Source organism: Pseudomonas flexibilis (assembly GCF_000802425.1).
Classification (GTDB): Bacteria; Pseudomonadota; Gammaproteobacteria; order Pseudomonadales; family Pseudomonadaceae; genus Serpens; species Serpens flexibilis.
The window spans coordinates 1-55,358 of sequence record NZ_JRUD01000005.1; the positions used below are offsets into that span (position 1 = coordinate 1).

55 protein-coding genes, 1 tRNA gene and 2 riboswitches are annotated in these 55,358 nt (G+C 67.7%); of the genes, 26 read left to right on the forward strand and 30 right to left on the reverse strand.

Annotated elements, in window-relative coordinates; translation table 11 throughout:
• Positions 1-518 precede the first annotated feature (518 nt).
• Positions 519-2,012 carry a CoA-acylating methylmalonate-semialdehyde dehydrogenase gene (locus SF06_RS04435; protein WP_039560143.1) on the reverse strand — a complete coding sequence of 498 codons (1,494 nt, stop codon included), beginning with the start codon at positions 2,010-2,012 and terminating at the stop codon, positions 519-521.
• Between the two features lie 9 nt (positions 2,013-2,021).
• Entirely contained in the window at positions 2,022-3,368 is a 1,347-nt protein-coding gene (gene aptA, locus SF06_RS04440; RefSeq protein ID WP_039560144.1) for an omega-aminotransferase AptA, read from the reverse strand.
• 121 nt (positions 3,369-3,489) lie between these two features.
• On the opposite strand from aptA, the gene SF06_RS04445 reads away from it, so the two are divergent.
• Both SF06_RS04445 and SF06_RS04450 read left to right on the forward strand, forming a co-directional pair.
• On the forward strand, positions 3,490-4,422 hold the full coding sequence (locus SF06_RS04445; protein ID WP_027590582.1) for a LysR family transcriptional regulator: 933 nt from the start codon (positions 3,490-3,492) through the stop codon (positions 4,420-4,422).
• Positions 4,419-5,003: an IMPACT family protein gene (locus SF06_RS04450; RefSeq protein WP_039560145.1), complete on the forward strand. Its 585-nt coding sequence runs from the start codon at positions 4,419-4,421 to the stop codon at positions 5,001-5,003. Before SF06_RS04445 ends, SF06_RS04450 begins: the two co-directional genes overlap by 4 nt.
• A 47-nt stretch (positions 5,004-5,050) precedes the next feature.
• On the opposite strand, the gene SF06_RS04455 is transcribed toward SF06_RS04450, so the two are convergent.
• From SF06_RS04455 to SF06_RS04465, 4 genes are all read right to left on the reverse strand, one after another.
• Complete coding sequence (locus SF06_RS04455) at positions 5,051-5,518, reverse strand: copper chaperone PCu(A)C (protein WP_039560146.1); 468 nt, start codon at positions 5,516-5,518, stop codon at positions 5,051-5,053.
• A gap of 55 nt (positions 5,519-5,573) precedes the next feature.
• A complete protein-coding gene (locus tag SF06_RS18255; protein ID WP_139326752.1) occupies positions 5,574-5,927 on the reverse strand; it encodes a DUF2946 family protein in 354 nt (117 codons plus the stop codon).
• A gap of 58 nt (positions 5,928-5,985) precedes the next feature.
• Positions 5,986-7,881: a propionyl-CoA synthetase gene (locus SF06_RS04460; protein ID WP_039560147.1), complete on the reverse strand. Its 1,896-nt coding sequence runs from the start codon at positions 7,879-7,881 to the stop codon at positions 5,986-5,988.
• Between the two features lie 96 nt (positions 7,882-7,977).
• Positions 7,978-9,147 (reverse strand): Bcr/CflA family multidrug efflux MFS transporter, encoded by a 1,170-nt coding sequence (locus tag SF06_RS04465; RefSeq protein ID WP_039560148.1) that lies wholly within the window; start codon positions 9,145-9,147, stop codon positions 7,978-7,980.
• Between the two features lie 124 nt (positions 9,148-9,271).
• Here SF06_RS04465 and SF06_RS04470 point away from each other — a divergent pair, with 124 nt between their 5' ends.
• From SF06_RS04470 to cueR, 3 genes are all read left to right on the forward strand, one after another.
• The gene (locus tag SF06_RS04470; protein ID WP_039560149.1) at positions 9,272-9,889 is read left to right on the forward strand and encodes a TetR family transcriptional regulator; all 618 of its coding nucleotides are present in this window, start codon (positions 9,272-9,274) and stop codon (positions 9,887-9,889) included.
• Positions 9,890-9,956: 67 nt separating this feature from the next.
• Positions 9,957-12,335 (forward strand): heavy metal translocating P-type ATPase, encoded by a 2,379-nt coding sequence (locus SF06_RS04475; RefSeq protein WP_039560150.1) that lies wholly within the window; start codon positions 9,957-9,959, stop codon positions 12,333-12,335.
• Positions 12,336-12,339: 4 nt separating this feature from the next.
• Positions 12,340-12,756, forward strand: a complete 417-nt coding sequence (gene cueR / locus SF06_RS04480) for a Cu(I)-responsive transcriptional regulator (RefSeq protein ID WP_027590589.1) — start codon at positions 12,340-12,342, stop codon at positions 12,754-12,756.
• Positions 12,757-12,759: 3 nt separating this feature from the next.
• On the opposite strand, the gene SF06_RS04485 is transcribed toward cueR, so the two are convergent.
• From SF06_RS04485 to SF06_RS04495, 3 genes are all read right to left on the reverse strand, one after another.
• Positions 12,760-13,653, reverse strand: coding sequence for a PA4780 family RIO1-like protein kinase (locus SF06_RS04485; protein ID WP_039560151.1), 894 nt, complete (start codon positions 13,651-13,653; stop codon positions 12,760-12,762).
• A 109-nt stretch (positions 13,654-13,762) separates the two neighbouring features.
• Complete coding sequence (gene bfr / locus SF06_RS04490; protein ID WP_027590591.1) at positions 13,763-14,230, reverse strand: bacterioferritin; 468 nt, start codon at positions 14,228-14,230, stop codon at positions 13,763-13,765.
• 342 nt (positions 14,231-14,572) lie between these two features.
• Positions 14,573-15,853, reverse strand: a complete 1,281-nt coding sequence (locus SF06_RS04495; protein ID WP_039560152.1) for an acetyl-CoA C-acetyltransferase — start codon at positions 15,851-15,853, stop codon at positions 14,573-14,575.
• Positions 15,854-16,012: 159 nt separating this feature from the next.
• Between SF06_RS04495 and SF06_RS04500 the strand changes: the two genes are divergently transcribed.
• Complete coding sequence (locus SF06_RS04500) at positions 16,013-17,359, forward strand: 3-oxoacyl-ACP reductase (RefSeq protein ID WP_039560153.1); 1,347 nt, start codon at positions 16,013-16,015, stop codon at positions 17,357-17,359.
• A gap of 44 nt (positions 17,360-17,403) precedes the next feature.
• Here SF06_RS04500 and SF06_RS04505 read toward each other — a convergent pair whose 3' ends face one another.
• Entirely contained in the window at positions 17,404-18,411 is a 1,008-nt protein-coding gene (locus tag SF06_RS04505) for an AraC family transcriptional regulator (protein WP_027590594.1), read from the reverse strand.
• A 181-nt stretch (positions 18,412-18,592) separates the two neighbouring features.
• On the opposite strand from SF06_RS04505, the gene SF06_RS04510 reads away from it, so the two are divergent.
• The 7 genes from SF06_RS04510 to SF06_RS04540 all read left to right on the forward strand — a co-directional run bounded on the left by SF06_RS04510 (position 18,593) and on the right by SF06_RS04540 (position 22,835).
• A complete protein-coding gene (locus SF06_RS04510; protein WP_039560154.1) occupies positions 18,593-19,456 on the forward strand; it encodes a MaoC family dehydratase in 864 nt (287 codons plus the stop codon).
• 279 nt (positions 19,457-19,735) lie between these two features.
• A complete protein-coding gene (locus SF06_RS04515; protein ID WP_027590596.1) occupies positions 19,736-20,041 on the forward strand; it encodes a MazG-like family protein in 306 nt (101 codons plus the stop codon).
• A complete protein-coding gene (locus SF06_RS04520) occupies positions 20,038-20,790 on the forward strand; it encodes a methyltransferase domain-containing protein (protein ID WP_039560155.1) in 753 nt (250 codons plus the stop codon). The genes SF06_RS04515 and SF06_RS04520 overlap by 4 nt, the downstream gene beginning before the upstream one ends.
• A 24-nt stretch (positions 20,791-20,814) precedes the next feature.
• Positions 20,815-21,402, forward strand: coding sequence for a DUF4136 domain-containing protein (locus SF06_RS04525; RefSeq protein WP_052199712.1), 588 nt, complete (start codon positions 20,815-20,817; stop codon positions 21,400-21,402).
• Positions 21,403-21,437: 35 nt separating this feature from the next.
• Positions 21,438-21,998 (forward strand): DUF4136 domain-containing protein, encoded by a 561-nt coding sequence (locus SF06_RS04530; protein ID WP_039560156.1) that lies wholly within the window; start codon positions 21,438-21,440, stop codon positions 21,996-21,998.
• A 10-nt stretch (positions 21,999-22,008) separates the two neighbouring features.
• A complete protein-coding gene (locus SF06_RS04535) occupies positions 22,009-22,374 on the forward strand; it encodes a DsrE family protein (protein ID WP_039560157.1) in 366 nt (121 codons plus the stop codon).
• A complete protein-coding gene (locus SF06_RS04540) occupies positions 22,371-22,835 on the forward strand; it encodes a glycine cleavage system protein H (RefSeq protein ID WP_039560158.1) in 465 nt (154 codons plus the stop codon). The genes SF06_RS04535 and SF06_RS04540 overlap by 4 nt, the downstream gene beginning before the upstream one ends.
• Before the next feature lie 301 nt (positions 22,836-23,136).
• Here SF06_RS04540 and SF06_RS04545 read toward each other — a convergent pair.
• The 7 genes from SF06_RS04545 to fdnG all read right to left on the reverse strand — a co-directional run bounded on the left by SF06_RS04545 (position 23,137) and on the right by fdnG (position 32,207).
• Positions 23,137-23,232, reverse strand: a tRNA-Sec gene (locus SF06_RS04545).
• Positions 23,233-23,245: 13 nt separating this feature from the next.
• The gene (gene selB / locus SF06_RS04550; RefSeq protein ID WP_039560159.1) at positions 23,246-25,147 is read right to left on the reverse strand and encodes a selenocysteine-specific translation elongation factor; all 1,902 of its coding nucleotides are present in this window, start codon (positions 25,145-25,147) and stop codon (positions 23,246-23,248) included.
• A complete protein-coding gene (gene selA, locus SF06_RS04555; RefSeq protein ID WP_039560160.1) occupies positions 25,144-26,544 on the reverse strand; it encodes an L-seryl-tRNA(Sec) selenium transferase in 1,401 nt (466 codons plus the stop codon). Before selA ends, selB begins: the two co-directional genes overlap by 4 nt.
• Complete coding sequence (gene fdhE / locus SF06_RS04560; RefSeq protein WP_027589826.1) at positions 26,541-27,464, reverse strand: formate dehydrogenase accessory protein FdhE; 924 nt, start codon at positions 27,462-27,464, stop codon at positions 26,541-26,543. Before fdhE ends, selA begins: the two co-directional genes overlap by 4 nt.
• A gap of 33 nt (positions 27,465-27,497) precedes the next feature.
• Positions 27,498-28,163 (reverse strand): formate dehydrogenase subunit gamma, encoded by a 666-nt coding sequence (locus SF06_RS04565; RefSeq protein WP_052199713.1) that lies wholly within the window; start codon positions 28,161-28,163, stop codon positions 27,498-27,500.
• The gene (gene fdxH, locus SF06_RS04570; RefSeq protein WP_027589825.1) at positions 28,160-29,131 is read right to left on the reverse strand and encodes a formate dehydrogenase subunit beta; all 972 of its coding nucleotides are present in this window, start codon (positions 29,129-29,131) and stop codon (positions 28,160-28,162) included. The genes SF06_RS04565 and fdxH overlap by 4 nt, the downstream gene beginning before the upstream one ends.
• Position 29,132: 1 nt before the next feature.
• Positions 29,133-32,207, reverse strand: coding sequence for a formate dehydrogenase-N subunit alpha (fdnG, locus tag SF06_RS04575; RefSeq protein ID WP_139326753.1), 3,075 nt, complete (start codon positions 32,205-32,207; stop codon positions 29,133-29,135).
• 217 nt (positions 32,208-32,424) lie between these two features.
• Between fdnG and SF06_RS04585 the strand changes: the two genes are divergently transcribed.
• From SF06_RS04585 to SF06_RS04630, 10 genes are all read left to right on the forward strand, one after another.
• Entirely contained in the window at positions 32,425-32,718 is a 294-nt protein-coding gene (locus SF06_RS04585; RefSeq protein WP_027589822.1) for a hypothetical protein, read from the forward strand.
• A 73-nt stretch (positions 32,719-32,791) separates the two neighbouring features.
• Positions 32,792-34,675, forward strand: a complete 1,884-nt coding sequence (gene dxs, locus SF06_RS04590; protein ID WP_039560161.1) for a 1-deoxy-D-xylulose-5-phosphate synthase — start codon at positions 32,792-32,794, stop codon at positions 34,673-34,675.
• Between the two features lie 291 nt (positions 34,676-34,966).
• Positions 34,967-36,025, forward strand: coding sequence for a nicotinate-nucleotide--dimethylbenzimidazole phosphoribosyltransferase (gene cobT / locus SF06_RS04595; RefSeq protein ID WP_039560162.1), 1,059 nt, complete (start codon positions 34,967-34,969; stop codon positions 36,023-36,025).
• On the forward strand, positions 36,022-36,798 hold the full coding sequence (locus SF06_RS04600) for an adenosylcobinamide-GDP ribazoletransferase (protein ID WP_081993399.1): 777 nt from the start codon (positions 36,022-36,024) through the stop codon (positions 36,796-36,798). The genes cobT and SF06_RS04600 overlap by 4 nt, the downstream gene beginning before the upstream one ends.
• Positions 36,783-37,301 carry an alpha-ribazole phosphatase family protein gene (cobC, locus tag SF06_RS04605; RefSeq protein WP_039560163.1) on the forward strand — a complete coding sequence of 173 codons (519 nt, stop codon included), beginning with the start codon at positions 36,783-36,785 and terminating at the stop codon, positions 37,299-37,301. Before SF06_RS04600 ends, cobC begins: the two co-directional genes overlap by 16 nt.
• Positions 37,302-37,494: 193 nt before the next feature.
• A riboswitch (cobalamin riboswitch) is annotated at positions 37,495-37,699 on the forward strand.
• Between the two features lie 96 nt (positions 37,700-37,795).
• Positions 37,796-39,658: a TonB-dependent receptor domain-containing protein gene (locus SF06_RS04610; RefSeq protein WP_039560164.1), complete on the forward strand. Its 1,863-nt coding sequence runs from the start codon at positions 37,796-37,798 to the stop codon at positions 39,656-39,658.
• A gap of 93 nt (positions 39,659-39,751) precedes the next feature.
• Positions 39,752-40,522: an ABC transporter substrate-binding protein gene (locus SF06_RS04615; protein WP_039560165.1), complete on the forward strand. Its 771-nt coding sequence runs from the start codon at positions 39,752-39,754 to the stop codon at positions 40,520-40,522.
• Positions 40,510-41,496 carry a FecCD family ABC transporter permease gene (locus tag SF06_RS04620; RefSeq protein ID WP_039560166.1) on the forward strand — a complete coding sequence of 329 codons (987 nt, stop codon included), beginning with the start codon at positions 40,510-40,512 and terminating at the stop codon, positions 41,494-41,496. The genes SF06_RS04615 and SF06_RS04620 overlap by 13 nt, the downstream gene beginning before the upstream one ends.
• On the forward strand, positions 41,487-42,215 hold the full coding sequence (locus SF06_RS04625) for an ABC transporter ATP-binding protein (protein WP_039560167.1): 729 nt from the start codon (positions 41,487-41,489) through the stop codon (positions 42,213-42,215). Before SF06_RS04620 ends, SF06_RS04625 begins: the two co-directional genes overlap by 10 nt.
• A gap of 7 nt (positions 42,216-42,222) precedes the next feature.
• Positions 42,223-42,762, forward strand: coding sequence for a cobalamin adenosyltransferase family protein (locus tag SF06_RS04630; protein ID WP_039560168.1), 540 nt, complete (start codon positions 42,223-42,225; stop codon positions 42,760-42,762).
• Here the strand turns inward: SF06_RS04630 and SF06_RS04635 are convergent.
• The 3 genes from SF06_RS04635 to SF06_RS04645 all read right to left on the reverse strand — a co-directional run bounded on the left by SF06_RS04635 (position 42,744) and on the right by SF06_RS04645 (position 44,485).
• Complete coding sequence (locus tag SF06_RS04635) at positions 42,744-43,109, reverse strand: hypothetical protein (protein WP_052199714.1); 366 nt, start codon at positions 43,107-43,109, stop codon at positions 42,744-42,746. The two genes, SF06_RS04630 and SF06_RS04635, sit on opposite strands and share 19 nt — an antisense overlap.
• A 47-nt stretch (positions 43,110-43,156) precedes the next feature.
• Positions 43,157-43,771 (reverse strand): GTP cyclohydrolase II, encoded by a 615-nt coding sequence (gene ribA, locus SF06_RS04640; protein ID WP_039560170.1) that lies wholly within the window; start codon positions 43,769-43,771, stop codon positions 43,157-43,159.
• A 72-nt stretch (positions 43,772-43,843) separates the two neighbouring features.
• A complete protein-coding gene (locus tag SF06_RS04645) occupies positions 43,844-44,485 on the reverse strand; it encodes a retropepsin-like aspartic protease family protein (protein ID WP_039560171.1) in 642 nt (213 codons plus the stop codon).
• 237 nt (positions 44,486-44,722) lie between these two features.
• On the opposite strand from SF06_RS04645, the gene SF06_RS18260 reads away from it, so the two are divergent.
• A complete protein-coding gene (locus tag SF06_RS18260; protein ID WP_139326754.1) occupies positions 44,723-45,235 on the forward strand; it encodes a hypothetical protein in 513 nt (170 codons plus the stop codon).
• A 194-nt stretch (positions 45,236-45,429) separates the two neighbouring features.
• On the opposite strand, the gene SF06_RS04655 is transcribed toward SF06_RS18260, so the two are convergent.
• From SF06_RS04655 to nrdR, 8 genes are all read right to left on the reverse strand, one after another.
• On the reverse strand, positions 45,430-45,915 hold the full coding sequence (locus tag SF06_RS04655) for a phosphatidylglycerophosphatase A family protein (protein WP_234703295.1): 486 nt from the start codon (positions 45,913-45,915) through the stop codon (positions 45,430-45,432).
• A 4-nt stretch (positions 45,916-45,919) separates the two neighbouring features.
• Positions 45,920-46,876, reverse strand: a complete 957-nt coding sequence (gene thiL / locus SF06_RS04660) for a thiamine-phosphate kinase (protein WP_039560174.1) — start codon at positions 46,874-46,876, stop codon at positions 45,920-45,922.
• Positions 46,877-46,879: 3 nt separating this feature from the next.
• Complete coding sequence (gene nusB / locus SF06_RS04665; RefSeq protein ID WP_039560175.1) at positions 46,880-47,368, reverse strand: transcription antitermination factor NusB; 489 nt, start codon at positions 47,366-47,368, stop codon at positions 46,880-46,882.
• Positions 47,365-47,841, reverse strand: a complete 477-nt coding sequence (gene ribH, locus SF06_RS04670; RefSeq protein ID WP_027591635.1) for a 6,7-dimethyl-8-ribityllumazine synthase — start codon at positions 47,839-47,841, stop codon at positions 47,365-47,367. Before ribH ends, nusB begins: the two co-directional genes overlap by 4 nt.
• A 58-nt stretch (positions 47,842-47,899) precedes the next feature.
• The gene (gene ribBA / locus SF06_RS04675) at positions 47,900-48,979 is read right to left on the reverse strand and encodes a bifunctional 3,4-dihydroxy-2-butanone-4-phosphate synthase/GTP cyclohydrolase II (protein WP_039560176.1); all 1,080 of its coding nucleotides are present in this window, start codon (positions 48,977-48,979) and stop codon (positions 47,900-47,902) included.
• Positions 48,980-48,991: 12 nt separating this feature from the next.
• Positions 48,992-49,654: a riboflavin synthase gene (locus SF06_RS04680; protein ID WP_039560177.1), complete on the reverse strand. Its 663-nt coding sequence runs from the start codon at positions 49,652-49,654 to the stop codon at positions 48,992-48,994.
• Between the two features lie 122 nt (positions 49,655-49,776).
• Positions 49,777-49,921: riboswitch (FMN riboswitch) on the reverse strand.
• A 175-nt stretch (positions 49,922-50,096) separates the two neighbouring features.
• On the reverse strand, positions 50,097-51,194 hold the full coding sequence (gene ribD / locus SF06_RS04685; RefSeq protein ID WP_076380934.1) for a bifunctional diaminohydroxyphosphoribosylaminopyrimidine deaminase/5-amino-6-(5-phosphoribosylamino)uracil reductase RibD: 1,098 nt from the start codon (positions 51,192-51,194) through the stop codon (positions 50,097-50,099).
• On the reverse strand, positions 51,191-51,655 hold the full coding sequence (gene nrdR, locus SF06_RS04690) for a transcriptional regulator NrdR (protein WP_039560178.1): 465 nt from the start codon (positions 51,653-51,655) through the stop codon (positions 51,191-51,193). Before nrdR ends, ribD begins: the two co-directional genes overlap by 4 nt.
• Positions 51,656-51,770: 115 nt before the next feature.
• Between nrdR and SF06_RS04695 the strand changes: the two genes are divergently transcribed.
• Positions 51,771-52,442 (forward strand): class I SAM-dependent methyltransferase, encoded by a 672-nt coding sequence (locus SF06_RS04695; RefSeq protein WP_039560179.1) that lies wholly within the window; start codon positions 51,771-51,773, stop codon positions 52,440-52,442.
• A gap of 31 nt (positions 52,443-52,473) precedes the next feature.
• On the opposite strand, the gene SF06_RS04700 is transcribed toward SF06_RS04695, so the two are convergent.
• Entirely contained in the window at positions 52,474-53,715 is a 1,242-nt protein-coding gene (locus SF06_RS04700) for a hypothetical protein (RefSeq protein WP_039560180.1), read from the reverse strand.
• Between the two features lie 254 nt (positions 53,716-53,969).
• Between SF06_RS04700 and trxA the strand changes: the two genes are divergently transcribed.
• The gene (gene trxA, locus SF06_RS04705) at positions 53,970-54,842 is read left to right on the forward strand and encodes a thioredoxin (RefSeq protein ID WP_027590537.1); all 873 of its coding nucleotides are present in this window, start codon (positions 53,970-53,972) and stop codon (positions 54,840-54,842) included.
• A gap of 65 nt (positions 54,843-54,907) precedes the next feature.
• Here the strand turns inward: trxA and SF06_RS04710 are convergent, their stop codons facing one another.
• Positions 54,908-55,243 carry a hypothetical protein gene (locus tag SF06_RS04710; protein WP_039560195.1) on the reverse strand — a complete coding sequence of 112 codons (336 nt, stop codon included), beginning with the start codon at positions 55,241-55,243 and terminating at the stop codon, positions 54,908-54,910.
• Between the last annotated feature and the right edge of the window lie 115 nt (positions 55,244-55,358).

Consider the following 55,358-nt stretch of genomic DNA (forward strand, 5'->3'; position numbering starts at 1 on the left):
TATTCTCATTCTTAATGTTAGCACAGACTCACGACAACTCGACATAAGGTGTCTCCGGCAGCGCCGTATTGGAATAAGCGCCACCACCCAGACTCTGCAGCGGGAGGCGAATCATACAGCGCCAAACGACACTGTCAACCCCACCTCGACCAGCAGCCCGCTTCCTCTAGCGAGCCCTACCAGGCAGATCAGAACATCCAACTCGTTGATTTACAAGGAGTTTTCAGCAGCTCTGCGCTGGAAGTGGGCGCATTATAGGGCGCCATAATCTCCCGTCAACGGTTATTTGTAGTTTTATTACAAAAGTTCGTTCGAAGACGCCTAAGGCGTTCTCACAGCATGGGGTTGCTTGCAAAGCGCTCGGCAAGCGCGGGAATGGTCAGGCTGGGATCACACCCGCATTCACCGGAAGGGCAGTTCCATCGGCCACATGCGATCCGAGATAGCCAAACATCTGGCGGTCGCGATCAATGACGCGTGCTCCGGCACTCCCTGGTGATCGATACTCGCCCAAGCACCTATCTATTGCTTGGAAATGCAAACTGCGCCGCTTCGTGACTGGCCCGTTGCGGCCATTTCTGGGTGATCGCCTTGCGCCGTGTATAGAACCGCACGCCATCCGGGCCGTAGGCATGCAGGTCGCCAAACAGCGAACGCTTCCAGCCACCGAAGCTGTGATAGGCCACCGGCACCGGCAGCGGTACGTTCACACCGACCATACCGACCTCCACCTCCTCACAGAACAGCCGGGCCGCCTCGCCGTCGCGGGTGAAGATGCAGGTCCCGTTGCCGTATTCGTGAGCGTTGATCAGCTGTATGGCCTGCTCCAGACTGCCGACCCGCACGATGCACAGTACCGGCCCGAAGATCTCCTCCCGGTAGATGCGCATGTCAGGCATGACACGGTCGAACAGGCAGCCTCCCAGGAAGAAACCCTGCTCATGTCCAACGACCGACACATTCCGCCCATCAAGCACCAGCTCCGCCCCGGCCGCGACACCGTCTTCGATATAGGAAAGCACCTTCTCCCGTTGAGCCGCGGTTACCAAGGGTCCCATGTCCATGCCGCATTCCGTGCCGGCCCCCACCTTCAGCGCTTGAATCTGCGGTACCAGCTTTGCCACCAGCGCATCGGCGACCTGATCGCCGACACATACCACCACCGAGATGGCCATGCAGCGCTCGCCGCACGAGCCGTATGCCGCGCCCATCAGTGCGCTGACCGCATTGTCCAGATCCGCATCGGGCATCAGCACCGCATGGTTCTTCGCCCCACCCAGCGCCTGCACCCGCTTGCCGCGCCGAGTACCCTCCGTATAGATGTGCTCGGCCACCAGCGTCGAGCCGACAAAGCTCAAGGCCTTGATTTCCGGTGCCTCGATCAGCGCATCCACCGCGGCGCGATCCCCGTGCACTACATTGAGGACGCCTTTGGGCAATCCGGCCTGCAGCATGAGCTCGGCCACATACATAGCTGAGCTGGGATCCCGCTCGGAAGGCTTGAGGATGAAGCAGTTGCCGCAGGCGATGGCCAGCGGATACATCCACAGCGGCACCATGGCCGGAAAGTTGAACGGCGTGATGCCCGCCACGATGCCGAGCGGCTGAAAGTCGCTCCAGGCGTCAATGTTCGGCCCCACGTTGCGGCTGTATTCACCCTTGAGCAGCTCCGGCGCGCCACACGCATACTCGACATTCTCGATGCCGCGCTGCACTTCCCCGGCGGCATCCTCGAGAGTCTTGCCATGTTCCTCGCTGATCAGCCGGGCGATCTCGTCGCGGTGCTCGTCAAGCAGTTGCTTGAAAAGGAACAGCACCTGGGCCCGTCGGGCAGGGGGCGTATTGCGCCACACCGGAAAGGCCGCCGCGGCAGCCGCAACGGCCTGCTGCACCGTGGCGTGATCAGCCAGCGATACCCGGCGAATTGCCAGCCCGCGTGACGGGTCAAAAACCTCCGCGGTGCGTTCGCCGAGCACCCGTTCGCCGTTGATCAGATGTGCAATGACTGACATGAGCGGCTCCTAATCCAGTCCATTGAGGGTTTCGCCGACCGCGTCGAACAACCGGTCGAGGTCGGCCGGACGGGCATTGAAGGTCGGGCCGAACTGCAGCGTGTCGCCACCAAAGCGCACATAGAAGCCCGCCCGCCACAGGCGCATGCCGGCCTCGAACGGGCGCACGATGGCATCGCCGTCGCGCGCAGCCAGCTGGATCGCCCCGGCCAGGCCGCAGTTGCGGATATCCACCACATGCCGGGCACCCCTTACCCCGTGCAACACCTGTTCAAAGTGGGGCGCCAGCTCGGCAGCCTGCTGGACCAGGTTTTCACCCGCCAGCAGGTCCAGGGTGGCCAGCCCGGCGGCGCAGGACACTGGGTGGGCCGAATAGGTATAGCCATGAGCAAACTCCACGGCGTGCTGCGGCAACACCTGCTCCATGAAGGTCCGGTAGACCTCCTCGCTGGCCACCACCGCGCCCAGCGGCACCGCACCATTGGTGAGCTGCTTGGCAAGGTTCATCAGATCCGGCGTCACGCCGAAGTACTGCGCACCACTGTAGGTGCCCAGGCGGCCGAAGCCGGTGATCACCTCATCGAAGATCAGCAGGATGTCGTGCTGGTCGCAGATCTCGCGCAACCGCTGCAGATAACCGGTGGGCGGCACCAGTACGCCGGCGGAGCCGGACATCGGCTCGACGATCACCGCCGCGATGTTCGAGGCATCGTGCAACTCGATCAGCTTGAGCAACTCGTTGGCCAGTTCCACGCCACCGCTGTCGGCCATGCCCCGGGTGAACGCCAGGTGCGGTTGCAAGGTGTGCGGCAGATGATCGGCTTCCAGTAGCTGGCCGAACATCTTGCGATTGCCACCGATACCGCCCAGCGAGGTGCCAGCGATATTCACACCGTGGTAGCCGCGCGCTCGACCGATCAGCCGCGTCTTGCTCGGCCGTCCCTTCAGCCGCCAGTAGGCGCGCGCCATCTTCACCGCCGTGTCGGCGCACTCGGAACCGGAGTTGGTGAAAAACACATGATTCAACGGGCCGGGCAGGTGGTCGGCGATCCGCTCTGCCAACTGGAATGACAGGGGATGGGCGAACTGAAAGCCCGGCGAATAGTCCAGGGTGCCCAGCTGGTGCGCCACTGCGGCCTGGATCTGCGCCCGGCAGTGGCCGGCCCCGCAGGTCCACAGGCCCGACAGACTGTCATAGACCTGCCGACCCTCGCTGTCGGTCAGCCAGCTGCCCGAGGCGCCGACGATCAGGCGCGGGTCTTGCTGGAACTGACGGTTGGCGGTGAACGGCATCCAGTGGGCATCCAGTTTCAACTGGCTGGCTACCGGGGCGGTGACGCTTTGATGGAGATTCATCGCAAGCCTCGCAAAGGACCAGAACCGCCTGAACAGCATGGCGCTTGCCGTCGACATTGCCAGCGACCTAAAGTCCGTTAAATACCGATATTCCGGAGCTCACTTCACTCATGGCTAAACAATGACCACAGTTCGGTCCCTCCCCCTGCCCCAGGTCACCGATTTCGATCTGCGCCTGCTGCGACTGTTTCGCAATGTGGTGGAGAGCGGCGGTTTTTCGGCCGCGGAAAGCGTGCTGGGCATCGGCCGCTCGGCGATCAGCCAGCAGATGGCCGACCTGGAGCAGCGGCTCGGACTGCGCCTGTGTCAGCGCGGCCGTGCCGGCTTCGCCCTGACAGAAGAAGGCCGCGAGGTCTACCAGGCGGCCCTGCGCCTGCTGGGGGCTGTGGAAGGCTTTCGCGACGAGGTCAATGCGCTGCATCGCCAGTTGCGCGGCGAGCTGCACATCGGCCTGCCGGACAACCTCGTGACCCTGCCGCAGATGCGCGTAACCCATGCATTGGCCCGTCTCAAGGCGCGCGGTCCGGACATACACATCCACATCCGCATGATCCCGCCGGCGGAAGTGGAACAGGGGGTGCTGGATGGACGCCTGCAGGTCGGCGTGGTGCCGCAGGCCGGCGCGCTGGCCGGGCTCGACTACCAGCCGTTGTACGCGGAACGCTCCCTGCTCTACTGCGCCGCCGGTCACCCACTGTTCGCCCTGGAGGATACGGCCATCGACGACGCCCTGCTGGAGCGCCAGGAAGCCATCGCCCCGACCTTCCGCCTGCCACCGGATGTGCAGCCCCACTACCGCGCGCTGCGCTGCACCGCCAGCGCCTCGGATCGCGAGGGCATGGCCTTCCTGATCCTCACGGGCTGCTACATCGGCTATCTGCCGGAACACTATGCCCGGCAATGGGTGGAAGCCGGTCGGCTGCGGGCACTCAAGCCCCGGGAACGCTTCCACGATCTGCCGCTGGCGGTGGTCACCCGCAAGGGGCGACGCCCTCAGCTGATTCTCGACGAGTTTCTCGCGGCACTGGCCGCCACCGGGGACACGCCCACATGACCTGGACCCTGAGTGCACCCTGCGATTACCAGGAAGACATCCGCAAGAGCCGCTTTGTCGCCCTGGCCGCGCCAGTCACCGACGCAGCTGCCGCGCAGGCCTTTATCGCGGCCCACAGTGCCGCGGATGCCACTCACAACTGCTGGGCCTGGAAGATCGGTCAGCAGTACCGCTTCAACGATGACGGAGAGCCCGGCGGCACCGCCGGGCGACCGATCCTGGCCGCCATCGAGGGACAGGATTTCGATCAGGTGGCGGTGCTGGTGACCCGCTGGTATGGCGGCATCCTGCTCGGCACCGGCGGTCTGGCGCGCGCCTATGGCGGCTGCGCTGCGAAATGCCTGCAGGCGGGCCAGCGCCAACCACTGATCGAGCGCATCGACCTGCGCTGCCGCTGTGAATTCGCCGAGCATGCCCGCGTCCGCCAGCGCCTCATGGATTGCGGCGCGCTGCTCGATGGGGAGGATTTTCTGAGCGAGGGGGTGGAGCTGCGCTTCCGGCTGGCGCCCGACCGGCGGGAAACCCTGCAGCGGCAATTGGCCGACCTGAGTCGCGGCCGCATCCACCTGCAGGAAACATGACCTGAGTCGGGTGCCGCAACGCTGCCCACGCTGCGGCACCCGGCCCGTCAGTGGCCGTGGTGGTGGCCGCCCTGCATGGCGGGCGCCATGTGCCGCACCGGGACTTCCACGGTGAGCTCGCCGGCCTTTTCGAAACGCAGGGTCAGCGGGAACTGCTCGCCGTCCTTCAGTTGGCGGGGCAGTTCGAGCAGCATCACGTGGTAACCGCCCGGCTGAAAGCTCACCTCGGCGCCCGCCGGCAGCGGAATCCCGCCGGCCACTTCACGCATCTGCATCACGCCGCCGACGTGGGCGTGCTCGTGCAGTTCGGCCTTCCCCGCGATCGGAGTGGCGGCGCCGACCAGGCGATCGGCACCGGCACCCGTGTTATGCAGCACGAGGTAGGCGGCGGCCGCCGGGGCGGTGGGCGGCATGGCCCGCGACCAAGGCTGCTCGACCCGGATATCCTGAGCCTGCGCCCAGGCGGTGGATAGACAAAGCGCCGCACCCAGCAGCGCGCGTTGAAATTTCAGCATGTGAACACCTTGATCGAATGAAGGAGAGGTAATGACCGGAAGTAAGAGGTCGCGATCAAGGTGCGCGGGGACACGCCAGGGTGTAACGGCGACGTGAACGCCGAACGGCACGCCCCGCCAGCAGGAGAAGCCCGGTTCCCGCCAGCATCGGTCCATCCGCGTTCCAGCCGCCATCGCTCGCCCCGGGGTTCTGACACAGCGGACAGCTCCAGTCACCCAGCGGTTCGGCGTCCTCTGCCGGAGACGCATCGAAGCGCGCGCTGTCACTGGAGCAGAAACCGCCCGCCAAGCCACTCAGTGCCAGTGCGCTGGACTGGCCGTGACGCAAGCCGCACAAATGCAGGCTCAGCAGCACGCTCAGGCACAGCGTCCAAAGCAGCAGGGGATGAGGTCGACGGGTGGCAATCATGCGCGCGACTCTACCAGCCACGGGCGCGACTGCAAGGCCACCCCTGAGCGACGTGATGTCACGGGGCCTCGGCCGACAGCTCGCCCCGGAGCACCCCGGCCAGCTCTTCGAGGATCGCCGGATCGTCGATGGTGGCCGGCGGCGCGTAAGGCTCGCCAGCCGCGATCTTGCGCAGCACCGCACGCAGGATCTTGCCCGAACGCGTCTTCGGCAGCCGGCGCACCACCCGCACCTGCTGGAAACAGGCCAGCGCGCCGAGCTCCTCGCGCACCCTGGCCACCAGTTCGGCCTGCAGAGCAGCCGGATCGATCGCGACCCCTTCCTTGCAGACCACCAGCGCAAGGGGCAGCTGTCCCTTGAGGTCGTCCGGCACACCGATCACCGCGCATTCGGCCACCGCCGGATGACGCGCCACCCGGTCCTCCATCTCCCCGGTGGACAGGCGATGGCCGGCGACGTTGATGACATCATCGGTGCGGCCCATGACGTAGACGAAGCCGTCGGCGTCCAGGTAGCCGCCATCGCCAGTCAGGTAATGCCCGGGCACCGCCTGCAGATAGGCCTGCCGGTAGCGCTCAGAATCGTTCCACAGCGTCTGCGCGCACCCCGGCGGCAACGGCAGCGAGACCACGATGGCGCCCTCCTGACCCGCGTCCAGCAGCTCGCCCTCCTCGTTCACCACCAGCACGTGGTAGCCCGGCACTGCCGCGTTGCTGGAGCCAACCTTGCGCCGATAGTCCGCCAGCCCCACGCAGGGCGCGGTCACCGGCCAGCCGGTCTCGGTCTGCCACCAATGGTCGTGCACCGGCCGGGCGGTCTGCTCCTCGAGCCACTGGTGCGTGCTGGAATCCAGCCGCTCGCCGGCCAGGAACAGCGCGCGCAACGAACTCAGGTCGTGGCGCGCGAGCCGTTCGCCAGACGGGTCTTCCTTGCGCACCGCGCGAATGGCGGTCGGCGCACAGGTCAACGCATTAACCCGGTACTCCTCGATCACCCGCCAGATCGCCCCGGCATCCGGCGTGCGCACCGGCTTGCCCTCGTAGAACACCGTCGCGCAACCGGCCATCAGCGGGCCGTAGACGATCATCGAATGGCCGACCACCCAGCCGATGTCCGACAGCCCCCACCAGACGTCGCCCGGCCGCATGCCGTAGACCCGTTCGAAGCAGTAGCGCAGCGCCACCGCGTGGCCGGCGTTGTCGCGCACGATGCCCTTCGGCCGCCCCGTGGTGCCCGAGGTGTAGAGGATGTACAGCGGATCGCCGCCGAGCACCGGCACTGGCTCCACAGGCGATGCCTGTGCCACCTGTTGCGCCCAGTCCAGATCGCACCCCCCGCGCAATTGCGCCGGCGCCTGCGGACGCTGCAGCACCATCACCCGTTGCGGCGGATGCTCGGCCAGCGCCAGCGCCGTTTCCACCAGCGGCTGGTAGGGAATGACCCGGTCGAACTCGATGCCGCAGGAGGCCGTGAGCAACAGCTTCGGCCGCGCATCGTCGATGCGCACCGACAATTCCTGAGGCGCGAAGCCGCCGAACACCACCGAATGCACCGCCCCCAGGCGCGCGCAGGCCAGCATGGCCATGGCCGCCTCCGGCACCATGGGCATGTAAATGACCACCCGGTCGCCCTTCTCCACTCCCAACGCGCGCAACGCACCAGCCAGCCGGGCGACCTCGTCGCGCAACTGGCGGTAGCTGTACTGACGCTTCACGTCGCTGACCGGCGAATCGTAGAGCAGCGCGGGCTGTTCACCCCGGCCGTTCTCGACATGCCGGTCCAGCGCCAGATAGGCAGTGTTGAGTAGCGCATCGGCAAACCAGCGGTGCGTCCCATCGTCCAGCGCACGCAGGGTTTCGCGCGGCGCCCGGAACCAGTCCAGATCACGGGCCTGCTCGGCCCAGAAGTCGGCGGGCTCCGCCAGTGAACGCCGGTAATCCTGTGGATAACTCATGGATGTCTGCCTCGCCGCCACGCCCTTGATGGCTTCGAGTATGGTTCGCCACCGGACGCTCGCCAGGCCTGCTTAGGTCGGGATGGGAAAGCGCTATCAGCGAGCTTCTACCTGGCCGCTGTACCAGGCCAGCAGCGCCGCCAGCAGCGCGCAGCCGGCGATCACCAGGGCCATCGGCAGCGCGCTGCCATCATGCAGCACGCCAACCAGCGCACTGGCCAGCGCCGCCACGGCAAACTGCAGACTGCCCATCAAGGCCGAGGCACTGCCCGCCTGGCCGCCCTGGCGCGCCATCGCGCAGGCGGCGGCGTTGGGCAGGATGCAGCCCAGGCAGCCCATGGCGAGGAACAGCGGCAGCATCAGCAGCCAGAGCGGCGCGCGCCAGGCCGCAAACAGCAGCAGCAACAAAGCGCAGAACAGGAACAGAGCGCTCAGCCGGCGCAGCCAGAATCCCGGGCCGCGGAAGCGCATCAGCCAGGCGTTCACCTGGGCGGCGAGGATGAAGCCGGCGGCATTGACGCCGAACAGCCAGCCGTAGTGCTCGGCGGGCACGCCGTACAGTTCGATGAACACGAACGGCGAGCCGGCCACGTAGGCGAACATGGCGGAGATCGACAGCCCGCCTGTCAGGGCGAAGGTGAGGAACTCGCGGTCACGGAACAGTCCCAGGTAACGGCCCAGGCTACCGCGTAGCGGCAAGCGCTCGGCGCCGGCCGGCAGGGTTTCCGGCAGCCAGCGGTACAGCGCCAGGCCGACCAGCGCACTGAACAGCGTCAGGCTGTAGAAGATCGACTGCCAGCCGAACAGCTGCAGCAATAGACCGCCGGCGAGCGGTGCGAGAATCGGCGCCACCCCCATGACCAGCATCAGCTGCGAGAACACCTTGGCGGCGTCGCGTGGCTCGCAGAGATCGCGCACCACCGCGCGTGACACCACCATGCCGGCGCAACCGCCCAGTGCCTGGGCCAGGCGCGCGGCGATCAGCGCGTCGAGGCTCGGCGCCAGCGCGCAGGCCAGCGACGACAGCACGAACAGCGTCACGCCGAACAGCAGCGGCCCGCGCCGGCCGTAGCGGTCGGCCAGGGGCCCGTAGATCAGCTGGCCGAACGCCAGGCCGATGAAATACACCGCCAGCGACTGCTGCACATGCTCGACGTCGGTGCTGAACGCCTGAGCCAGGGCGGGAAAACTGGGCAGATAGAAATCGATGGCCAGCGGCCCGAAGGCCGACAGGGCACCCAGAATCAGCAGCAGACGAATGGGCATGAGCTACATATTCCTGACTGGAGCGCGCCGCGAGGCTGCGACTCTCTTACATACATTGACGTTTGTAAATCATGAATCGACAATGCCGCCTCCTTTCTTGCTGCCGAGGCCCCGGACCCACCCCATGCGTCGAACCAAAGAAGATGCCGAGAAGACCCGCGCCGCCATTCTGAACGCCGCCGAACAGCTGTTTCTCGAGCGCGGGGTGGCGCACACCAGTCTGGAGCACATTGCCCGGGCCGCCGGGGTCACCCGGGGCGCCGTCTACTGGCACTTCCAGAACAAGGCCGACCTGTTCACCGCCATGCTCAACCAGGTGCGCCTGCCGCCCGAGCAGATCGCCGAGAAACTCAGCGCCGATCCGCAGCTGTCGCTGGGCTCGCTGCGCGACATGTGCGTCAGCGGCCTGCAGATTCTGGTGCAGAACGAGCAGAAGCGACGCATCCTCACCGTGCTCATGCAGCGCTGCGAGTTCACCGACGAGTTGCGTCCGGCCGAGGAACGTCACAACCAGTTCGTCAATCAGTTCATCGCCATCTGCGAGCGCCTGCTGGAGGACTGCGAACGCCTTGGCCAATTGCATCCGGGCATCAACGCCCACCAGGCCTCGCGGGCGGTGCATGGCCTACTGATCGGCCTGATCGGCGACTGGTTGCGCGACCCGCAGCAGTTCGACCCGGAGACCGATGCCGGCCCCATGTTCGATGCACTGTTCCGCGGACTGATTCGCGAGCGCGCCTGAACGGTGGAACGCTTGACCTTGCCACGAGGTCAAGGTCGAGCATAGGGTCACTCGCAAGGAGGAACCCATGTCCGCCACCCTCGATTTCCCCATCAGCGGCATGACCTGCGCCAGCTGCGCCGGTCGGGTCGAACGCGCCCTGAACAAGCTCACCGGCGTGCGCCACGCCGAAGTCAACCTGGCCAGCGAACGCGCCCGCGTCGAAACCGACGGCGCCACGCTGGACGAGCTGATCGCCGCCGTCGAGCGCGCCGGCTACCAGGTGCCGGCGCGCAGCCTGGAGCTCGCCATCACCGGCATGACCTGCGCCAGCTGCGCCGGGCGCGTCGAACGCGCGCTGGGCAAGGTGCCCGGCGTGCGCGCCGTCAGCGTCAACCTGGCCGGCGAGCGCGCCCATCTGCAACTGGTCGGCGAGGTGCGCGACGCCACGCTGATCGCCGCCGTCGAGAAGGCCGGCTACCAGGCCAGCCTGGCGGCCCGCGACAGCACCGACGGGGCAGACGCCGAGCGGCGCCTGCGCCGCGAACGGCTGGCGGTGATCCTCGCCCTTTTGCTGGCCGCGCCGCTGGTGATCCCGATGTTCGGCGATCTGCTGGGCCAGCACTGGATGCTGCCGGCCTGGGCGCAGTTCCTGCTCGCCACACCGGTGCAGTTCGTGCTCGGTGCGCGCTTCTACCGGGCCGCCTGGAAGGCCGTGCGCGCCGGTAGCGGCAACATGGACCTGCTGGTGGCCATGGGCACCAGCGCCGGCTACGGCCTGAGCCTCTACCAGTGGTGGGCCGCCCCGGCCGGGCAGATGCCGCACCTGTATTTCGAAGCTTCGGCGGTGGTCATCGCCCTGGTGCTGCTCGGCAAGTACCTGGAAAGCCGCGCCAAGCGCCAGACCAGCGCGGCCATCCGCGCCCTGGAAGCCCTGCGCCCGGAACGCGCCCGGCGCCTGGTGGACGGTCGCGAGGAGGAGGTGCCCCTTGCCCAGTTGCGGGTCGGCGATCTGGTGGTGGTGCGCCCGGGCGAACGCTTCCCGGTGGATGGCGACGTGGTCGAGGGCGAAAGCCAGGCCGACGAGGCGCTGATCAGCGGCGAAAGCCTGCCGGTGGCCAAGCAGCCCGGCAGCACGGTCACCGGCGGCGCCATCAATGGTGACGGTCGCCTGCTGGTGCGTACCCAGGCCGTCGGGGCGGAAAGCGTGCTGGCGCGCATCATCCGCCTGGTGGAAGACGCCCAGGCCGCGAAGGCGCCGATCCAGCGCCTGGTCGACCGCGTCAGCGAGGTGTTCGTGCCGGCCGTGCTGGTCATCGCCCTGCTCACCCTGGGCGGCTGGCTGCTGGCCGGCGCCGCGCTGGAAACCGCGCTGATCAACGCCGTGGCGGTGCTGGTCATCGCCTGCCCGTGCGCCCTGGGCCTGGCCACCCCGGCGGCGATCATGACCGGCACCGGCGTGGCGGCCCGCCACGGCATCCTGATCAAGGACGCCGAAGCCCTGGAGCGCGCCCACGCGGTGACGGTGGTGGCCTTCGACAAGACCGGCACCCTGACGTCCGGCCGGCCGCGCGTCGTGCATCTGCACGCCGTGGACGGCGACGAGGCCGAGCTGCTGCGCCAGGCCGGCGCCCTGCAGCGTGGCAGCGAACACCCGCTGGCCCGCGCGGTGCTCGACGAGTGCGCCGAGCGTCAGTTGCAGGTGCCGGAGATCCGCGCCAGCCAGGCCCTCGGCGGACGCGGCATCGCCGGCGAGCTGGACGGCCGGCGCCTGGCCCTGGGCAACCGCCGGATGCTGGAGGAACAGGGCCTGCAGCCGGGCGCCCTGGCCGCGCAGGCCGCCGACTGGGAAGCCGAGGGGCGCACCCTCTCCTGGCTGATCGAAACGGCGCCGCAGGCGCGCGTGCTGGGCCTGTTCGCCTTCGGCGACACGCTCAAGGACGGCGCTGCCGCCGGCGTGGCCGCCCTGCAGCAACGTGGCATCCACACCCACCTGATCAGCGGCGACAACCGCGGCAGCGCCCACAGCGTGGCGAAGCAGCTGGGCATCGAGCAGGTGCACGCCGAAGTGCTGCCGGCTGACAAGGCCGCCGAAGTCGCGCGCCTCAAAGGCCACGGCGCGGTGGTGGCCATGGTCGGCGACGGCATCAACGACGCCCCGGCGCTGGCCGCCGCCGACGTGGGCATCGCCATGGGCGGCGGCACCGATGTGGCCATGCACGCCGCCGCCATCACCCTGATGCGCGGCGACCCGCGCCTGGTGCCGGCGGCCCTGGAGATCAGCCGGCGCACCTACGCGAAGATCCGCCAGAACCTGTTCTGGGCGTTCATCTACAACCTGATCGGTCTGCCGCTGGCAGCGCTGGGCTTCCTCAGCCCGGTGGTGGCCGGCGCGGCCATGGCGCTGTCCAGCGTCAGCGTGGTGAGCAACGCGCTGCTGCTCAAGCGCTGGAAACCCGAGGAGTAAGGCGATGAACATCGGTCAGGCGGCAAAGCACAGCGGGTTGTCGGCGAAGATGATCCGCTACTACGAATCCATCGGCCTGCTGCGCCCGGCCGGGCGCAGCGCCAGCGGCTATCGCACCTACGGCACGGACGACCTGCATCGCCTGGGCTTCATTCGCCGCGCGCGGGATCTGGGCTTCTCCCTGGAGGAAGTGGGCCGCCTGCTGAGCCTCTGGCAGGACCGCCAGCGCGCCAGCGCCGACGTGAAGGCCCTGGCCAGCGCCCATGTGCAGGAACTGAACCGCAAGATCGCCGAGCTCAGCGAGCTGCGCGACACCCTGCAATCCCTGGTGGAGCATTGCCACGGCGATGACCGGCCGGACTGCCCGATTCTCAGCGAGCTGGAATCGGGCCCGTGCTGCTCCACAAAACAGGCGAGCTGATGCTCAGCCGCGCAGCCAGGGCGGCGTAGGTTCTTCCAGGCCGACCGGCGCGTCCGCCTCGGCCAGCGCCGCCTGGCGCCGGGCCTGATCGGCCAGGGCCGCCTTGATCTCGCGCAGCACGGCATCCAGGTCGGCTTCCTCCTCCGGCTCGGCGAACTCGCCGGTCAGCATGCTCTGCGGGGTCAGCTCACCCTGTTCATAGAGCGCCCACATTTCCTGGGCGTAACGGGTGTGCAGGAGTTCAGGCGCGTATTGGCCGAAATACTCGGCCATGTTGGTGACATCGCGCTCCAGCATGCGGAAGGCGTGGTTGTTGCCGGCGGCATCGACCGCCTGGGGCAGGTCGATGATCACCGGGCCGTCCGGGTCGAGTAGCACGTTGAATTCAGACAGGTCGCCATGCACCAGTCCGGCGCAGAGCATCTTGACGATTTCGCCGATCATCACGCCATGCAGCTCGCGGGCGTCCTCGGCGCTCATGTCGACATCGTTCAGGCGCGGTGCGGCATCGCCCTCGCCGTCGCTGACCAGCTCCATCAGCAGCACGCCATCGACGAAGTCGTAGGGCTTGGGCACGCGCACACCGGCGCTGGCCAGCCGGAACAGGGCGGAGACCTCGGCGTTCTGCCAGGCCTCCTCGCGCTCGCGCCGACCATGCTTCGAGCCCTTGGCCATGGCCCGCGCGTCGCGGCTGTTACGCACCTTGCGGCCTTCCTGGTATTCGGCGGCCTGGCGGAAGCCCCGCTTGTTGGCCTCCTTGTAGACCTTGGCGCAGCGCAGCTCGTCGCCACAGCGCACCACGTACACGGCGGCTTCCTTACCGCTCATCAACGGGCGCAGGACCTCGTCGATCAGGCCATCTTCCAGCAGGGGTTCGAGACGTTTCGGGGCTTTCATGCGCAGGCGGCGGGCTCGGTGAAAAGATGGGCCGACTTATACGGCATTGCGGGAGGCTGCGGCTATTCGCAGCCTCCCGGCGGTGGCACACAGGTTCGTCAGGACAGACTCAGCTGGCCTGGGACTGCAGGTAGTTCTGCAGGCCGATGCGGTCGATCAGCCGCAGTTGCTGCTCCAGCCAGTAGGCGTGGTCTTCCTCGGTGTCGTGCAGCTGCGCCACCAGCAGGTCGCGGCTGACGTAGTCGCCCGCCTGCTCGCACAGTTCGATGCCCTTGGCCAACGCGGCGCGCACCTTGTATTCCAGCGCCAGGTCGCTACGCAGCATGGCCGGCACGTCGGCGCCGGGGTGGATGGCTTCCGGTGTCATATCCGGGCTGCCTTCCAGGAACAGGATGCGCTGCAGCAACACGTCGGCGTGCTGGGTCTCCTCTTCCATTTCGTGATTGATGCGCTCGTACAGTTTGGTGAAGCCCCAGTCGGCGTACATGCGCGAATGCAGGAAATACTGATCACGCGCGGCCAGCTCGCCCTTGAGCAGGACTTTCAGGTAATCGACGACGTTCGCTTGGCCTTGCATGGTTCAACTCCTCGGGCGTCCACGGCTCTGACTGTCCCGGCAAGCTTCGGCTTGTGCCGCCCCCAGGTCAAGCCGCGCTTACCCACAAAGCCTGGGGATAACCCCGTGGAGAAGCTGTCCACCGTACCCGTGCAGCCCGTAGGCTGCGGGGGCCGCCAGCAAATCGTGCACTTATTGCCCAAGTGCTTGTTGGACAAGGGAAAATCACAACGCCGGATTGGCTCGGAGCAGCCGACCTTACCCACAAAGCCTGGGGATAACTCCGTGGAGAAGCTGTCGACCAGGGCGGTGCGGGCCCGTGCTGGCGGGCCCTTGCCTCAGATTGTGCAGGTTTTCGCCAAGTCAGCTTTCCAGGATGGCGACCACCCCCTGACCGCCAGCGGCGCAGATCGAGATCAGCCCGCGCTTGCCGGGGCCGGCCTGGTGCAGCAGTTTGGCCAGGTTGGCGACGATACGCCCACCGGTAGCGGCGAACGGGTGACCAGCGGCCAGCGAGCTGCCCTTCACGTTGAGCTTGCTGCGGTCGATCGCGCCCAGCGGCGCGTCCAGCCCAAGGCGCGTCCTGCAGTACTCGGCATCCTCCCAGGCCTTGAGGGTACACAGCACCTGGGCGGCGAAGGCTTCGTGGATCTCGTAGAAGTCGAAGTCCTGCAGGCGCAGGCCATGGCGGGCCAGCAGGCGGGGTACGGCATACACCGGCGCCATCAGCAGTCCTTCGGCACCCTGCACGAAATCCACCGCTGCCGCCTCGCCGTCACAGAACCAGGCAAGGATCGGCAGGCCGTGCGCCTTGGCCCATTCCTCGCTGGCCAGCAGCACCACCGAGGCGCCATCGGTCAGCGGCGTGGAGTTGGCCGCGGTGAGGGTACCGCGACCGTTCTTCTCGAACACCGGCCTGAGGGTGGCCAGCTTGTCCAGGTCGATGTCCGGGCGCAGGTTCTGGTCGCGGCTCAGGCTGGCGAACGGGGTCAGCAGGTCGGCATGCCAGCCATCGGTATAGGAGGCCGCCAGCTTGCGGTGGCTTTCATAGGCCAAACGGTCCTGCTCGTCGCGAGGGATCTGCCAGTGCTGCGCCATGCGCTCGCAGTGCTCGCCCATCGACAGCCCGGTGCGCGGCTCGCCGTTGCGCGGGATATGCGGCGCCAGGTGGCGCGGGCGTACCTTGAGCAGGCTCTTGACCTTGTCGGCGGTGGACTTGCCGCGATTGGCTTCGAGCAGGATGCGCCGCAGCCCCTCGTTGACGCCGATCGGCGCGTCCGAGGTGGTGTCCACACCGCCGGCGACGCCGCAATCGATCTGTCCGAGGGCGATCTTGTTGGCCACCAGGATGGCCGCTTCCAGGCCGGTGCCGCAGGCCTGCTGGATATCGTAGGCCGGCGTTTGCGGCGACAGGCGTGAGCCGAGCACGCATTCGCGGGTCAGGTTGAAGTCCTGCGAGTGCTTGAGCACTGCGCCGGCGACCACCTCGCCGAGGCGTTCGCCATGCAGGTTGAAGCGCTCGATCAGGCCTTCCAGGGCGGCGGTGAGCATCTCCTGGTTGCTGGCGGTGGCGTAGACGGTGTTGGAACGGGCGAACGGGATGCGGTTGCCGCCAACGATGGCGACCCGGCGCAGCTGGGCCATGAACGGACTCCTGGAGAAGGTGAAAGGCGGCTGTAGGCTAGCGGCCCGGACAGACGTCGCATTGGCCGCCTCGCCGGCTGACCGGTCAGTCCGGTCAATGCGGGCTGCGCGCCAGCCGGTAGAGTGCACGCCATTCTGCCTTCTACCGGAGTCTTTCCCATGTCCGACCGCTACCTGGAATTCGCCAACTCCACCCTCGGCCGCCGCCTGGTCGGTGCTGTCGGCCTTCCGCGTCCGATCCGTCTGGAGCGCTGGGCCAGTGGTCGTTCGCGGCCGGTGGACGGGGCGATCCTGCTCGGCGGCGGCTTGCTCGCCAGCACGCTGGCCGGCAGCCTCAAGCGCCTGAGCAGCGAGCTTTACGCCGACCGCGATGGCCTCGGCGAGCTGCCGCGCTGGCCGGGCGCGAGCCCGCTCAAGGCACTGGTGTTCGATGCCAGCGACCTGGACAGCCCGGAGCGCCTGGGCGAGCTGCGCCGCTTCTTCCAGCCCGCGCTGGCCCAGCTCGACAGCTGCCCGCACATCCTCGTGCTGGGCCGCGCCCCGGAAAGCCTCAAGGACCCGTTCGCCGCCAGCGCCCAGCGCAGCCTGGAAGGCTTCACCCGCTCACTGGGCAAGGAAGTGCGCCGGGGCGGCACCGTGCAGTTGCTATACGTCGCCGAGGGTGCCGAGGATCAGTTGGAAGGCGCGCTGCGCTTCTTCCTCTCACCGAAGAGCGCCTACGTGTCCGGCCAGGTGCTCCGCCTGCAGGCCAATCGCGCCCAGGTAAAGGACTGGAGCCGCCCGCTGGCCGGCAAGCGCGCGCTGGTCACCGGCGCCTCGCGCGGCATCGGCGCGGCCATCGCCGAAACCCTGGCCCGTGACGGCGCCGACCTGCTGCTGCTCGACGTGCCGCAGGCCGGCACCGCGCTGGAAACCTTGGCCGCGCGCCTGGGCGGGTGCGCCCTGGCGCTGGACATCTGCGCCGACGACGCACCGCAACGGCTGGTCGAGGCGCTGCCGGATGGTGTGGATATCGTGGTGCACAACGCCGGCATCACCCGCGACAAGACCCTGGCGAAGATGAGCGAGGAACAATGGGATGCGGTGATCGCCGTCAACCTGCGCGCACCGCAGCGGCTGACCCAGGCGCTGCTGGACGCCGGGACCCTGCATGACGACGGTCGCGTGGTGCTGATCGCCTCGATCAGCGGCATCGCCGGCAACCTCGGGCAGACCAACTACGCGGTGAGCAAAGCCGGGCTGATCGGCCTGGCACAGGCCTGGGCGCCGCTGCTGGCGCCGCGCGGCATCACCCTCAACGCGGTGGCGCCCGGTTTCATCGAAACCCAGATGACCGCCGCCATTCCGCTGACCATCCGCGAGGCTGGCCGGCGCATGAACGCCCTCAACCAGGGGGGCCTGCCACAGGACGTGGCCGAGGCGGTCGCCTGGCTGGCCCAGCCGAGCAGCGGCGCGGTCACCGGCCAGGTATTGCGGGTCTGCGGGCAGAGCCTGCTGGGCGCCTGAGCGAACCTGCACGGCGTGGCGCTGCGCTCGGCTGACTTTCGAGATCAGGACACCCGTGCGGCGGCCTTGCCGCGACGGCGGAACTCCACCGGGGTTTCGCCGACCCAGCGCTTGAAGGCGCGGTAGAAGGTGCTCGGCTCGGAGAAGCCAGTGCGTTCGACGATCACCTCGATACGCTCGTCGGTCTTGAGGAGCAGCTCCTTGGCCAGCCGGCAGCGGTAGTCGGTGACCAGGTCATTGAAGCGCACCCCCGCCAGCGACAGGCGCTCACGCAAGCGCCGCGTCGGCATCTGCAGGCGCGTCGCCACCTGCTCAAGGGTCGGCCCGCCGTCCAGCAGCAGCTCGCCGATCAGTTCACGCACCTGGCGCACCAGGTCCAGACGCTCGACTTCGTGCAACTGGCGACGCGCCAGCGACTCGTGCATGCGCAGCAGATCCGGTGCGGCATGCCGCGAAGGACGTTCCAGCACCGCGGCGTCGAACACCAGTGCATAGCGCGACGCGCCCAGACGGGCCGGGCAGCCATACACCTCGGCATACCGTTCGGCGGGAGCGCCCTGCCCATGCATGAACTGCACCTCCAGCGGTCGGAACTGGCCGTCGGTCAGCGCCGAGAACAGACGGATCGCCGCCCCCGCCAGCATTTCCGGGAAGTGACGGGAGACGTCTGGCGTCCCCCCCATCACCAACACGGCCTGGCCGTCAGCAGCTTCCAGGCCGGCGGACAGGGTGTCGGAAAGCAGCCGTGCATAACGCAGCGCATGGCGCAGGCCATCGCCAAAGGTGGGACTGGAGAGAAACAGATATTCGAGCAGCAGGCCGTGATAGGGCGCCAGGTGCGCCACCAGATGCAGGCCCACATGCTCTTCGCCACAGGCTTCCGCGCAGGCCTGCCAGAAGGGTGCCTGGGCACTGTGGGGAAACCGCCCCTGTGGCAGGCCTTGCGCGGGCAGACCCAACTGGGCCAGAACCGGAGCCGGATCGACACCACTGGCACGCAGGGCCTCGATCACCGGGCGCAGCAGCGCCGCGTCATCGGTCAGATCTCGCATCGTCATTTTTGGTTTTTCTTGTGAGGCGTGACGCCCGCATCTTAGACAGCTTTTTGCCAGCTGCTCAAGGCGACGGCACTGCGGAATGGCTGCTGCGTCACCGTTGCGCGACAGCCTGGCCAATGCCACCACCGGCAAAGCCCGGGAACCTGTGCGGTCATCGGATTCAAGGAGAGCCCCGATGCTGACCGACTGGCAAGAATTGCCCCGTGCCCCCGCCCTGCCCGGGCTGTTCGTTCGCGCCGCCCTGCGCCGGGGCAACCGGGGCCGCACGCTGCCTGGGCTTGGCCTGGCCTGTAGCCTGAGCGTGGACGCCGACAACCTGGCCCGCTACCGCGCGCTGTGCGGATTCGCCGACGACGGCCGTCTGCCGCCCACCTACCCGCATATCCTGGCCTTCGCCCTGCAGATGAAGCTGCTGACCGCCAGCGATTTCCCCTTTCCGCTGCTCGGCCTGGTGCATCTGGAAAACCGCATCCGTGTGCTGCGCACCCTCGGCGGACTGGGCCCGTTCCGCGTCAGTGTCCACACCGAGCGGCTGCTGCCCCACGAGAAGGGCGTCACCTTCAGCATCATCACCCGCCTGGAAGACCAGCTCGGCCTGCTCTGGGAAGGCGACAGCCGCATCCTCTATCGCGGTCTGCGCCTGGACGGCACACCGCAACCTCGGGTCGAGCCGCAGCCCCTGCCTCTGGAGGAGATCGCCCATTGGCGGGCACCGGCGGACATCGGCCGGCGCTACGCGCGCGTCGCCGGCGATTTCAATCCGATCCACCTCGCCGCGCCGACCGCCCGGCTGTTCGGCTTCCCCCGAGCCATCGCCCACGGCCTGTGGAACAAGGGCCGCGCGTTGGCTGCCCTGGGCGAACGCTTGCCGGACAGCGGTTACGAGGTGGAGGTGCGCTTCCAGAAGCCGGTGCTGCTACCGGCCGAGGTGCGCCTTCTGGCCAGCACCCCGGCACCGGAGGGCCAGTTCGCACTGCGTGGCCGTGATGACCTGCCGCATATGAGCGGCGCCTGGCGGCCCATCGAAACGCCAAGGTAAGGTGGGCCGGACCGCGCCTTCCTATCCGCGGCGAGCAACCCGCAAGCAGCGTGCCCACCGCCTGGCGGCCAGATGAAGCGTTATCCACCCTACGAAACTCAGCCAGGCACTGGCCCTGTAGGGCCGGCTTTACGCCGGCCAGGGGATCCAAAACCCGAACCACCGCATCTCCGGCCGGGATAAACCGGCTCCACCAACAGCCGACGGCGCTCCGCGGCGCCGGGCTTATCCCCGCCGGCATCTTCCGGGATAATCCCCGGCTCGCACTCCGGAGCCGCCATGAACCTCGACGCCCTCACCGCCCGCCTGCACGCCATCCGCGACGCCAACGACTGGCGGCGCTTCCACAGTCCGAAGAACCTGAGCATGGCCGCCAGCGTGGAAATGGCCGAGCTGGTGGAGATCTTCCAGTGGCTGGGCGAGGACGAGTCGCGCCACCTGTCGCCACAGCAACTGGAACATGCCGGCCAGGAAATCGGCGACGTGGTGCTCTACCTGCTGTTGCTGTGCGCCGAGCTCGGCCTGGACATGGACCAGGTGGTGCGCGCCAAGCTGGCCGATACCGAACGGCGTTACGGAAAATGAGCGACCGCCACTTCGACGAACTGGCGACGCGCTTCGCCGAGAAGATCTATGGCGGCGCCAAGGGCGCCATCCGCCTCGCCGTGCTGCAGGCCGATCTGGCCGAGGTGCTGCCGTCCCGCCCGCTGCGCGTGCTCGACGTCGGCGCCGGGCTCGGCCACATGAGCCTGTGGCTGGCCGGCCAGGGCCACGCGGTGACCCTCGCCGAACCGGCCGCGCCGATGCTCGACGGCGCCCGCGAGCGCTTCGCGGCGGCGCAGCTGCCGGCGCAGTTCCTCCAGGCCTCCTGGCAGGAGCTGGCGACGCAGGCCCACGAGCCCTACGACCTGGTGCTCTGCCACGCCGTGCTGGAATGGCTGGCCGAGCCGGCCGCCATCCTTGCGCCGCTGCGCCAGCTGACCGCCGAAGACGGCTGGCTGAGCCTGGCGTTCTACAACCGCGACGCGCTGATCTACCGCAACCTGCTCAAGGGCCACTTCCGCAAGCTGCGCAAGGAGCAGTTCGCCGGCGAAGGGCAAAGCCTGACCCCGCAGCGCCCCCTCGATCCGCGCGAGCTGGAGGCGCAGCTGGCACCGCACTGGCGCGTCGAGGCGCGCAGCGGCGTGCGCGTGTTCCACGACTACATGCCCGCCGAGTTCCAGGGCAAGGCCACCCTCGAAGACCTGCTGGAGATGGAGCTGACCTATCGTCGCCATCCGGCCTTCGCCGGGCTGGGTCGCTATCTACACTGGATGTGTCGCCCCGTTGTATGACCGTGCGGGGCCCGGGAGTCATGTATGCCCCGTTCAGTCCTGCTGGTCCTGTATGCGCTGCTGGTCGCCTGCCAGACAACCAGCAGCACCTCTCCCACCTCATGGCCGGCGCAAGCCGGCGCCGACAGCCCGGATGTCGTCCAGCCCGCCCCCGGGGCGTATTACCCGAAGCCCCCGCGTGATTACGCTGCCTACCGCACCTGGCGATGGCAACAGGAGCCGACCGGCAGCGCCCACTACAGCGCCGCACAGGTCCGCGACGCCGTTACCGCCGAGCTGGAACGGCTCGGGCTGCGTGAACGCCACGACGCCAGCGCCGACCTGACGGTCTGGGCCGAGCTGTTCCAGACCAGCCGCCTGCAACAGGTCGTCGAGCCTTACGGCGGCAGCCAGGGTTTTGCACCTCACGTCGGCGCCTTCGGTGGCGGATGGAACGCCATGCCCAGGGTCTACGCCTATCGGCGCAACATACTGGTCTTGAACCTGGAGCTGCGCGACAGTGACGATGGCCAGGCGGTCTGGCGTGGCCATGGCGAGTCCCCCGTCGATGGCGCCGACCGAACCAGGCTATACCAGGCCGCGCGCAGAGCGCTGTCCGGCTTTCCGCCGTAGACTGACCGGCGTCACCGAACCGGAGGTTAACCGCCATGCCGTACCGCCTCTTGCTGATTCCGCTGCTTATGGTGCTCGGCGCCTGCCAGAGCACCATGGAGCTGGATTACGACCCCACCCGCGACTTCGCCGCCTACCGCAGCTGGAGCTGGCAGGAGCCCGCGGTGCGCTACCGTCCGGACGATCCGGTGATCAAGAGCGACCTGACCGAGCAGCGCATTCGCGAAGCCGTCGGCCAGCAACTGGAACAACGCGGCCTGCGTCAGGCGACCAGCGGCCAGGCCGACCTGAAGGTGCAGGCCTGGTTCAGCGTCGAGCGTCGCCAGGACAGCTACACCACCTACTACGGCGGCATGTTCATGGGCTACCCGAGCGGCTGGTGGGGCGGCCCGAGCTACGCGCAGACGAACCAGTACGAATACCGGGTGGGCATCCTGCAGGTCGACCTGTTGGATGGACGCGATGGCCGGCTGGTGTGGCGCGGCAGTGACGAGCAGGTGCTATCGCGCGGCCAGCAAAGCCCGAGCGAGCGCGCGACGCTGATTCATGAAACGGCGGCGCGGGTGCTCAGCCAGTATCCGCCGCGCGCCCGCTGACGGAGGCGACATGGACAGTCGCGACGTGCTGATCCTGGTCAGCAGCGGACCGAGCACCCCGGCCCGCTGCGCCGCGCCCTTCCATATCGCCACGCTGCTGGCCTGCATGGACGCCCGGGTCACGCTGTTCCTCACCGGCGAAGCCACGCAGCTGGCGCGGCGCGAGGTGGCTGAAACCCTGCGCCCGATGGCCGAGGGCGAAACCGTGCTGCACTTCATCCGCCAGGCCAGACAAGCCGGCGCGCGTCTGCTGATGTGCCGTCAGCCGGGCGTGGCGCTGGACGAGGCCGCGCTGATCGAGGAGCTGGACGAAATCTCCAGCGGCGGCGAGCTGGCCCGGCTGATTCTCGAAACGGAAAAGGTACTGAGCCTGTGAATATCCACGGACTGGAGTTCCCCAACGACCTCCATTACGCCCCGACGCTGGGCCTGTGGCTGCGCGAGGAGGCGGACGGACAATTGACCCTCGGAGTGAACGCGTACGGCTGCGCGCTGTACGGCGAGATCTTCGCCTTCACCCCCAAACGCCTCGGCGCGCGCATCGAGGAAGGGCGCAGCTTCGGCGTGCTGGAATTCGCCAAGGCGGCCACCTCCTCGCGTTGCCCGCTGGGCGGCGAACTGAGCGCGGTCAACGAAGCCCTGGAGCAACGCCCGGCGCTGATTCATCGCGATTGCTACGGCGCCGGCTGGCTGGTGCGCCTGCGCCCGGACGACTGGCCCACGCAGCGCCAGCGCTTTCCCCAGGGCGACGCGGCCCGCGCGGCGCTGGAGGAGCAGATGCGCCTGGATGGCTTCGATCCGGACAACCCGGCGGTGCAGGCGTTGAAGTGGAAGTGAGATGGCGTGTGGGATGGCGCCAGCTGGATCGCGGCTGAAGCCGCTCCTACAGATCCTGTGCTTTGTAGGAGGGGCTTTAGCCGCGACGGGGCCAGCACGAAAGCGTCGCGGCTAAAGCCCCTCCTACAACAGCGGCAGCGACAGGTGTAGGGCCGGGTTTATCCCGGCCGACCGGGGTGTGAACTAACCGACGCGCCGTCGGCCGGCGTAAAGCCGGCCCTACAAGGTTCCATCCAAAAACATCTCGGAGCGCGTAGGGCGGTCAGCGCCGTTCTGGCCGCCGTTGGCACCCGCACCGAATTGGCGGAAGGCAGTAGGAGTCGAACCTACCCGGGAGCGGCTGCCGCCCCCAACCGGGTTTGAAGCCCGGCCGCGCCACCGGACACGCTTGCCTTCCAGGCTCGCTAACCCTAGTTGCCCACCAGTCCGCTGTCACGCCGCACCCGGCGTTCGTTGCCGAAGCGGCGGGTCAGGCCGACGCGGTCGAAGTGCTCCAGCAACTGGATGCTGCGCTTGCGCCCCAGGCCGATGCGGTCGCGGAAGGCGGCGGCGCGCACGGCGCCCTGCTCGGCTTCGAGCGCTAGCAGAGCTTGCGCCGCGCGCCGCAGGGTGGCTTCCGGGTAGAACAGATCGCGCACCACCTGCTGCAGCTGCCCCAGCCGCGCCAGCTTGCGCAGCAGCAGGCGCATGTCGGCTTCGGCCGTGCCGGTGTCGCGGGCCAGATCGCGCACCCAGGGCGGGTCGAAGCCGCCGGCTTCCAGCAGCGGCCAGATACGCGCCTTGAGCGCTTCCTCCGCCTCATCCAGTCGCACCTGATGGTCCGGGCGATGCAGCCAGGGTCCGCTGCTGGCCACCTCGCCACGGACCATGCTCTCCTCCAGCCGGGCGATGAACACCGGGCGTTCCAGTTGCGGCACCACGTAGCGGCGCAGGCGATCGCGATCCGGGCCCAGCTCGTCCGGCTGTTCCTCGTGAAAGCGCTGCAGACCGGCGACCAGCGTCTCGCCCAGCTGCTCCCAGCGCTCGGCCAGCAACAGCCGCGGGCCGACGCGGGTGGCAATGCGCAGTACCCCTTCGGGCAACGGCCAACTGTCGGGCAGACGGTTGAACTGACGTTCCAGCATGGCCGGTTCCAGGCCGTTGGGCGCATGGGCCAGCAGCACCGGCAGGGCGCTTTCCAGCCCGCCTGCGACCAGCGCTTGCAGTTGCGCCAGACGCTCCGGGCTGCGCCGCTGGCGACTGGGCGCAAAGGGATCCAGCACCCGGCCGCCGCCCAGGGTCTGGCGGGCGCTCTGGTCGCGCAGCACCAGGGCATCGCCGTGCACGGCGTGCAGCGGTGCGTTCAGCACCAGTTGCGCCAGGCCCTGCGTGCCGGGCTCCAGCAGCTCGCCTTCCAGCAGGGCGACGCGCCCGCTGACATCCTGCGCGGCGAGGTGCACATGCACCGGCGTCCAGTGGCGCAGCGGGCGCACGCCAGGCAGCAGGCGCAACTGCACATCCAGACGGCTGGACGGGGCATGCAGCGCCGGCGCCAGCAGCCAGTCGCCGCGCCGGATGCGTTCCGGGGACACGCGCTCCCCGGCCAGATTCAGCGCCACCCGCTGTCCCGCCCAGGCCTGCCGGGCCTCCCGGTTCTGCGCGTGCAGGCCGCGCACCCGCACCCGGAGCCCGGCGGGACTGAGCAGCAGCTCGTCACCGACGCTGACCGTACCCGCAAAGGCGGTGCCGGTGACCACCGTGCCGGCGCCGCCGATGCTGAAGGCGCGGTCGATGGCCAGGCGGAAGTGCCCCGCGGCGCGCCGTCGCCGGCAGGCGCCGGCCTCGTCGATCAGCGCGGCGCGCAGGGCCGCCACACCCTCGCCGCTGACCGCCGAGACGGGAAACAGCGGCGCGCCGGCCAGCGGTCCGGCCGCCAGCAACTGGCGCACGTCCGCGGCCACCTCGGCGACCCGCGCCGGCTCGACCCGGTCGATCTTGGTGATGGCCACCAGGGCGCGGGGAATGCCCAGCAACTCGACAATCGCCAGGTGCTCGCGGGTCTGCGGCATCACCCCGTCATCGGCGGCCACCACCAGCAGCACCCGGTCGATACCGCTGGCGCCGGCCAGCATGTTGTGGATGAAGCGCTCGTGGCCGGGCACGTCGATAAAGCCCACCGGTTCATCCGCGCCCAGATCCAGATACTGATAACCCAGATCGATAGTCATGCCGCGCTCGCGCTCCTCGCGGCGGTGGTCGCCGGCCTGGCCGGTGAGAGCCTGCAGCAGCGTGGTCTTGCCGTGGTCGATATGGCCGGCGGTCCCGATGATCATTCGCGCAGCAATGGCCACTGGGCCAGGAAGGCCGGTTCGTCATCCAGCTGGCGCAGGTCCAGCCACAGGGCGTCGTCGTCGATGCGCCCGAGCACCGGAATCGGCAGGCCGCGCAGGGTCTCCTCCAGCTGGCGCAGGGCGCGGCTCCTCAGGCGGCGCGGCTGTTGCGGCGTGAAGCGCAGCGCCACGCTCGGCAGCCGGGCAACCGGCTGGGCGCCACTGCCGATCATGCCCAGCGCATCCACCACCTCCAGCTGCCAGTCGGCCGGCAGCGCGCCACTCAGCGCCGGCAGCAGACGCCGGGCCTGGGCACGGATCTCCCCCTGCGGGCGGGTGAGCAGGCGCAGCGTGGGCAGTCGCTCGGCCAGCCGCTCGGGGTCGCGATACAGACGCAGCACCGCCTCCAGGGCGGCCAGGGTCAGCTTGTCGACCCGCAGGGCGCGCTTGAGCGGGTTCTTCTTCAGGCGCTGGATCAGCTCGCGCCGGCCGACGATCAGCCCGGCCTGGGGACCGCCGAGCAGCTTGTCGCCGCTGAAGGTCACCAGCCCGGCGCCGTCGGCCAGCGCCTGGCGCACGGTGGGTTCCTTGGGCAGGCCCCAGCGCGACAGGTCCAGCAGGCTGCCGCTGCCCAGGTCTTCCAGCAGCGGCAGGTCGTGCTGCGCGGCAATGCGCGCCAGCTGGTCGGTCGGCACGCTGGCGGTGAAGCCCTGCACGCTGTAGTTGCTGGTGTGCACGCGCATCAGCAGCGCGCTGCGCGGACCGATGGCGGCCTCGTAGTCGCGCGCGTGGGTGCGGTTGGTGGTGCCCACCTCGACCAGCTTCACCCCGGCGCGGGCCATGATGTCGGGGATGCGGAAGGCGCCGCCGATCTCGATCAGTTCGCCGCGCGAGATGATGCCTTCCTTGCGCGCGCCCAGGCTGTTGAGCGCCAGCAGCACGGCGGCGGCGTTGTTGTTGACCACGGTGACCGCCTCGGCGCCGGTCAGCTCGCACAGGAGTTCCTCGACCAGCGCGTCGCGATCACCGCGCCGGCCGCTGGCCAGGTCGAATTCCAGGTTGCCCGGATGACGGGCCGCCAGCGCCACCGCCTCGATGGCTTCCTCCGGCAGCAGGGCACGCCCCAGGTTGGTGTGCAGCACCGTGCCGGTCAGGTTGAACACCCGGCGCAATTGGCTGCGTTCCCGGCTGGCCAGCCGCTCGCCGACGCGGCCGGCCAGCACGGCGGCCTCCAGCTCCACGGCGGACAAGCGGCCCTGCAGGACGGGTTCGCGCAGCTCGTCCAGCAACTCGCGCAGACTGTGCAGCAGCGCCGCGCGCCCGTGCCGCTCCTGCAACGGAGCCATGGCCGGCGCCTGCAGCAGGCGCTCCACCGAGGGCAGGCGCACCGCCTCGTTCATCCCTCGCCTCCCGGCGCCAGCAGCAGGTTGGGCGCCAGGCGGTGAAAGCCCTGCTCATTCATCAGCATGTCCAGCTCCAGGCTGGCCAGGTCGGCGGACAGGCATTCCCCATCGGAGCGACGCTCCAGGTAGAGCAGCTTGAGGTAGCCATGGCAGCTCGGGCAGGCCTCGGCCTGCACATCGCCGGGCGTGCCGTCGCGGCGCACGTAGTCCAGCTCGCGGGTGGACAGGCACTGGCTGCACTTGAGGCGCACGAAGTGCCACTGCGCCGAGCAGAGCGAGCAGACCAGGTAGCGCAGGCCGTTGAACACGCCCCGGTGGCGGATCACCCCGGCCATGGGCGGCGCGCCGCAGCACGGGCAATGGGTCAGCTCGCCCGGTTCGGGCAGGGCTTCGAGGCGCTCGCGCAGACCGAGCAGCCAGTGGGTCCAGGCCAGCTGCAGACCGGCGCCGAGAAACGGCACCAGCGCCGCCGGCAGGCCTTCGTACTGGCCGGCCAGCAGCGCCACCGCCCAGGCCTTGCGCTGCGACTCGTCGGCACGGTGCAGGCGCGCCAGCGCGGCGCGCACCGTGGGGTTGTCCGCGGTGTAGAAGATGTCCAGCCAGGCATCCAGCAGCGGCTGCCAGCCCCCTTCACGCACCAGGGTATCGACCGACAACGGCGGCAGCCCGTGGCGCAGGGATTCCTGGATGCGCCGTTCGCTCAGCGCCGGCAGGGCGGGCGGCTGGTCGAGAACCTGCTGCTGGGCCCGGCAGACGCCGGCCAGCAGGCGCAGGTATTCGCCCAGCGGGTGATCGGTGGCCAGTGTGTCGAACTGCGCGGCACGCAGAGCGAAAAGGTCATGCGGTGGCAGCTGGATGAACGGCGGCCGTTCGGCCGCCGCCTCGATCTGCCCCGGTTCGAGAAGTTTCCCTGTCACACGACTGTCCTTTTCCGGGTTGGCGCATTCAGCCTAGCTGCGCGGCGGGCGATGCACGGTGCGTGTCGTCGGCGTTTCCTCGCCGGTGAGGTGCCGATACCAGAGGTAATGGTGCTTGCGCGCCCAGGCGCGACTGACGGTGCCGAACAGCATGGCGTCCATCGAGCCTTTCACCCAGATACCGGCATACACGTGCACGATGATGCTCATCACCAGCAGCCAGCCGGCCGCCGCATGAATCACGCTGGCCAGGCGCAGGCTGGTGAGGTCGAACAGGTGGCTGAACCAGGCGCGCCAGATGACCAGGCCGCTGAGCAGCAACACCAGCATGAGCACGATCAGCACCCAGAACAGCAGCTTCTGGCCGGCGTTGTAGCGACCCACCTCCGGCAGGCGCTCCTCGCGGTTGGCCACCACGTCGTTCATCTGCCTGAGCCATTGCCAGTCGCGCCGCTCCATGCCGTTGTGGCGGGCGAAGCGGATGACCAGGAACAGGAAGAACACGAACATCGCCACGCCGAACCAGGGGTGCAGGATGCGCGTCCAGGTGCCGCCGCCGAACAGGCCGGACAAGCCGAACAGCCACGGGTGGAACAGCGCCAGTCCGGACAGGCCGGCGGCCAGGAACAACAGCGCCACCAGCCAGTGGTTGACGCGCTGACCGGCGGTGTAGCGAACGATGGGTCTGCTGCGGATCATCTCGGGGTTCCTCCGCTTCGCGGGTCGCGGGGATCGACCTGGTGCACACCGGGGTCGACCTGGTGCACCACAGGTTCGCCAGAAGGCGGCAGCGGATCACCTGCCTCGGGGTCGTAGTCTTCCTCGACGCGGTTCGGGCCGATGCCCACGTAGTGGAAGAAACCACCGAGCACCGCCGCGCCCATGGCCAGCAGCGCCAGCGGCTTGGTGACGCCCTTCCACAGGCTGACCAACGGACTGATGGTCGGGTCCTGGGCCAGACCGCTGTACAGCTGCGGCTGATCGGCGTGGTGCAGCACATACATCACGTGGGTGCCCCCAACACCGGCCGGATCGTACAGCCCGGCCTGCTCGAAGCCGCGCTCCTTGAGGTCGGCGATGCGTCCGGCGGCGTGGTTGCGCATGTCGTCCTTGCTGCCGAAGACGATGGCGCCGGTCGGGCAGGTCTTCACGCAGGCCGGCTCCAGGCCCACCGCCACGCGGTCGGAACACAGGGTGCACTTGTAGGCCTTCTTGTCCTTGGCGGACAGACGCGGGATGTTGAAGGGGCAGCCGGTGATGCAGTAGCCGCAGCCGATGCAGTGGTCCTGGTTGAAGTCGACGATGCCGTTGGCGTACTTCACGATCGCGCCGGGGCTCGGGCAGGCCTTCAGGCAGCCCGGCTCGGCGCAGTGCATGCAGCCGTCCTTGCGGATCAGCCATTCCAGGTTGCCCGAGTCCGGGTTCTCGTACTCGGCGAAGCGCATCAGCGTCCAGGACTCGGCGGTCAGGTCCATGGGGTTGTCGTAGATGCCGTGGTTCTCGCCCACCTCGTCACGCAGGTCGTTCCACTCCGAGCACGCCACCTGGCAGGCCTTGCAGCCGATGCACTTGGAGGTGTCGATCAGCTTGGCCACCTCCATCGTGTCGCGCACCGAGGGCGGTTGCGTGGTGGTGGCGGAGCGGGCAATCAGGTCTTGGGTCGCCATGTCATGCCTTCTCCACGTTGACCAGGAAGGACTTGAACTCCGGGGTCTGGGTGTTGCCGTCGCCCACGAACGGAGTCAGCGTGTTGGTGATGAAGCCGTTCTTGGCCAGTCCCGAGAAGCCCCAGTGCAGCGGGATGCCCACGTGGTGCACCGTGCGCCCGTCCACGGTGAGCGGGCGGATGCGCTTGGTGACTACCGCCACCGCCTTGATGTAGCCGCGGTTGGACGACACCTTCACGCGGTCGCCGGCGGCGATGCCCAGCTCGCTGGCCAATGCCTCGCCGATCTCCACGAACTGCTCCGGCTGGGTGATCGCATTCAGCCGGCAGTGCTTGGTCCAGAAATGGAAATGCTCGGTGAGGCGGTAGGTGGTGGCCGCGTAGGGAAATTCCTCGGCGGTGCCGAACAGCTCCATGTCGTTCTTGAACACCCGCGCCGCCGGGTTGCTGCGCGCCAAGGGGTTGTCCGGGTGCAACGGGTTGCGGCCGATGGGCGTCTCGAACGGCTCGTAGTGCTCGGGGAACGGGCCCTCGGCCATCATGTCCACGGCGAAGAAGCGCGCCGTGCCCTCGGGGGTCATGATGAACGGGCTCATGCCCTCCTCCGGCGGCGAGTCGAGCTTGAAGTCGGGGACGTCCGTGCCGGCCCAGCGCGTGCCGTTCCACCACACCAGGCGCTTCTTCACCGGATCCCAGGGCTGGCCGTCCGGCCGCGCCGAGGCGCGGTTGTAGAGAATCCGCCGGTTGGCCGGCCACGCCCAGGCCCAGCCCAGGGTCTGGCCCATGCCGAAGGGGTCGGCGTTGTCGCGCCGCGCCATCTGGTTGCCCTGCTGGGTCCAGGAGCCGGACCATATCCAGCAGCCGCAGGCCGTGGAACCGTCGGCGCGCAACTGGCCGAAGCCGGCCAGCTGTTCGCCGGCACGCACCTCGACCGCGCCGGTGTTCGGGTCCGTCAGGTTGGTCAGCGCCTTGCCGCTGTACTCCATGGCGATTTCTTCGGCGCTGGGCTCGTCGGGGCGCGCGTAGTTCCAGTGCAGGCCGAGGATCGGATCGGGGAACACGCCGCCCTCGCTCAGGTACAGCTCGCGCAGCCGGTGATACAGGCCGGCCATGATGTGCACGTCGGTGCGCGCCAGCCCTGGCGGGTCACCGGCCTTCCAGTGCCATTGCAGCCAGCGACCACTGTTGACCAGCGCGCCATTCTCCTCGGCGAAGCAGGTGGTGGGCAGGCGGAACACCGTGGTCTGGATGGCGGCGGTGTCCACATCGTTGTGCTCGCCGGCGTTGCGCCAGAACTCGGCCGTCTCGGTCTGCAGAGGGTCCATGACCACCAGGTACTTCAGCCGCGACAGCGCGGCGCTGACCTTGGCCTTGTTGGGGAACGAGCCGATGGGATTGAAGCCCTGGCAGAAGTACCCGTTGATCTGCCCCTCGTACATCATGTCGAACACTTTCAGCACGTCGTATCCGGGGATATCCAGCTTCGGCAGCCAGTCGTAGGCCCAGTTGTTTTCCACCGTGGCGTTGGGTCCGAACCAGGCCTTCATCAGGCTGACGTGGAAGCGCTCGTAGTACTGCCAGTAGGACAGCTGGTTGGGCCGCAGCGGCCGCGGCGCCCGCCCGGCGATGTAGGCGGCGTAGTCCTGCTCGGTGTCCCGGGGCAGGGTCAGGTAGCCGGGCAGCAGGTTGGAGAGCAGGCCCAGGTCGGTGAGTCCCTGGATGTTGGAGTGACCACGCAGGGCGTTCATGCCGCCGCCCGGCATGCCGATGTTGCCCAGCAGCAGCTGCACCATGGCGCCGCAGCGGATCATCTGCGAGCCCACGGTGTGCTGGGTCCAGCCCAGGGCGTACATGATGGTCATGACCTTGCCGGGCGCCGAGGTTTCCGCCACGGCCTCCCAGACCTTGAGCATCAGGTCCTGCGGCGTGCCGCAGATGCTGCTGACCAGTTCCGGCGTGTAGCGGCTGTAGTGGGCGCGCAGCAGCTGGTAGACGCAGCGCGGATGGCTGAGCGTCGGGTCGGTCAGCGCGTAGCCGTCCGGGCCGATTTCGTAGTTCCAGGTCGACTTGTCCGGATAGCCGCGTCGCTCGGCGTCGTAGCCGTCGAACAGGCCGTTCTCGAAGCCGAAGCCCTCGCGCACGATCAGCGGCAGGTCGGTGTAGTTGCGCACGTACTCGTGCTGGATCTTGTCGTTCTCCAGCAGGTAGTTGATCAACCCGCCCAGGAAGGCGATGTCGGTGCCGGTGCGGATCGGTGCGTACAGGTCGGCCACCGAGGCCGAGCGGTTGAAGCGCGGGTCGACCACGATCAGCCGGGCCTTGTTGTGAGCCTTGGCTTCGGTCACCCACTTGAAGCCGCACGGGTGGGCTTCGGCGGCGTTGCCGCCCATGATCAGGATCAGATCGGCATTCTGGATGTCACTCCAGTGGTTCGTCATGGCACCGCGGCCAAACGTCGGGGCAAGACCTGCCACCGTCGGGCCGTGTCAGACACGCGCCTGGTTATCGAACCCCAGCATGCCGAGGGCGCGCACCACCTTGTGGGTGATGTAGCCGGACTCGTTGGACGACGCCGAGGCCGCCAGGAAGCCGGTGCTCAGCCAGCGGTTGACGGTCTGCCCCTGTTCGTTGCGCTCGATGAAGTTGGCGTCGCGATCGTCCTTCATCAGCCGGGCGATGCGATCCAGGGCGTCGTCCCAGCTGATCGGCGTCCACGTGTCGCTGCCGGGCTCGCGCACCTCCGGCTGGGTCAGGCGGTGCGGGCTGTGGACGAAGTCCAGCAGGCCGGCGCCCTTCGGGCACAGGGTGCCGCGATTGACCGGATGATCCGAGTCACCCTCGATGTGGATGATTTCCTGGCTGACGTTCTTGCCACCACTGCCCTGGCTGTACAGGATCAGCCCGCAGCCGACCGAGCAGTACGGGCAGGTGTTGCGGGTTTCCCGGGTGTGGGCGAGTTTGAAGTGGCGAATCGATTCGGCGTAGGCGGGTGGCGGAGCCATGCCCAGCGCCGCCAGGCTGGACGCCCCAAGGCCGACACCGCAGACCTTGAAGAACTGCCGACGGTTCATGTCCATCACGCATCTCCTGCTCAGGCTGGCCGGTCCCTGCGGTCGTGCGGTGCCGCAGGCTGTGCCGGCAGGCGCGACCTCTGCCAAGGTCGTCACCTCTGGTTAAACAGTAGCCAATGCCGGCCAGTTGGCAATCGACCAGCCCGACGGCCATCCCCACAGGCTCGCAAAGTCACGCCGAGAGCCCCTACACTGCGCGTCCATTCAACGGAAGGTCGATGCGATGCGGGTAGAAGGCTTTTTCGAAAGCATGGGCGAGGCGCTGGGCACCCTGCTGCGCTGGATCATCGATGGCCTGTATGGGCTGTTCGAGGCGATCGCCGATGCCGGCCGCGGCTTTCTCAACGGCTTGGCCAGCGCCCTGGGCATGGACGCCTCGCTGCTCAGCCTGGCGGCGCTGGTCGTCGGCCTGCTGATCCTGGTGTCGGCAGTGCGCGCCCTGCTGCGCCGCGCCTTCATTTCCGGCGTGCTGCTGTTGCTGCTGGGCCTGTGGCTGCTCAGCCTGTTCATTCACTGAACAGCCGATTGGGCAGCCTCACACGCTTCGAGTAAACTGCGCCGTCTTTTACCCCGATGAAACGATCAGTCTGATGCCCAAGACGTTCCATGAAATCCCCCGCCAGCGTCCCGCCACGCCCCTGCTCGACCGCGCCGCAACGCCCGTCGAGCTGCGCCGTCTGAGCGAAGCGGAACTGGAACAACTGGCCGACGAACTGCGCCAGGAGCTGCTCTACAGTGTCGGGCAGACCGGAGGCCACTTCGGCGCCGGGCTCGGCGTGATCGAGCTGACCATTGCCCTGCACTACATCTTCGACACCCCGGATGACCGGCTGGTGTGGGACGTGGGCCATCAGGCGTATCCGCACAAGATCCTCACCGGTCGTCGCCAGCGCATGGGCACCCTGCGCCAGAAGGACGGCCTGGCCGCCTTCCCGCGCCGCAGCGAGAGCGAGTACGACACCTTCGGCGTCGGCCACTCCAGCACCAGCATCGGCGCGGCGCTGGGCATGGCCATCGCCAACCGCCTGCGCGGCGAGAAGCGCAAGGCCATCGCGGTGATCGGCGATGGCGCGCTGACCGCCGGCATGGCCTTCGAGGCGCTCAACCACGCCCCGGAAGTCGGCGCCGACATGCTGGTGGTGCTCAACGACAACGACATGTCGATCTCGCGCAACGTCGGCGGCATGTCCAACTACCTGGCCAAGATCCTTTCCAGCCGTACCTACGCCTCCATGCGCGAGGGCAGCAAGAAGGTGCTGTCGCGCCTGCCCGGCGCCTGGGAAATCGCCCGCCGCACCGAGGAATACGCCAAGGGCATGCTGGTGCCCGGCACCCTGTTCGAGGAACTGGGCTGGAACTACATCGGCCCCATCGACGGCCACGACCTGCCGACCCTGATTGCCACCCTGCGCAACATGCGCGACCTGTCCGGGCCGCAGTTCCTGCACGTGGTGACCAAGAAGGGCAAGGGCTTCGCCCCGGCCGAGCTGGACCCGATCGCCTGGCACGCCATCAACAAGCTGGAAGACGCACCCAAGGCCCCGAAGAAGCCGGCCGGCCCGCGCTATTCCAACGTGTTCGGCCAGTGGCTGTGCGACATGGCCGCCCAGGACGCGCGCCTCTTGGGCATCACCCCGGCCATGAAGGAAGGCTCCGACCTGGTGGCCTTCAGCGAGCGCTTCCCGGACCGCTACTTCGACGTGGCCATCGCCGAGCAGCATGCCGTGACCCTCGCCGCCGGCATGGCCTGCGAAGGCGCCAAGCCGGTGGTGGCGATCTACTCCACCTTCCTGCAGCGCGCCTACGACCAGCTGATTCACGACGTGGCGGTGCAGGACCTCGATGTGCTGTTCGCCATCGACCGCGCCGGCCTGGTCGGCGAGGACGGCCCGACTCACGCCGGCAGCTTCGACCTCTCCTACTTGCGCTGCATCCCCGGCATGGTGGTCATGACCCCCAGCGACGAGAACGAGTTGCGCCGCATGCTGACCACCGGCTTCCTGCACAACGGGCCGGCCGCCGTGCGCTACCCGCGCGGCACCGGCCCGAACGCGCCGCTGGAGCCGGGCCTGCAGCCACTGGACATCGGCAAGGGCGTGATCCGTCGCCAGGGCCGGCGCGTCGCCCTGCTGGCCTTCGGCGTGCAGCTGGCCGAAGCCTTGAAGGTCGGCGAAACCCTGGACGCTACCGTGGTGGACATGCGTTTCGTCAAGCCGCTGGACGAGGCCCTGGTGCGCCAGCTGGCTGCAGAGCATGAGCTGCTGGTGACCCTCGAGGAAAACAGCATCATGGGCGGCGCCGGCAGCGCGGTCAGCGAGTTCCTTAGCAGCGAAGCCATCGTCAAGCCGCTGCTGCACCTGGGCCTGCCGGACCGCTATGTGGAACATGCCAAGCCGAGCGAAATGCTCGCCGAGTGCGGGCTGGACGAGGCGGGGATCGAAGCGGCGGTGCGAAAGCGGCTGGACAGCCTGTAGGGCGGACAACGCTGTTTTGTCCGCCGGACACGGCTTCGGTTGGGAACCATCGGCGGACAGGAAAGCGCTGTCCGCCCTACATCCGGTCGGTGCAGCTGTAGGGCGGACAACGTTGTTTTGTCCGCCGAACGCGGCTTCGGTCGGGAACCATCGGCGGACAGGAAGGCACTGTCCGCGCTACGCCCCTAGCCCCCCTGATGCTTGTCCCGCCCCGCTGCCGGCAGTAAGGTTCCGGCGGCCCCCTTTTTCATTCCTTCCGCACCGACCCGCTCGGTGCTATCGAGCGCCTTGATGTCTTCCCTGCCCTGCTTCAACCTTTCCGCTCCCGACACCGCCATCCTGCCGGCCCTGCGCCACAAGATCGATCGCAAGACCAAGCCCCTCGGCGCCCTTGGCCAGCTGGAGGCCCTGGCCTTGCAGATCGGCTGGGTACAGCAGACCCTCAGCCCCGAGCTGAACCGCCCGAGCCTGACCATTTTCGCTGCGGACCACGGTCTGGCCCGTTCCGGCGTCAGCGCCTATCCGGCCGAAGTCACCCCGCAGATGGTGTACAACTTCCTGGCCGGCGGCGCCGCCACCAACAGCTTCGCGCGCCAGCATGGCTTCGCCTTCCAGGTGGTGGATGCCGGGGTGAACCACGACTTCCCCACCGACCTGCCGCTGCGCCACGAGAAAATCGCCCACGGTACCGCCAACTGCCTCGAAGGCCCGGCCATGAGCCGCGAGCAGGCGCTGCGCTGCCTGGAAACCGGCCGACGCATCGCCCACGAGGAAGTCGCCCTGGGTAGCAACGTGCTGGCCTTCGGCGAGATGGGTATCGGCAACACCTCCGCCGCCACGCTGCTCAGCCACCTGCTGGCCGACCTGCCGATCGCCGCCTGCACCGGACGCGGCACCGGCCTGGACGACGCCGGCCTGGCGCGCAAGGTCGCCACCCTGCAGGCGGTGGCCGAGCGCGTCGGCCCCGGCCCGCACGACGCCCTGAATGCTCTTGCCGAAGTCGGCGGCTTCGAGGTGGCGATGATGACCGGCGCCATGCTGGGCAGCGCCGAGAAGGGTGCGCTGATCCTGGTCGACGGCTTCATCGCCACCGCCGCGCTGCTGGCCGCCATGCGGATCGCGCCGGCGGTGCGCGACTACGCGGTATTTGGCCACCGCTCCCAGGAAGGCGGCCATCCGCTGTTGCTGGCGCACCTCAAGGCCACGCCCCTGCTGCAGCTGGACCTGCGCCTGGGCGAAGGCAGCGGCGCGGTGCTGGCCTTCCCGCTGTTGCAGGCCGCCTGCGGCTTCCTCAACGAGATGGCCTCGTTCGAATCCGCCGGCGTCTCCGACAAGGGCAGCGACCGATGAGCGAGCGCTCCGCCCTGCGCCGGGAGACCGATCGCTTCCTGCTCTCGCTGCAGTTCTTCACCCGCGTGCCGATCCCCGCGCGGGTGCCCTATTCCGAGGACGAGCTGAACAGGGCGGCGATTTACTTCCCGCTGATCGGCACGCTGATCGGCGCGGCCTGCGCGCTGATCTACTGGGGCGCCAGCTTCCTGTGGGATGCGCCGATCGCCATCTTCCTGAGCATGGTGTTCGGCCTGCTGCTCACCGGCTGCTTCCACGAGGACGGTCTGGCCGACTGCATGGACGGCATGGGCGGCGGCTGGGACCGCGAGCGCATCCTCGCCATCATGCAGGACTCGCGGCTGGGCACTTACGGCGCCGCTACTCTGCTCGCGGCGCTGGCCGGCAAGTTCCTGCTGCTGGTCTCGCTGCCCGCCGCGCTGGTGATTCCGCTGCTGATCCTCGCCCACGCCGTCAGCCGCCTGAACGCGGCGACCATGATGCTCACCGAGTCCTACGCCCGCCCGGAAGGCAAGGCCAAGCCGCTGGCGGTGCGCATCTCGCTGCTCGGCCTGCTGATCGCCGCCGCGCTGGCCCTGGCGCCGTTCCTGTGGATCGAACTGCCGCCCCTGCTGTGGCTGGCGGTGCTGCCGCTGATTCCCCTGCGCCTGTGGTTCGCCCGCTGGCTGCGCAAGTGGATCGGCGGCTTCACCGGCGACTGCCTGGGCGCGCTGCAACAATTGAGCGAGCTGACCTTCCTGCTCGGGGCGTTGGCGCTGTGCCGCTTTATCTGATCCGCCACACCCGCGTCGGCTGCGCGCCGGGGCTGTGCTACGGCCAGCTGGATGTACCGCTGGCCGACAGCTTCGCTGCCGAAGCCCAGGCCGTGCGAAATGAGCTGGCCCAGAACTTTCCCGACGGCCTGCCGCCGGTGTGGAGCAGCCCCAGCCGGCGCTGCCGCACACTGGCCGATGCCCTGGAGCTGCCCTACCGCACCGATGCGCGACTGATGGAGCTGAACTTCGGCGCCTGGGAAGGTCGCACCTGGGCGGAGCTGGACTCCCCAGAGGCGCGTCACTGGGGCGATCACTGGCAGAGTGCCGCGCCGCCCGGCGGTGAGTCCCTGCCCCAACTGCTGGCCCGGCTGCGGGAATTCCTCGCCGAGATCGAAACCGGCGATGCCCTGCTGATCACCCATGCCGGGCCGATCCGCGCGCTGCATCACCTGCTGCTCGGCGAACCCCTGGAAACGGCGTTTCGCCGGCCGGTGGGCTACGGCCAATTGCTGCGCCTGTAACAGAAGCGCGGCCTGCGCACTGACCTGTGGGAGCTCATTCGCGAACTCTTAGTGCGCTCCGCAGCCAGAAGCTCGCGAATGAATTCGCTCCCACAAGCACAAAAGCGGCGCCGCGCATCGGACGCCGCCACCCGCAGGCGCCAGGCCATTCTTAACCCCGGTCATTGCCTCCACGCCCCCCGCCCGTTATGGTGCGCGCGTTTTTCTTGTCGGTGCGCAAGCGTTTTTGCGTTAAACGGGAAGCCGGTGGCGCTCTTTGGAGCCATCCCGGCACTGCCCCCGCAACGGTGAATGACCGCCCCTCGGGCGGCGACTCCAACAGCCACTGGGAATTTTCCCGGGAAGGCGGAGTCGTCAGGGTCATGAGTCCGGAGACCGGCCGACAGGAAGCGACTGGTGTTGCGGAGGGCGGCACCGTCAAGCGCTGTCTCCCGTACGCCGCGCTTGTGATTCTGCCCTCCTCAAAAGCTTTGATCTTTTGAGGAATTCTTCTGATGAAACTGTCCCGCCTGGCCCTGGCGATTGCCCTGGCCTCTCCTGCGGCATTCGCCGCCAATGAAACGCCACGCTTCGATGAACAGCTGAAGCTGCCGGAGGTGGTGGTAACGGCCTCGCGTACCGCCGAAAGCAAGGGCGACACCTACAGCGCCGTAACCGTGTTTACCCGCGATGACATCGAACGCCTGCAGCCGAGCACTGTGCCCGATCTTCTGCGCCGCACCCCAGGCGTGCAGGTCATGCAGAACGGCGGACGCGGCTCAACCGTTGGGGTGTTCGTCCGCGGCACCAAGACGGCACAGACACTGGTGCTGATCGACGGCCAGCGCGCCAACGACACCAACCTCGGCGGTGCTCCACTGAACACTCTGAGCGTGGATCAAATTGAACGGGTCGAAATCCTGCGCGGCCCGCGCTCAGCCATCTACGGTTCCGATGCCATCGGCGGTGTCATCCAGATCTTTACCCGCCGAGCCGAAGGACCCGGCCTGTCTCCGCGCGTTCGGGTTGCCTACGGCAGCCACGACACATGGGAGCAATCCCTAGGCCTGTCCGGCGGCAACAACGCCACCCGCTTCAACCTGAGCCTTAACCACGAGCAGAGCAATGGCTTCAGCCGCTCCAGCCTGAGCACCGGAACGGATGCCGACAACGACGGGTTTGAAAACTCCTCGATTGCCCTGAATCTCAATCATCGTTTCAGCTCGCAGACCGAGGCCGGGCTGAACATCAGCCACACGGACAGTGAGTACGAATACGATGGCTTCGGCTGGAGCCAGTTCCCCTACGACGAGGTCAAGAACAGCTTCTATTCCGCCTACCTCAGCCACCAGTTGACTCAACTCTGGAGTACACGCCTGGAACTGGGGTACTCGGAAGGCGAAATGCACAACCTCGACAGGGCGGCGGTGACCGACAGCTTCAACGAAACCGAGCGCGAAAGCCTGAACTGGACAAACAGCCTGTCCCTGAGCGATGCACAGCGCCTACAGGTCGGCCTCGACTGGTACCGCGACCATATCCACAACTCCGGACGCTACACGGAAGACTCCCGCTACAACGCAGCCGCCTTCCTCCAGCACAGCTACAACGGCGAGAATTTCGGCACTGAAGTGGGCGTGCGCCACGATGACAACCAGCAGTTCGGCACTGAGAACTCGTGGAACGCCGCATTCAAATTGCCCCTGAATGAACGGCACCAGGTCACGCTATCGTATGCGGAAGGCTTCCGGGCTCCGCTGCTCAGCGACCTTTACTACCCAGTGAACTGTTATCCCGGCTGGGGATGCTCCGGCGGCAACCCGGACCTACAGCCGGAAACCTCGCGAACCTACGAACTACGCTGGACCGGCCTGGTCAGCCCGCAGGTGGATATCGAGGCAGCTGCCTATCGCACCGAACTGGAAGACGCCATCAACGGTTGGCCGCCGGCCAACCTGGACGAGGCCCGCATCGACGGCATCGAAGTCACGGTGTCGGCAGACCTGCTGGGCTGGCAGAACCACCTCAGTCTGAGCCTGCTGAACGCCGAGGACCGTGCGACCGGCAACGACTTGGTCAACCGCGCCCGGAAGACGCTGAGCTGGGACATCGATCGCCACTTCGGTCAGTTTGCGGTAGGCGCCAGCTGGAGCGCCTCCGGCCGGACCTATTTCGACCCGGCAAACACCACCGTTATCCCGGGCTATGGCTTGCTGGGACTGCGCGCCCGCTGGCAGGCGCATCCTGAGCTGGAGGTGGCGGTAAAGGTCGATAACCTCTTGGATAAGGCGTACTACACCACCACCAACTTCGGAGTCCCCTATCAGGAAGATGGTCGCTCCGCGCAGCTGGCTTTTACCTGGACTCCCTCCCTGTAACCCCCTAGCGGTTGCCGGCACGCCGGCAACCCGCCATATTCCGCGGGCGCCGCCGATGCGGTGCGTCCCCCTGATTCGACGAGGCGGTATTTCTTGCTGCGAGCCCTGTTCCTGCCCCTGCTCCTGTCGCTTGCCCTGCCGGCACAGGCGGGCGACGCGCCGCAGCGTGTCCTCTCCCTCGACCTGTGCCTGGACTGGATGGTCGTCCATTACCTCCCGCCTGACCGGGTGCTGGCCCTGTCGCCCATGCAGCAGCGCTACCCCATCGACTGGATCGGCCCGCAGTGGCCGACCCACGACGGCAGCCTCGAACAGATCTACGCGCTGCAACCGGACCGGGTAGTGGTCGGGCAGTTCACCAATACCCTGTTGCGCCAGCGGCTGCAGGCGCTCGGCCTGTCGGTGGAGGTGCTGCCGCTGCCGACGACGCTGGCGCAGGTGGCGGCCTATGAGCGGCAGTTCCTGCGCGCCGTTCAGCTACCCGAAACCCTGGCCAGTGCGCCACCCGCGGCGCTGCCGGCGCCGGCTCGCCCGCAGCGTCTGCTGCTGCTCGGCGCCAACGGCATCGGCACCGGGCGCGGCACGCTGGAACACGAAATCCTCGAACGCGCCGGCTGGCGCAACTACCTGACCGCCGAGGGCTACCAGCGCCTGGACCTGGAGCTGGTGGTGGCCGACCCACCGGACGCCATCCTCTGGGCCGCGCCGGAACACCAGGCGCTGGCCAACCAGTTCGCCGAACACCCGGCGCTCAAGCACGCGGTACCCGCCGACCGCTGGCTCACTACCGATTACTGGCGCTGGCAATGCCCCGGCCCCTGGACCTGGGAACTGATAGGACAACTGCACCGATGGCTCGACTGATCACTCCCCTGCTCGCCCTGCTGGCGCTGGGCCTGGCGCTGCTGTCGCTGGGCCTGGGCTCGACGCAGGTGTCGGTCATCACCGGCCTGCTCGACTGGCTGAGCGGCGGCAACGGCGCGGACGCCATCGTGATCGGCGAGATCCGTTTGCCACGCACGCTGCTGGCGCTGGCGGTGGGCGCCGCACTGGGGCTGGCCGGTGCGGCGCTGCAGGGCCTGCTGCGCAACCCGCTGGCCGATCCGGGGCTGACCGGCGCCAGCCAGGGTGCGGCGCTGGGCGCGGCCACGGTGTTCTATTTCGGTCTGCTGCCGTGGGCCGGCGCCTTCGCCCCGGCGCTGGCCGGCCTGTGCGGCGCGGCCATCGCGCTGGTGCTGATGCTGGCGCTGGCCGGTTCCAGTGGCGCCGGCATGGTGCTGCTCGCCGGTCTGGCGATCAGCACGCTGAGCGGCGCGCTGCTGGCGGCGGTGCTCAACTTCGCGCCCAATCCCTATGCCATGCAGGAGCTGGTGTTCTGGCTGCTGGGCTCGGTGTCCGAGCGCGGCCTGGAGCATCTGCTATTGCTCGGCCCGGCGCTGCTAATCGGCTTCGGGCTGATCTGGAGCCAGCGCCGCCTGCTGCTCGGGCTGAGCCTCGGCGAGCAGGTGGCGCAGAGCCTGGGCCTGGCCCACAAGCGCGGCAGCCGGCTGATCGTGCTGGGTTGCGCGCTGCTGGTCGGCGCCTCGGTGGCGGTCGCCGGCGGCATCGGCTTTGTCGGCCTGCTGGTCCCGCACCTGGTACGTCCGCTGGTGCGCCATCGCCCGGACCGTCTGCTGATTCCCTCGGCGCTGGCCGGCGCCAGTCTCGTCTGTCTGGCCGACATGGCGGTGCGCCTGTTGCCGCCGGGCCGCGAACTGAAGCTGGGCGTGCTGACCGCGCTGATCGGCGCGCCGCTGTTCATCTGGCTGGTGTGGAAGGAACGCAAGCAATGGATCTGATTCGCCTCGACCGGCTGGCCGTACCCGGCCGCCTGCAGCCGCTGCGCCTGGCCCTGGCGCCTGGCGAGATGCTGGGCGTGATCGGTCCCAACGGCGCCGGCAAGTCCACCTTGCTCAACGCGCTGGCCGGCGTGCAACCCTACAGCGGCACGCTGGACTACTTCGGTTTCGATGCCCGACGCCTCGGGCCGAAGCAGCGCGCCCAGCGCATCGGCTTTCTGCCGCAGAGCCATCACAGTGCCTGGTCGCTGTGCGTCGAGGACGTGGTGGCGCTCGGGCGCCTGCCCTGGGGCGACGAGGACGCCGCGCTGATCGAGTCGGCGATGGCGCGCACCGGCGTGCTGCCCTGGCGGCGGCGCAAGGTGGCGCAGCTGTCCGGGGGCGAGCAGGCCCGCGTGTGGCTGGCCCGTGTGCTGGCCGGCCAGCCGGTGCTGCTGCTGGCCGACGAGCCGGTGGCCAGTCTGGACCTGCTGCATCAGCGCAAGGTGATGGAGCTGCTGCGCGAACATGCTCGCCAGGACCGCGCGGTGGTGCTGTCGATCCATGATCTGGGCCTGGCCGCGCGCTACTGCGACAAGCTCTGCCTGCTGGCCGAGGGGCAGTTGCTGGCCTTCGGCACCCCTCGGGAAGTGCTGACCGAGGCCCATGTGGCGGCCGCCTTCCAGGTCGAGGTGCATGTGGACCTCGACGCCCAGCCGCCCATCATCCTGCCCAAGTGAGTTCGCCATGGTGCTGAAACTGAGCAAGAACCTCGACGAGGTCTGCTACCCGTTCATCCAGGACACCTCGTACCTCTGCGACTTCGAGGTGGTCACCGACGAGCTGTGCGCACTGATCGGCGGCGCGCTGGCCTACCTGCCGGACGACATGCCCGACCTGCGCGCCGACCTGGAGCAGCTGCAACCGCTGGCCTTTCACGTCAACGGCTCGGTGCGTGGCCGGCTGGCCGTCGAAGAGTCGGATATCGCCTGGCTGAGCGCGCGCCTGGCCCATTACCGGGAGGAAGTGGCGGAACGACTGAAGGGCTTCGTGCTGCCGCGCGGCCTGCCGCCGGTGCCGCAGCTGCACCAGGCGCGCTCGGCGGCCAAGAAGGCCATTCGCGCGCTGGTGAGAGTCGATCAGGAAGGCATCGAGGTGCCCCTGATTCTGCCGCGCATGTGCAACCTGATGTGCAACTTCTTCTTCGTGCTGACGCTGGTGGTGAACCAGCGCCGCGGCTTCGCGGAGCGCTACTTCACCAGCAAGAGCTACGGCAGGAGCACCTGACGCGGGATGCGGTAGACGAGGGAAAACAGCGCGCTGCCGGTCACCAGCAGCAGGCCCGCCACGCCTTCCAGGCCCAGCGGACTGGCCAGCGCGGCCAGCCAGGCCGGCAGGCTGGCCCACAGCATGCCGTTGCGCTGCGCGCGGGCCAGGACGGCCCAGCGCTGGTCTTCCAGCGCCGCATCGAACGGCGGTTTGAGCGCCCAGAGCGCACGCTTGAAGTGCGGGAAGATCTTCAGGGTCGGCAGCAGACCGCACAGGCCGATGACGAACAGCGTCATCGGCGGCAACTGCGCCACTTCCGGCACGTTGACCAGCAGCAGCCAGGGCAGCACAGCGGCCAGCAACATAAGCCACCACACACGATTGAGCCGTCGATGCCGTGTCATGCGCTCCATCAGGTGTCCGACTCGTCCTGATGCAGGTTGCCGAGCATGTGGCCGAGCTTGCCGGCCTTGGTGCGCAGGTAGTTGCGGTTGTGCGGGTTGAGGCCGGTGAGCAGCGGCTTGCGCTCGGCGATGCGGATGCCGAAGCCTTCCAGCGCATTCACCTTGCGCGGGTTGTTGGTCATCAGCTTGAGCGCGTGGATGCCCAGGTGGTCGAGCATCGGCAGGCAGATGCTGTATTCGCGCTGATCGGCGGCAAAGCCCAGGCGCTCGTTGGCTTCCACGGTGTCGGCGCCGCCGTCCTGCAGGTGATAGGCGCGGATCTTGTTCAGCAGGCCGATGCCACGGCCTTCCTGGCGCAGGTAGAGCAGCACGCCGCGCCCTTCCTTGGCGATGGCCTGCAGCGCCGCTTCCAGCTGGTAGCCGCAGTCGCAGCGCTGGCTGAACAGCGCATCGCCGGTCAGACACTCGGAGTGCACGCGACCGAGCACCGGGGCGCCGTCCTCGAAGCTGCCCATGGTCAGCGCCACGTGCTCCTTGCCGGTGGCCTCGTCGAGGAAACCGTGCATGGTGAATTCGCCAAAGGGGGTGGGCAGTTTGGAAGCGGCGACGAAAACGACGGACACCGGAGGCGCTCCAGAAAAGGAAAGGCCGGGATTATAACCCCAGTCAAGCGGCTTGCGGGCGACGCCCGGCCGCTACAGACGCGACTCCAGCACCAGCACGCCGTGCTCCTCACGCCAGCGCACACGGTTGAGGAAGCTCATGCCCAGCAGCGCCTGGTTGAGCGCGTTGCCCTGCAGCACCACGGCCTCCACGCCGGGCACTTCCAGGCCGCCGACGTTGACCCGGTCCAGGTGCACGCGCCAGCCATTCACCACGCCGTTGGCGGTGTTGGCCCGCATCGGTGTGCCCTTCTGATAATCCAGGCCAAGGCGTCGCGCCTGCTGCTCATTGATCGCCAGACTGGTGGCGCCGGTGTCCACCAGCAGCGGCAGCGAAACGCCGTTCACCGCGCCGATCACCCGGTAATGGCCACCCTCGCCCCGGGCGATGCTGACCTGCTGACGGGTCGGCGCGCTGAAGCCGGCGGACTGCTCGCGACCCAGCTCGACACGCCGCGTATGACCATCAATGCGCAGCAACGCGCCCTGCGCATCAGCGGCCACCAGCACCACCCCGCCAGGACCGGTCTCGCCGACCCGCACCAGCTTGCGCTCGCCGTCCACCGTCAGCACGGCGGCATTGGGAAACAGACCGACCACCTGCACGTGACCCGGCGCGGCTTGGGCGAGCGAGGCAGCCAGCATCAGGCTGGCGAACGGAAGGAAACGGAACATCGGCACTCCCTGCGCGGCATCGGAAAAGGATGGGCAGGATAGCCAGCTTCATGCACGGGGACGCGGGGATGGGTCACAGCGCAGGCGGCAATCGTCAGCCGGAGTCGGCAAGCGTTGTCTGCGAATCGTTACCCATTCACTGGCCGCGGCCACAGCCCACAAGGGTTGCGTGGAATTGGCATGCATGCTGCTAAATCCTCGTTGTGCATTAGCAACCCTGCGAAATGGAGATCCAGCATGCAAATTGCCTCGCCCTCGGCTTCACCCATCCAAGCCTTCACTCCCAGCGCTGCCAGAGCGACGCAAACACCAACCGAAGCCACGCCCCAAGCGTCCAATCGCCCGGCTGATAGCGTCACGCTGCCCGATGCCGGTCTGCGGGCAGCCAAGGCGGCGCAAACACCTGATCATCCGCTAGAGATGTACCAGTTGCCTGCCTGGATGGCCGGCAGCTATATCGAGGCGCCCAATACCCTGGGGGCAAGCGCCAATTGGTTGGATGAGCGCTATCCCCAGGTTGCGGCGGCCTCGTCCGCCGAGCGCACCGAATACTCCCAGCTGCTGCAGAGTACCTACCAGGCGCTGCTGAAGGACAACGGCATCCAGAGCGTGGAGGATCACTACCAGGCCGTAATTCTCGACCGCGAATCCAGCGAGTCGCTGCGGCTGCAGATGCGGGAGCGAGTGGCGGCTGATCCCCGATTGCTGGAGCTGATGAATCGGCTGGGGCTGGGCAAGGAGTGGGCCTAGTCCTGTGCGAGCTTCGTAGGGCGGACAGCGTTGTCCTGGCCGCCGTCGCGCCGGAACGGCGTGCCTAACGGCCCGCTTGGTGGCTCGGTGAAGCGCGAGCCACCCTACGACTCGTGCCGTGGGAGCGAATTCATTCGCGAGCTGTTAGACACGCCGCGAAAAGCTCGCTGGCAAGTCCGCTCCCGCCGCGGCGTTCAGCCCACCAGCCAGACCAGCCCCTGCATGCCCAGCCAGGCGAACACGCCGGCCAGCACGTCGTCGAGCATGATGCCGACGCCGCCGTGGACCTGGCGGTCGATCCAGCGGATCGGCCAGGGCTTGAGGATGTCGAACAGGCGGAACATCAGGAAGCCGGCGAGCAACCAGTACCAGCCCTCCGGCACCAGCCAGAGGGTGATCCACATGCCGACCATCTCGTCCCAGACGATGCCCTCGTGGTCGTGCACGCGCAGGTCGTTGGCCACCTTGCCGCACAGCCAGACGCCGAACAGCATGGTGACGCCGAGCATCAGCCAGTAGCCCCAGTCCGGCAGCATCTGCCAGAGCGGCACGAACGGCAGCGCCACCAGCGAACCCCAGGTGCCCGGCGCCTTGGGCAGGGTGCCGGAGCCGAAGCCGAAGGCCAGGAAGTGCCAGGGGTTGCGCCATACCGAAGGCGGCACGGGGGCGGAATCGGTCACGAGATCATCCAAAGTGTTGGTAGCCACGGGCAGCGAGGGCCAACTCGCGTCCCTGCTCATCGTAGAGGTGCACGCCCTCGCCCGCTTCGACGCGACCGATGACAGCCATCTCCGGGAACTCGGTCTGCAAGGCAGCCCGTTCGCTCGCCGGCAGGGTGAACGCCAGCCGGTAATCGTCGCCGCCGGACAGCGCACAGCGCAGCGCCTCGTCCGCAGGCAACAGCGCACGCAGCGCCGCCGACAGCGGCAGGTGTGCCCGCTCGATGCACAGCGCCACGCCGGAAGCCCGGGCGATATGCCCGCAGTCGGCCAGCAGGCCATCGGAGATGTCCAGTGCCGCCGTGGCGCGGCCGCGCAGCGCCTGGCCTAGGGCCAGTTGCGGCTGCGGCTGCCAGTAGCGCGCCAGCAGATATTCCGCCGCCCCGCCCTGGGTCGGCAGCTCGCCGAGCACCAGCGGCAGCGCGCCAGCGCCGTCACCCAGGCTGCCACCGACACACAGCAGGTCGCCGACCCGCGCACCGGAGCGCACCAACGCCAGCCCCTTGGGCACGCGGCCGAACACCGTCATGCCGAGGGTCAGCGGGCCGCGCGTGGTATCGCCGCCCAGCAGGGTCATCCTGCACTGCGCGGCCATGCGCTGCAGGCCGTCGGCGAAGCGCCGCAACCAGGTTTCGTCGGCGTCCGGCAGGGTCAGGGCGAGGGTGAAGCCGATGGGCGTGGCGCCCATGGCGGCCAGGTCGCTGGTGGAAACCGCCAGGGCGCGCTGGCCGAGCAGGAAGGGATCGTGTTGCAGGGGAAAATGGCTGCCGGCCACCAGGGTGTCGGTGGACACCGCCAGTTGTTCGCCGGGCGGCAGTTCGAGCAGGGCACAGTCGTCGCCGATGCCCAGTGCCACGCCTTCGCCACCTTGCGCACAGGGCGCCGTGGCGAAGAAGCGGCGGATCAGCTCGAACTCACCCACGGATCAGCGTTTGCCGGCCCGCAGCTCGGCGCTGCGCAGCTTCGGCGCCAGCTTGTCGAGCACCCCGTTGACGAACTTGTGGCCGTCGGTGGCGCCGAAGGTCTTGGCCAGCTCGATGCCCTCGTTGATCACCACGCGGTAGGGCACGTCGAGGCGCTGCTTCAGCTCATAGGTGGACAGGCGCAGGATGGCCAGCTCCACCGGGTCCAGGTCGTCCATGGGACGGTCCAGGCACGGCGCGATCAGCTCGTCGATCTCGCCACGGTTGCTGAGCACGCCGTTGAGCAGTTCATGGAAATAGGCACCGTCGACGCCCACGAAGGCGTTGTCGACGCGGAACTGGGCTTCGATCTCGTGCGGAGCCTGGCGCGCCATGTGCCACTGGTAGAGGGCCTGCATGCCCAGGGCGCGCGCCGCGCGGCGCGCGCCACCCTTGGTCGGCTTGCCGGCCGGCTGCGGGGCGTCCTGACTGTCGTCGTGGTGCAGGCTCACTTGACCTCCAGGGCGGTCAGCAGGCTGACCATTTCCAGTGCGGACAGGGCTGCTTCGCCGCCCTTGTTGCCCGCCTTGGTGCCGGAGCGCTCGATGGCCTGCTCGATGGAATCGACGGTCAGCACGCCGAAGGCGACCGGCACACCGTATTCCATGGACACCTGGGCCAGGCCCTTGGTGCATTCGCCGGCCACGTATTCGAAGTGCGGGGTGCCGCCACGGATCACCGCGCCGAGGGCGATGATGGCCGCAAATTCGTCACGCTGAGCGACCTTCTGGGCCACCAGCGGCAGTTCGAAGGCGCCCGGTGCGCGGATGATGGTGATGTTGTCTTCGCTCACGCCGTGGCGAACCAGGGTGTCGATGGCGCCGCTTACCAGGCTTTCGACGACGAAGCTGTTGAAACGGCCTACCACGAGGGCGAACTTGCCCTGGGGTGCAACGAAGGTGCCTTCGATGGTCTTGAGGGTCATGAAAAGGGTCTCTTTCGAAAAAGAACAAAGGCGCCGCGATCCTGCGGCGCCCTGAGCATCATTCTGCGGCGACGTATTCTACAACTTCCAGGTCGAAACCGGATATCGCGTTGAACTTCATCGGCGCGCTCATCAGGCGCATCTGACGAACGCCCAGGTCGCGCAGGATCTGCGAGCCGGCACCGACGGTGCTGTACATCGCCGGGCTCGCCGCCTGGGTGCGGCTGAGCTGCGCCAGCAGCTCCTGGCCACTGAACGGTTTACCAAGCAGCAGCACCACGCCCTTGCCGGCACCGGCCACCTCGGCCATGGCCGCACGCAGGCTCCAGCGGCCGGGCACCTTGACCTGCAACAGGTCGCGCAGCGGCTCCATGTTGTGCACGCGCACCAGCGTCGGCACTTCCGGAGTGATGTCACCCATGATCAGCGCCATGTGCACGTCGTTTTCCACGCTGTCGCGGTAGGTGACCAGCTTGAACTGGCCCAGCTCGGTGTCCAGCGGCTGTTCGGAAATCCGCTCCACGGTGCGCTCGTGGATCATGCGGTAGTGGATCAGGTCGGCGATGGTGCCGATCTTCAGGCCATGCTGTTCGGCGAACACTTCGAGTTCCGGACGGCGGGCCATGGTGCCGTCGTCATTCATGATCTCGCAGATCACGCCGCTGGCATCGAAGCCGGCCAGGCGCGCCAGGTCGGTGGCCGCCTCGGTATGCCCGGCACGCGCCAGCACGCCGCCAGGCTGCGCCATCAGCGGGAAGATGTGCCCGGGGCTGACGATGTCCTCGGCCTTGGCCTCGCGGGCGGCGGCGACCTGCACGGTGCGTGCGCGGTCGGCGGCAGAGATGCCGGTGGTCACGCCTTCAGCCGCCTCGATGGAGACGGTGAACTTGGTGCCGAAGCCCGAGCCGTTGCGCGGCGCCATCAGCGGCAGGTTGAGGCGCTCGCAGCGCTCCTTGCTCATCGGCATGCAGATCAGGCCGCGGGCATGGCGGGCCATGAAGTTGATGTGTTCAGCCTGGCAGCACTCGGCGGCCATGATGATGTCGCCTTCGTTTTCGCGGTCTTCGTCATCCATGAGGATGACCATCTTGCCCGCGCGGATGTCGGCAATGATTTCTTCGATCGTGTTGAGAGCCATCGGGCCCGCTCCTTACTTGGTCAGGTAGCCGTGCGCGGCCAGAAAGCTTTCGGTGATGCCGGTGCGGGTCGGCTCGGCAGCCTTGTCACCCAGCAGCAGGCGTTCCAGGTAACGGGCCAGCAGGTCCACTTCCAGGTTCACGCGGCGACCGGCGCGGTAGTCGGCCATGATGGTCTCGGCCAGGGTGTGCGGCACGATGGTCAGCTCGAAGTCGGCGCCGTCGACGCCGTTCACCGTCAGGCTGGTGCCGTCCACGGTGATCGAGCCCTTGAGGGCGATGTACCTGGCCAGCTCGCGCGGCGCGCGGATGCGAAATTGCACGGCGCGGGCGTTGTCTTCGCGGCTGATGATCTCGCCCACGCCGTCGACGTGGCCGCTGACCAGGTGGCCACCCAGGCGGCTGGTAGGCGTCAGGGCCTTTTCCAGATTGACCCGACTGCCGGATTTTAGGTCGGCAAAGCCGGTGCGGGCCAGGGTCTCGCGACTGACGTCGGCCCAGAATCCGTCGCCGGGGAGCTGCACGGCGGTCAGGCACACGCCGTTGACGGCAATGCTGTCGCCGAGCTTGACGTCGCCCAGATCGAGCTTGCCGGTCTTCACATAGACACGGACGTCGCCACCCTTGGGGGTGATGCTCTGGATAGTGCCGATGGCTTCGATTATGCCGGTGAACATGTCGCCTCCCGGCCGGAGCAAAGAACGCACTGCATGGAACGAACTCCTGTTTTCGTGGAAAAACAGGGCGCTGCTGATCGAAGGGGAAACGGACGCGCGCACGGACCGCACGCGTCGAGGCGTCCCGCTCTCTCTCATCCGGACTCTTACCGTCGGCTCCGGAATCACACCGGATCTGCTGACCCCGCCGAAGGCGGGCGCTCGCGGGCTTGGGCCATTCAGGCCATCACCGCCGGTGGGGAATTTCACCCCGCCCTGAGAACGTTGGATCGGAGGGCCGATCCGCCGGCGTTTTTACCACAAATGGCTGCGGCATGCAGCCACAGGGGGAGTAGGGGCTTTGCGAGGGTCGTGTCAGTCCGTAGGGTGGTCAACGCGCCGCGTTGGCCACCATGGGGGTTGGGTGCACCGCCGGCGGCGGCCAGATAAAGCGCTGACCGCCCTACGCAGGTACCGCGATGATTCGCCAGTCATCGCCCACCGCGCGAATCTCGCGGATGTGCAGCTCCGGCACCTCGGCCATGCGCTGCAGCGGCCAGTCCAGCAAGGGCCGCGCGCTGGAACCGAGGAACTTGCCGGCCATGAAGATCTGGAACTCGTCCACCAGGCCCTGTTGTGCGAAGGCGCCCGCCAGACGCGGACCGGCCTCGATCAGCACCTCGTTGGCACCGCGCCCAGCGAGCGTGCGCAGCAACGCCGCCAGGTCCACGTGTTCGCCCTCGCCCGGCAACGCCAGGCACTCATGCCCAGCCGCGACGTAATCCACCGGGGTATCCAGCGCGGTGACCACCAGCGCCGGACCCGCCTGGAAGAATGGCGCCGACAGCGGCACGCGGCCCCGGCCATCCACCAGCACGCGCAGCGGTGGGCGACCCAGCGCCAGCGCGGCCTGCTCGGGCGAAACGCCCAGCTCGTCGCTGCGCACGGTCAACCGCGCAGCGTCCATCAATACGGTATCGGCGCCGGTGATCACCACACTGGAGCGCGCGCGCAGCCGCTGCACGGCAGCGCGCGCCGCCGGCCCGGTGATCCACTGGCTTTCGCCGCTGGCCATGGCGGTACGGCCGTCCAGGCTCATGGCCAGTTTCACCCGCACATGGGGCAGGCCGCTTTCCATGCGCTTGATAAAGCCCACGTTCAGCTCGCGGGCTTCCGCTTCGAGCACGCCGGAGCAGACCTCTATGCCCACGCTGCGCAGCCGCTCCAGGCCGCGTCCCGCCACCTGCGGATTGGGATCCTGCATGGCGGCCACCACCCGGGCGACGCCGGCCTGGACCAGTGCTTCGGCGCAGGGCGGCGTACGACCGAAGTGGCTGCACGGCTCCAGCGTCACGTAGGCGGTGGAGCCACGCGCCAGCTCGCCCGCCTGGCGCAGGGCGTGCACTTCGGCGTGCGGTTCGCCGGCACGCACGTGCCAGCCTTCGCCGACGATGCGGCCGTCCCGCATGATGACGCAGCCGACCCGGGGATTGGGGTGGGTGGAATACAAGCCCTGCCGCGCCAGCTCCAGGGCCCGCGCCATATAACCCTGATCGTTCATTGCCGGGCCGGCTCGCGGGACAGGCGCTCGATTTCCTCACGAAATTCGTTGAGGTCCTGAAAGCGTCGATACACCGAGGCGAAACGGATGTAGGCGATCTCGTCGAGTTTGCGCAGCTCGTCCATCACCAGCTCGCCCACCATCAACGCCTTGACCTCGCGCTCGCCGCTGGCGCGCAGCTTGTGCTTGATATGGACGATGGATTCTTCCAGGCGCTCGACGCTGACCGGGCGCTTTTCCAGCGCGCGCTGCATGCCGGCGCGCAGCTTTTCCTCGTCGAACGGCTGGCGACTGCCGTCCTGCTTGATGACCCGAGGCAGGACCAGTTCGGCAGTCTCGAACGTCGTGAAGCGGTCACCGCAGGCCAGGCATTCGCGCCGGCGGCGCACCTGGTCGCCCTCGGCGACCAGGCGCGAGTCGATAACCTTGGTGTCGTGGGCACCACAGAAGGGACAGTGCATGGGAAGCGCCCGTATGGCTGGGAAGTGCGGCCATGGTACTCGATAGCCTGGGCGAGACAAATTGCACCGCTTTGCGCTATACAGGCGCGCCCTTGATCCATCGAGCGCTGTTGCCATGTTGCTGCCCGCCTCCCTGCAAACCGCCCTCGATTCCCTGCTAGGGGATGCCCGCCTGACCGCCACGCGGCTACCCGGCACGGACCTGTCCCTGTGGCTGATCGACCCGGCCAACATGGAGCGCGCCTTCAGCCCCGAGGAAACCCGGCGCATTCTCGAGGAGCCGCCCTACTGGTGCTTCTGCTGGGCCAGCGGCCTGGTGCTGGCGCGCTGGCTGGCCGAGCGCCCGGAGTGGGTACGCGGCAAGCGCGTGCTGGATTTTGGCGCCGGCTCCGGCGTGGCGGCGATCGCCGCCGCAAAAGCCGGCGCCGCCGAGGTGGTGGCCTGCGACCTGGATCCACTGGCGCTGGAGGCCTGCCGCGCCAACGCGGCGCTCAACGGCGTGACCCTGGGCTATTCGGCGGACTTCTTCGCCGAGGAAGACCGCTTTGATCTGATCATCGTCGCCGACGTGCTGTACGACCGCGCCAACCTGCCGCTGCTCGACGCCTTTCTCAGCCGTGGGCAAGAGGCACTGGTGGCCGACTCGCGGGTAAAGGATTTCCAGCATCCGCTGTATCGCCACCTCGGCCAGGAGGACGCCTGCACCTGGCCGGACCTGGCGGAGCCGGCGGAATTCCGACACGTGAATCTGTATCACGCCCAGCGCAACGAAAACGCCCCGCATTGAGCGGGGCCTTTTCATGCAGCGCACGTTCGGCTTAGAAGGTCAGGCCGACGTTCATCCGTGCGCCATCGAACTCTTCCTTGTCGTGGCTCTGATAGCTGGCACCCACGAAGAACTGGGTGTTGGTGGAAGCCCAGGCCGACCAGCCGAAGTTGACGCCGTATTCCCTTACCTGTTCGGAATAGAGCGCATCGCCCGAGTAGCGGGTGTCGCGCACGAACACCTGGGTCGCCAGCTTCCACGGCAGGGCGATGTGCCAGGCCAGCCCGTTGGTCATGGCCTTGTTGCTCAGGTCGTAATCGATCGCGTAGGTCACCGGATCTACATCGTCGTCGTCCTCGTATTCGAGGCGCTCACTGTCGATCTTCGCCATGCTGTTGCTCAGGGTGAATTCCTGGCCGAACAACGAGAAGTCGTAGCGGGTGGTCAGCGACAGCGCACGCAGCACGCCCACGCTGAGGATTTCAGCGGAACCGGCGACGCCGTAGTCAATGGCCGGCGTAATCTCCAGGCCATCGATCAGCGGAATGGTCCAGCCGAAGCCCAGCTGCAGGCTGTAGCTCTTGGCATCTTCGTTGATGGTGGTGTAGCTCATCGGCAGGCGGAACTGCAGACGGTGGCCGGGGAACCAATCCAGCTTGAAGGTGTAGGCCAGCGGCAGTTGATAGTTGACCACGTCCTGGTTATCCAGGGTGGTGTAGCTGCTTTGGCGCAGGCCGATATCCCACTGGTTGTCGATATTCTGGCGATCGGTGCCGGTGATCGAGCTGTTGGTCAGGAAATAGATGTTGTCGACCATGGTCGACATCAGGCTGCTGGGGTTACCGGCAACCGGGTCGAAACTGGTGGATGCGGCGGCGGCCTTGTTGATCTGGGTGAGAATCTCGTTCTCGCCTTTCTCGACCAGAAAGTCCTTGAGTTGGTCGAGGGCATCGTCGCCTTGCGGGTCGTCAGTGAATTCCTGGTAGATCCCCAGGCTGGGAATGTCCAGGATCAGCTTGTTGCCTTGCTGGTAGGTCAGTTGAATGGGCACGCCGCGGAACTTGATGTCGGCGATGGCGGTGTCAGTAGTCTCGTTGAAGCCGCTCTGACCCCACTTGTCGATAATGAAATCGATGTCGACGACATCGATGGCCTCCTCGGCATCGTTGAAACTGAAGTTCTCCGTGACCAGCGTGCCGTTGTTATTCCAAGACAAAGTGACATCGAACAACTTTGCCTGCGCAGGCGTAGCCGCCAGCGCAATGGCCGAAGCCAGCACTACTTTACGAAACATGGTTTTCCTCCCCCGTTGATAATCCCTGCTCCGGCGTTGGCAGATTCCGTTCGGCAGGGTGCCATTATTTTGCCTTTATTCCCGAATGCCGGCTAGAAGCGGTCTACGGGAATCTGTCAAGACCGGCACGGTAAGCAAATGTCGCGCCGCCCGATCGAATGCCTTCAAACCGTTCGTCTGGATAAGCGGCTGGCTTTCCGCCGGCGGCGGGCCGTCTTACCATTCCACCCAACGCACATCCCCCGAGAGAGCCCATGAGCGCGACTCCGTACATCTTCGATGCCACCGATGCCAGCTTCGAGCAACTGGTAATCGAGAACTCCTTTCACAAACCGGTGCTGGTGGACTTCTGGGCTGAATGGTGTTCGCCCTGCAAGGCGCTGATGCCGGTGCTGGCGAAGATCGCCGAGGACTACCAGGGCGAGCTGCTGCTGGCCAAGGTGAATTGCGATATCGAACAGGGCGTGGTGATGCGCCTGGGCATTCGCAGCCTGCCGACCGTGGTGCTGTTCAAGGACGGCCAGCCGGTGGACGGTTTCGCCGGCGCGCAGCCGGAATCGGCCATCCGTGCCATGCTCGAGCCCCACGTGCAGCTGCCGGCCGCTCCCGAGGCCGATCTGCTGGACAGCGCCCGGGCGGCCTTTGCCGAGGGCCGCATCGGCGAAGCGGAAGCGCTGCTCAAGCAACTGCTTAGCGAGGACAATCAGAACGCACCGGCGCTGATCCTGTATGCCCGCTGCCTGGCCGAGCGCGGCGAGCTGGGCGAGGCCGAGACGGTGCTCAACGCCGTCCCGGCCGGCGACGACCACAAGCAGGCCCTGGCCGGCGCCCGCGCCCAGCTGACCTTCCTGCGCCAGGCAGCCGACCTGCCGGAGGTCGCCTTGCTCAAGTCACGCCTGGCACGGGATGCCAGCGACGACGAGGCGGCCTACCAACTGGCCGTCCAGCAACTGGCCCGCCAGCAGTACGAGCCGGCGCTCGACGGATTGCTGACGTTGTTCATGCGCAGCCGACACTATGCCGATGGCCTGCCGCACAAGACCCTGTTGCAGGTATTCGACCTGCTGGGCAGCGATCACCCGCTGGTGACCCAGTACCGCCGCCGCTTGTATCAGGCGCTGTACTGAGGCGCTGGGCGATTCGGAAGGAGCTGCAGCCATGACGCGCGGTACCACCAACGCCACACCGCGCCTCAGCCGACCCAGCGATAAAGAGGCGCACCGCCCACCGGTTCGACTTTCACCTGGGCGCAGTGGCGCAAACGCACCAGCAGCCGCTTGCCGGCCTGGGGGCTGCCGGCAAGCGCGGCCAGTTGATCCAGCAACTGCGGCCCGGAGAGCTCCCCGGCTTGGCGTAACAGCGCACGGGCTCCCTCCCAGTGCCCATCCCAAGCGTCGACGACCGGCTTCGGCGCGGTGCTCGGAGCGGTTTGCGCAGCGGCGTCACGCAGGTTCTGCCAATCCTCGCTGCCCAGTTCGATCTCCAGCTCCACGGGGAGGTCGCCGATGCGACCGCGTACTCGAATCATGCCTGTGTCCTTGAATGTCAGCCGTGCTTCAAACGCGACCTGCGAAGCGGTGGTCAGCACAGCGGGAAATTGGTTATAAGGTAACAAGAATTCCGTAAACGCCAGCAGTGCTGGC

Excerpts from the sequence above, each read along its gene's own strand:
- SF06_RS04435 (WP_039560143.1), bottom strand. The coding sequence starts at position 2,012 with ATGTCAGTCATTGCACATCTGATCAACGGCGAACGGGTGCTCGGCGAA.
- aptA (WP_039560144.1), bottom strand. The coding sequence starts at position 3,368 with ATGAATCTCCATCAAAGCGTCACCGCCCCGGTAGCCAGCCAGTTGAAA.
- SF06_RS04445 (WP_027590582.1), top strand. The coding sequence starts at position 3,490 with ATGACCACAGTTCGGTCCCTCCCCCTGCCCCAGGTCACCGATTTCGAT.
- SF06_RS04450 (WP_039560145.1), top strand. The coding sequence starts at position 4,419 with ATGACCTGGACCCTGAGTGCACCCTGCGATTACCAGGAAGACATCCGC.
- SF06_RS04455 (WP_039560146.1), bottom strand. The coding sequence starts at position 5,518 with ATGCTGAAATTTCAACGCGCGCTGCTGGGTGCGGCGCTTTGTCTATCC.
- SF06_RS18255 (WP_139326752.1), bottom strand. The coding sequence starts at position 5,927 with ATGATTGCCACCCGTCGACCTCATCCCCTGCTGCTTTGGACGCTGTGC.
- SF06_RS04460 (WP_039560147.1), bottom strand. The coding sequence starts at position 7,881 with ATGAGTTATCCACAGGATTACCGGCGTTCACTGGCGGAGCCCGCCGAC.
- SF06_RS04465 (WP_039560148.1), bottom strand. The coding sequence starts at position 9,147 with ATGCCCATTCGTCTGCTGCTGATTCTGGGTGCCCTGTCGGCCTTCGGG.
- SF06_RS04470 (WP_039560149.1), top strand. The coding sequence starts at position 9,272 with ATGCGTCGAACCAAAGAAGATGCCGAGAAGACCCGCGCCGCCATTCTG.
- SF06_RS04475 (WP_039560150.1), top strand. The coding sequence starts at position 9,957 with ATGTCCGCCACCCTCGATTTCCCCATCAGCGGCATGACCTGCGCCAGC.
- cueR (WP_027590589.1), top strand. The coding sequence starts at position 12,340 with ATGAACATCGGTCAGGCGGCAAAGCACAGCGGGTTGTCGGCGAAGATG.
- SF06_RS04485 (WP_039560151.1), bottom strand. The coding sequence starts at position 13,653 with ATGAAAGCCCCGAAACGTCTCGAACCCCTGCTGGAAGATGGCCTGATC.
- bfr (WP_027590591.1), bottom strand. The coding sequence starts at position 14,230 with ATGCAAGGCCAAGCGAACGTCGTCGATTACCTGAAAGTCCTGCTCAAG.
- SF06_RS04495 (WP_039560152.1), bottom strand. The coding sequence starts at position 15,853 with ATGGCCCAGCTGCGCCGGGTCGCCATCGTTGGCGGCAACCGCATCCCG.
- SF06_RS04500 (WP_039560153.1), top strand. The coding sequence starts at position 16,013 with ATGTCCGACCGCTACCTGGAATTCGCCAACTCCACCCTCGGCCGCCGC.
- SF06_RS04505 (WP_027590594.1), bottom strand. The coding sequence starts at position 18,411 with ATGCGAGATCTGACCGATGACGCGGCGCTGCTGCGCCCGGTGATCGAG.
- SF06_RS04510 (WP_039560154.1), top strand. The coding sequence starts at position 18,593 with ATGCTGACCGACTGGCAAGAATTGCCCCGTGCCCCCGCCCTGCCCGGG.
- SF06_RS04515 (WP_027590596.1), top strand. The coding sequence starts at position 19,736 with ATGAACCTCGACGCCCTCACCGCCCGCCTGCACGCCATCCGCGACGCC.
- SF06_RS04520 (WP_039560155.1), top strand. The coding sequence starts at position 20,038 with ATGAGCGACCGCCACTTCGACGAACTGGCGACGCGCTTCGCCGAGAAG.
- SF06_RS04525 (WP_052199712.1), top strand. The coding sequence starts at position 20,815 with ATGCCCCGTTCAGTCCTGCTGGTCCTGTATGCGCTGCTGGTCGCCTGC.
- SF06_RS04530 (WP_039560156.1), top strand. The coding sequence starts at position 21,438 with ATGCCGTACCGCCTCTTGCTGATTCCGCTGCTTATGGTGCTCGGCGCC.
- SF06_RS04535 (WP_039560157.1), top strand. The coding sequence starts at position 22,009 with ATGGACAGTCGCGACGTGCTGATCCTGGTCAGCAGCGGACCGAGCACC.
- selB (WP_039560159.1), bottom strand. The coding sequence starts at position 25,147 with ATGATCATCGGGACCGCCGGCCATATCGACCACGGCAAGACCACGCTG.
- selA (WP_039560160.1), bottom strand. The coding sequence starts at position 26,544 with ATGAACGAGGCGGTGCGCCTGCCCTCGGTGGAGCGCCTGCTGCAGGCG.
- SF06_RS04565 (WP_052199713.1), bottom strand. The coding sequence starts at position 28,163 with ATGATCCGCAGCAGACCCATCGTTCGCTACACCGCCGGTCAGCGCGTC.
- fdxH (WP_027589825.1), bottom strand. The coding sequence starts at position 29,131 with ATGGCGACCCAAGACCTGATTGCCCGCTCCGCCACCACCACGCAACCG.
- SF06_RS04585 (WP_027589822.1), top strand. The coding sequence starts at position 32,425 with ATGCGGGTAGAAGGCTTTTTCGAAAGCATGGGCGAGGCGCTGGGCACC.
- dxs (WP_039560161.1), top strand. The coding sequence starts at position 32,792 with ATGCCCAAGACGTTCCATGAAATCCCCCGCCAGCGTCCCGCCACGCCC.
- cobT (WP_039560162.1), top strand. The coding sequence starts at position 34,967 with ATGTCTTCCCTGCCCTGCTTCAACCTTTCCGCTCCCGACACCGCCATC.
- SF06_RS04600 (WP_081993399.1), top strand. The coding sequence starts at position 36,022 with ATGAGCGAGCGCTCCGCCCTGCGCCGGGAGACCGATCGCTTCCTGCTC.
- SF06_RS04610 (WP_039560164.1), top strand. The coding sequence starts at position 37,796 with ATGAAACTGTCCCGCCTGGCCCTGGCGATTGCCCTGGCCTCTCCTGCG.
- SF06_RS04620 (WP_039560166.1), top strand. The coding sequence starts at position 40,510 with ATGGCTCGACTGATCACTCCCCTGCTCGCCCTGCTGGCGCTGGGCCTG.
- SF06_RS04625 (WP_039560167.1), top strand. The coding sequence starts at position 41,487 with ATGGATCTGATTCGCCTCGACCGGCTGGCCGTACCCGGCCGCCTGCAG.
- SF06_RS04630 (WP_039560168.1), top strand. The coding sequence starts at position 42,223 with ATGGTGCTGAAACTGAGCAAGAACCTCGACGAGGTCTGCTACCCGTTC.
- SF06_RS04635 (WP_052199714.1), bottom strand. The coding sequence starts at position 43,109 with ATGTTGCTGGCCGCTGTGCTGCCCTGGCTGCTGCTGGTCAACGTGCCG.
- SF06_RS04645 (WP_039560171.1), bottom strand. The coding sequence starts at position 44,485 with ATGTTCCGTTTCCTTCCGTTCGCCAGCCTGATGCTGGCTGCCTCGCTC.
- SF06_RS18260 (WP_139326754.1), top strand. The coding sequence starts at position 44,723 with ATGCAAATTGCCTCGCCCTCGGCTTCACCCATCCAAGCCTTCACTCCC.
- ribH (WP_027591635.1), bottom strand. The coding sequence starts at position 47,841 with ATGACCCTCAAGACCATCGAAGGCACCTTCGTTGCACCCCAGGGCAAG.
- ribBA (WP_039560176.1), bottom strand. The coding sequence starts at position 48,979 with ATGGCTCTCAACACGATCGAAGAAATCATTGCCGACATCCGCGCGGGC.
- SF06_RS04680 (WP_039560177.1), bottom strand. The coding sequence starts at position 49,654 with ATGTTCACCGGCATAATCGAAGCCATCGGCACTATCCAGAGCATCACC.
- ribD (WP_076380934.1), bottom strand. The coding sequence starts at position 51,194 with ATGAACGATCAGGGTTATATGGCGCGGGCCCTGGAGCTGGCGCGGCAG.
- nrdR (WP_039560178.1), bottom strand. The coding sequence starts at position 51,655 with ATGCACTGTCCCTTCTGTGGTGCCCACGACACCAAGGTTATCGACTCG.
- SF06_RS04695 (WP_039560179.1), top strand. The coding sequence starts at position 51,771 with ATGTTGCTGCCCGCCTCCCTGCAAACCGCCCTCGATTCCCTGCTAGGG.
- SF06_RS04700 (WP_039560180.1), bottom strand. The coding sequence starts at position 53,715 with ATGTTTCGTAAAGTAGTGCTGGCTTCGGCCATTGCGCTGGCGGCTACG.
- trxA (WP_027590537.1), top strand. The coding sequence starts at position 53,970 with ATGAGCGCGACTCCGTACATCTTCGATGCCACCGATGCCAGCTTCGAG.
- SF06_RS04710 (WP_039560195.1), bottom strand. The coding sequence starts at position 55,243 with ATGATTCGAGTACGCGGTCGCATCGGCGACCTCCCCGTGGAGCTGGAG.